This is a genomic window from Allokutzneria oryzae (genome assembly GCF_042429765.1).
Taxonomy (GTDB): Bacteria; Actinomycetota; Actinomycetes; order Mycobacteriales; family Pseudonocardiaceae; genus Allokutzneria; species Allokutzneria oryzae.
The window spans coordinates 237,477-295,147 of the sequence record NZ_JBHLZU010000027.1 but is presented as its reverse complement, the minus strand read 5'-3'; the positions used below and the strand labels follow the sequence as shown (position 1 = coordinate 295,147).

9 protein-coding genes (2 of these 9 cut by a window edge) are annotated in these 57,671 nt (G+C 71.9%); 7 read left to right on the top strand and 2 right to left on the bottom strand.

Annotated features, from left to right (window positions below; all coding sequences use genetic code 11):
• Window positions 1-2,799, bottom strand: the 5' portion of a protein-coding gene (gene eccCa / locus ACFFQA_RS31795) for a type VII secretion protein EccCa (protein ID WP_377860345.1). The gene continues 1,185 nt to the left of window position 1, outside the view; 2,799 of the gene's 3,984 nt are visible here — the first part of the coding sequence; it begins with the start codon at window positions 2,797-2,799; its stop codon lies off the left edge, out of view.
• Between the two features lie 205 nt (window positions 2,800-3,004).
• On the opposite strand from eccCa, the gene eccD reads away from it, so the two are divergent.
• The 4 genes from eccD (at window position 3,005) to ACFFQA_RS31775 (ending at window position 6,735) form a co-directional block, all read left to right on the top strand.
• Complete coding sequence (eccD, locus tag ACFFQA_RS31790) at window positions 3,005-4,405, top strand: type VII secretion integral membrane protein EccD (RefSeq protein ID WP_377860343.1); 1,401 nt, start codon at window positions 3,005-3,007, stop codon at window positions 4,403-4,405.
• Window positions 4,406-4,439: 34 nt separating this feature from the next.
• Window positions 4,440-5,852, top strand: coding sequence for a type VII secretion protein EccB (gene eccB / locus ACFFQA_RS31785; RefSeq protein ID WP_377860341.1), 1,413 nt, complete (start codon window positions 4,440-4,442; stop codon window positions 5,850-5,852).
• A gap of 169 nt (window positions 5,853-6,021) precedes the next feature.
• Window positions 6,022-6,375, top strand: a complete 354-nt coding sequence (locus ACFFQA_RS31780) for a WXG100 family type VII secretion target (RefSeq protein ID WP_377860339.1) — start codon at window positions 6,022-6,024, stop codon at window positions 6,373-6,375.
• Between the two features lie 69 nt (window positions 6,376-6,444).
• A complete protein-coding gene (locus tag ACFFQA_RS31775; RefSeq protein ID WP_377860337.1) occupies window positions 6,445-6,735 on the top strand; it encodes a WXG100 family type VII secretion target in 291 nt (96 codons plus the stop codon).
• A gap of 109 nt (window positions 6,736-6,844) precedes the next feature.
• Here the strand turns inward: ACFFQA_RS31775 and ACFFQA_RS31770 are convergent, their stop codons facing one another.
• Entirely contained in the window at window positions 6,845-8,119 is a 1,275-nt protein-coding gene (locus ACFFQA_RS31770) for a S8 family serine peptidase (protein WP_377860335.1), read from the bottom strand.
• A 118-nt stretch (window positions 8,120-8,237) separates the two neighbouring features.
• On the opposite strand from ACFFQA_RS31770, the gene ACFFQA_RS31765 reads away from it, so the two are divergent.
• The 3 genes from ACFFQA_RS31765 to ACFFQA_RS31755 form a co-directional block, all read left to right on the top strand.
• Window positions 8,238-8,618: a YbaB/EbfC family nucleoid-associated protein gene (locus ACFFQA_RS31765; protein ID WP_377860333.1), complete on the top strand. Its 381-nt coding sequence runs from the start codon at window positions 8,238-8,240 to the stop codon at window positions 8,616-8,618.
• Complete coding sequence (locus ACFFQA_RS31760) at window positions 8,615-8,950, top strand: hypothetical protein (RefSeq protein ID WP_377860331.1); 336 nt, start codon at window positions 8,615-8,617, stop codon at window positions 8,948-8,950. Before ACFFQA_RS31765 ends, ACFFQA_RS31760 begins: the two co-directional genes overlap by 4 nt.
• A gap of 72 nt (window positions 8,951-9,022) precedes the next feature.
• Window positions 9,023-57,671, top strand: the 5' portion of a protein-coding gene (locus tag ACFFQA_RS31755; protein WP_377860329.1) for a hypothetical protein. The gene runs 10,967 nt beyond the window's last position; only the first 48,649 of its 59,616 coding nucleotides appear in the window; the start codon lies at window positions 9,023-9,025; its stop codon lies off the right edge, out of view.

Below are 57,671 nucleotides of genomic sequence, written 5' to 3'. Positions count from 1 at the left end.
GAAGCGCCCGGCGCGCAGCATCTGCCGGTAGGTGGCCATGCCGTCGATGCCCAGCTCGGCGAAGCGCTGCTCCCGCTCGGCGAGCAGGTTCTGCGCCTCGGCGATGGACCGGCGGACCACGTTCCCGTCCCGCCGCGTCGCGACCGCGCTGACGTGCGCGAGGTTGCGCAGCGCGGTCATGCCGCCACCGCCGAAGTCCAGGCAGAGGAACTGGACCTCACGCGGGGTGTGGGTGAGCGCGAGGCTGGCGACGATCGAGCGCAGCACGGTGCTCTTGCCGCTGTGCGACGCGCCCGCGACGGCGATGTGGCCGCCCGCACCCGTGAGCTCCAGCCAGTACGGGTCGCGCCGCTGGTCGGCCGGGCGGTCGATGATGCCCGCGACGGCCCGCAGCGCCCCGCGCACGCCCTCGTCCTGGCTGGTCAGGCCGCGGTCCGGGTCGACGACCAGCGGGCCGACCAGCTGGTCCAGCGTCGGCGGCTCGTCCAGCGGGGGCAGCCAGACCTGGTGCGCGGGCCGTCCCTTGCCCGCCATCCGGTCCACCAGCACGTCCAGCAGGGTCTCGCCGAGCGCGTCCTCGGCGGGCTCCGGCTTCTTCACCTCGGCGGGCTTCTCGGCGAGGCGGGGCTGCAGGTAGCGGGTGGAGTAGTCCTGGACCGGGTCGATCTCGCGGCCCTCGTCGTCGACGAGCTTCTGGCCGCCCTTGTGGTGCACCCCGGAGACGTAGGCGGCGCGGAAGCGGGCCAGGTCCTCGGTGCCGGTGCGCAGCAGACCGTTGCCGGGCGCCCTTGGCAGCTGGTGCGCGTCGGGCACGCCCAGCACCGCGCGGCTCTCCATGGCGGAGAACGTCCGCAGACCGATGCGGTAGGACAGGTGCGAGTCCAGGCCGCGCAGCCTGCCCTCCTCCAGGCGCTGCGAGGCCAGCAGCAGGTGCACGCCCAGCGACCGGCCGACCCGGCCGATCTGGACGAACATGTCGATGAAGTCCGGCCGCGCGGTGAGCAGCTCGGAGAACTCGTCGACGATCACCAGCAGCGCGGGCAGCGGGTCAAGCGGGGCGCCCGCGGTGCGCGCCTTCTCGTAGTCGCGCTGGTTGGCGTAGTTGCCCGCCTTGCGCAGCAGCTCCTGCCTGCGCAGCAGCTCGCCCTGGATCGCGTCGAGCATGCGGTCGACCAGGTGCAGCTCGTCCTCAAGGTTGGTGATCACCGCGCTGGTGTGCGGCAGCCGGTCCAGCTTGGTGAAGGTCGCGCCACCCTTGAAGTCGGTGAGCACGAAGTTGAGGATCTCCGGGTCGTGGGTGACCGCGAGCGCGAGCACCAGGGTCCGCAGCAGCTCGGACTTGCCGGAACCGGTGGCGCCGACCAGCAGGCCGTGCGGGCCCATGCCGTCCTGGGCGGACTCCTTGAGGTCGAGCTCCATCGGCCTGCCGTCGGCGGTGAGGCCGATCGGCACCCGCAGCCGGTCCCGGTTCGAGCGGGTGGTCCAGGTCTGGGTGGGGTCGATGGCGAACGGGTCGCCGAGGCCGAGCAGCTCGGTCAGCTCCAGCGAGCTGGACAGCGGCTGGTCGCCGGTGGACAGCGCCGACAGCCGCAGCGGCGCCAGCCCGCGCGCCAGGCCGAGCATCTCCTCGGCCGACAGCGCGTCAGCCGTTCCGATGGCGGCCTCGCCGTCCATGGTCCGGCTGCCCATGGTGCCGTCCTCGGCGATGGTGAGCACCAGGGTGGTCGAGTCGAGCACCCTGGGCGGGGTGTCGGAGAGGTTGAACACCGTCACCCCCTCGACACCGCCCTCGATCATCAGGTGCTCGGAGCTCAGGGTGTTGCCGCCGTCGATGAAGACCACCAGCTGCGCCGAGCCCTCCATCGGCGCCGCGCCCGGGTTGAACCGGGGCCGGTTGGCCAGCACGTCGTCGAGCATCGCCTCCAGCGCGGTGACCGCGGAGGCGACCAGCCGGATCTGGCCGACCGCGTCGAGCTTGCTGGCGTGCAGGGAGTGCGGCAGCCACTTCGCCCACTCCCACAGCGGCCGGTCCTCGGGGCGGACGCAGAAGGCGATGAGGATGTCGCCGGGCGCGTGGAAGGCGCTCAGCTGGGCGACGACGGCCCTGGCGAAGGCGCGCTTGTCCTCGTCGGCGCCGGTGACGTAGATCCGGGAGAAGCCTCGCAGCGCCACCGCGATCGGCAGGTCGGGCACGGTGGAGTAGCGGCTGACGAACTTGCTCAGCGCCATCGCCGACAGCGGTTCGAGCTCGTCGACCGGCTTGGTCTCCGGCGGCACCAGGGGGGTGGCCAGCGCCTGGTGGCCGAGCCCGATCCGCACGACGGAGAAGTCCCAGTCGACCGGTCTGCGCTCCCAGAGCCGGGCGCTCTGCACGGTGGACCAGAGCCGGTCGGGGTTCGGGTGGCGGTAGAACATCGCCTGCCGCTGGCGCTCGATGGTGTCGCGCACCTGGGCGCGCTGCTTGCTGAGCTTGCGCATGTAGGAGCGGCGGTTCTGCGCCATCTCCTGCTTGCTCGCGCCCTGCCCCTGCTGGCTGAGGATCTGGTAGAGCACCATGCCGAGTGCCGCCGTGCCGTACAGGCCACCGGCGACGTACATCAGCGGACCGCGGTTGCCGCCGGCGCCGATCAGCAGGGCCATGCCCGCCGTGCCCGCGAGCATCGGCAGGATCATCATGGCGCGGCCCCAGTTCTTGCTACCGGGAGGCGGGTTCTCCGGTGGAGACTCCAGAACCACCTCGCCCGAGGGCAGCTCGGGCGCCGCGCGGCGCTCCGGACGCCTGACGATGATCGTTGCCAAAACCTGAACCTTCTCCCGAAAATCCTGGTGCTGATCCTGGTGCTGAAACGGCCGACCTATTGATGGGGCAAACTACCCCGGTGCTTAATCGTGCTGCCCGCCCCCGCGATTCGCGGTGTCCTTCGGGGTGCCATTGGGCTTCGCGGGGTCGTCCGCGGTGCCATTGTGCCGGGTATGCCGGGTCCATTTGTGGGAGGTGCGCGTCATGATGCCCGTTAGGGGTGCCACGCTGGCCAAGGTAACGGTCGTGACACCGAAGCGGACGATAGACGTCGCGCTGCCCGAAGACGTCACCGTCGCCGAGCTGCTCCCCTACCTCCTGCGGCACGCGGGCGAGGACGCGGCTGACGAGGGCGAGCGGCACGGGGGCTGGGTGCTCCGCAGGCCGACCGGGGACGCACTGGACGGTCAGCGCACGCTGGCGACGCAGGAGGTGCGCGACGGCGAGATCCTGCACCTCGGCCCCGGCCAGGCGGAATGGCCGGAGATCTCCTACGACGACCTCGTCGAGGCGATCGCCAGCGGCTCCCGCCGCTACGGCCGCAGCTGGGGCAACACCGCGACCCGCCGCTGCGGGCTGGCGCTGACCGTGGCGCTCCTGCTCGCGGGCGCGCTCGGCGGCCTGCTGTTCCAGCCGCCGTGGCTGGTGCCCGGCATCGTCATGCTCTCCGGCGCGGCCGTGCTGATGGCGATCGGCGTGACCATCGCCCGCGCCGTCCCGGACGCGTGGGCCGGGGTGGCCTTCGCCGGGAGCTCGCTGCCCTACGCCTTCGTCGGCGGGTACCAGCTCACCGCCCCCGCCCACCTGCCGCTGACCGGCTTCGGCTCGTCGCAGCTGCTGCTCGGCACGATCTCGCTGCTGGTCTTCGGCGTGGTCGGCTACGTGTCCATCGCCGTCGCCGGGCGGGTGTTCGTCGCGGCCATCCTGGGCGGGGTGCTCGGTTCGCTCGGCGCGCTGCTCGCGGGCTCGATGAGCCCGGCGGGGGCCGCCTCCGTGGTGCTCGCCGTGGGCATCGGCCTGCTGCCGGGCTACCCGATGCTGGCGCTGCGGCTGGGCAGGCTGCCGCTGCCGGAGCTGCCGCAGCGGGCCGCCGACCTGCTCAAGGACGACAAGCAGCCGGCGTCGCCGGTGGTGGTGGCCGCGGTGGGCCGCACCGACGAGGTGCTCTCCGGCCTGCTGCTCGGCGTCGGGGTGACCAGCGCGCTGGCCTCGGTGTTCCTCATCTCCGAGGGTGGGGCCTCCCGGATCACCATGGCCGTCCTGGTGGTGCTCGCGCTGACGCTGCGCGCCCGGCTGTTCCCGATCCCCCGCCAGCGGCTGCCGCTGCTGCTGTCCGGGGTGCTGGTGGGGCTGATGCTGGCCGGGGCCTGGGTCGCTGTCGTGGACACCACGCTGTCCCGGGCGCTGCTGCTGCTCGGCGTCGTCGCCGTCGCCGGGCTGGTCGCGCTCTGCGCGCTGGTCTACAGCCGCAAGGCGCCCTCGCCGTGGCTCGGCCGGTTCGCCGACATCCTCGACGTGGTCGCGCTGATCGCGCTGATCCCCTACACCGGTTACATCACCGGCTTCTTCTTCTACGTGCAAGGACTGATGGCCTCGGTCGGCTGACGGCCCGGCCGACCCCACCCAGCGAAGGACGAGCGTGGCTACCCGACGCGACCAGCTCCAGGCGTACCAGTTCATGATGCAGCGGGTGATCTCCGCGGTGATGCTGCGCGAGACCGACCCGGAGCAGACCCCGCTGCGCCGCGGCGTCGGATCGGTGTTCGCGGGCGTGATGATCGCCGTGCTGATCGCGGCGGGCTACGGGATCTACGGCATCTTCACCGGGATCGGCGGCACCTCGTGGAAGCAGCCGGGGGCGGTGATCATCGAGAGGGACACCGGCGCCACGTTCCTCTACCAGGGCAGCAGCCTGCAGCCGACGCTGAACTACACCTCGGCCCGGCTGCTCAGCGCGGGTCACGCGGGGCCGTTCCGCGTCTCCGGCGCCGACCTCGCCGGGATGCCGCGCGGCGGGGCCACCGTGGGCATCCCGGGGGCGCCGATGTCCCTGCCCGCGGCGAGCGAGGCGATCACCAAGCCGTGGACGATGTGCTCGGTGCTCGGCGACAACGGGGTCGGCGGCCTGGCCCCGACCACCACGCTGATGGTGGGCGCCGAGGTGCCCGGCAGCACCCCGCTCGGGGAGCGCGGCCTGCTGGTGCGCGACGAGTCGGACAAGAGCGTGCACCTGGTGTGGCGGGACCACCGCTACCGGATCACCGGCAGCTCCCCCGACCAGCTGCTGCGCTCGGTCTTCGGCGTGCAGACCGCGATCGAGCCGGTGGGAACGGCCTGGCTGAACGGGCTGCCCGCCGGCCAGGACATCGGACCGATCTCCGTGGACAACCAGGGCCAGAGCTCGACCGTGCTCTCCGGGCGCAAGATCGGCGACATCGTCTTCCACCCGGTCGGCAACGGCGTGCAGAACTACCTGGTGCGCGGCGACGGCCTGGCCCCGATCACCGACTTCCAGGTGCGGGTCCTGCGCGGCCAGTACTCGGTGCAGCCGGTGGAGATCTCCGCGGCCGCCGCGAACGCCGCCCCCACGAGCAACGCGCTGGCCCCTGCGGCGGGCGAGGCCGCCCAGCCCGCGCAGCCGCCGACGCTGGCGCAGGTCGGCGACGGTGGCAGGGCCCCGGTGTGCTCTAAGGCGACCGACGCCAAGACCGCGGCGGTGGTCTCGCTCGGCGGCTCCGCGACCGCGCTGGCCACCAGCCTGGTGACCCGGGCGCAGACCACGGGCGGCACCAAGCTCGCCGACCGGGTGCTGGTGCCGCCGGGCGGTGTGGTGGTCGTGCGGGCGATGGGCTCGGACAAGGCCGAGGCAGGCGCGCTGAACATCGTCACCGACCTGGGCATGCGGTACCCGGTGCCCTCGGTCGAGGTGCTGGTCAAGCTCGGCTACACCCCGGACAAGGCGGTGTCGATGCCCGCGGCGCTCGTGCAGCGCATCCCGGCGGGTCCGACGCTCGACCCGGCCGCGGCCAGCTCGGTCCACTCGGTGGGATGACCCGGCCGCGACCCGGCTCCGATCCGAATAATTTTTCTATTATCGACGAAGAGTCAAGCCTTCAACCTGCGGTTAAGCTTGTCTAGGTTCATGGGAACCGCGCGCCGCGCGGGCGCGTCACAGAACGTGAAGGCGTTGCTGAAACCAAGATCGAAAAGGTGACCAGCCCATGTCGGAATCCAAGCTCACGCCAGACCAGATGAACCAGCTCGAGAAGGCCATCGAGCAGTGCGGCAACGACTCCTTGGAGATCATGAACAAGATTCGGTCGAGCTACATCGACAACGTGGGTGGCGCCTGGACCGGCCCGGCGGCGATGGCCGCACTGAGCAAGCAGGACGACTTCAGCGACGAGTGGCAGAAGATCCAGGAGATCCTGACCAAGCTGCTCAACGGCGTCACCCAGAGCAAGAACCGGGTGCTGGACTTCTCCGACGAGCAGAAGCGCATCTTCGAGGGGCTCAACACCGGCGAAGACGGCCAACTGATGGGGAACACCTTCGCCCAGCGCATGGGCGGCTGACCCTCCCCGGGTTCACCCCGAACTCTCGTCCTTCTTTCAGCGCAGACCAGACTCGAAGGTGGAACAACCATGCAACCGATCGGCTACAGGTTCGGCGAGGTCGAGACCCTCGGCGCCAACACGAAGACCCACGCGGAGGCCTTGAAGGAGGCGTTCGCCGCCCTGATGCGCGAAGCCATGCGGATCTGCGGCGACGACTGGAAGGGTGCCGCCAGCCAGGCGTTCGGCGAAGCCCAGCAGGAGTGGAACAGGATGGCTGACGGCATGGGCAACGCCCAGCAGAAGTTCGGCCACCAGACCCAGCTGGGCAGCCAGGACATGCAGGCCCTGGACCAGTCCCTCACCGGCCTCTTTCACTGACGGGGCACGCCCCACCCGACACGGGTGGCTCGCTCCATCTCCACCACCGTTTCCCCTGGCCCCGCCGCCACCGGAACTCAAGGAACGAGCAACCGTGCGGACGAAGACCTCAGCTGTTCCCGGCGCGCCCGCCGAAGAGCTCGGCGGGCGGCTGGGGCAGCTCGTCCTCGGGGTGCTCGACGGGGTCGGGCGCGAGGCCGCTGCGCCAGCGGCGCCGTCGTCCCCTCGGCCCGAAGATCGCCAGCGCGATCACCAGTGCGGCGAGCCCGACGCCGATGCCCGCGGCACCGTAGGCCCACGCGTTGGCGTTGTCCTCAGCGGCCAGCCTGGCCTTCTCCTCGGGGCTGATCTCCTGCTGCCGGAACGGCGGCAGCTCGGCGGGACGACCAGCGACGACCTGGTCGATCACCGCTTGGTACGGGTTGACGACACCGTCCCCGTAGCTGCGGCTGTCGACCCCCTCGTTGGCCGGGGTGGCGGTCGCTCGCAATCGTTTGACGACCTCCGTGTTGGACAGGTTCGGCCAGTAGGAACGCACCAGGGCAGCGGCCCCCGCGACGTATCCCGCGGCGAAGGCGCTCCCGGAGGCCAGACCGAGCCCGCTGCCCGGGAAGGTGGTCATCACACCGACTCCCGGGGCGACGATGTCGACCGAGGTGGCCGGGGGCGTGACCTGGCCGGCCGGGTCGATGGCTCCGACGGTGAGCACACCGTCCAGTCCGCCCGGGAAGGTCGGTTTGCCCGCATAGGGATTGTTGCCGTTCACCGGCTCACCGGCGGCGGCGACCACGACGACGCCCTTGGCGATGGCGCGCTGCACCGCCTGCCGCAGCGCGGCGCTGTCCTCTCTCGCCACCTCGGCGACCGTGATCACCGTGGCGTTCTTGCCGACCGCCCAGTCGATGGCGCCTGCCAGCAGCTCGGGCTCGACGGCCTGCGGCGGTCCGCCGGAGACGTAGGAGTCGGCGACGACCTTCGCCGACAGCAGCGTGGCGCCGGGGGCGACCCCGTGGAAGCCCACCCCGTTCGTGGCGGCCGCGGCGATGATGCCCGCGACGCCGGTACCGATGCCGAGGCAGTCCGGCTGGCCGCTGCTGGTGCGGCCGTTCGACTGGGCGAGGGTCGTCGAGTCCGCGACGCGACCGGAGAGCAGCGGGTTGTCCCCAATTCCAGTGCCAACCACCGCGACCCGCTGGTTGGCACCCGTGCTCATCGGCCAGGCACGAGCCGGGTCCAGCGCGCGCTGGGGCCAGGGCACCGACCGCTGGTCGGAGCCACCGCTGACGCACTGCTGCTGGGCAAGCGCGTGCGGCGCGGGGAGCACCAGGCCGGCGGAAAAAACGGCGGCGGCAAGAAGCATCCGGCCGATACGCTTCGCGTTCACGGCGGGGATAATAGGATAATCGCCGGGGGGAGCCAACCCGGCGACCGACGACGACAGTGTGCTCTTTGGGGAGGGCGGCATGGATTATTCAGCCCCTGGTGAGAACTTCTTGCAAAGCATGCTGGAGCAGCTGGAAAAGACGACGGCGTCCATTCCCCAGACGCAGCAGCGCATGATGGAGATCACCGGCACCGCGTGGTCGGAGGACCGGATGGTCAAGGTGGTCGTCGGCCCGCGAGGCCAGCTGGTCGACCTGGAAATCGACCCCAGGGTGTTCCGGCGGCCGGACTCGGCAGAGCTGCAGGCAAAAATCCTGAAGGCCTCCGGCGAGGCGGTGCGGGACGCCACGCAGCAGGCCCAGGACATCATGAACGAGCAGTTTCCTCCGGAGCTGGACGAGCTGCGGGCCATCGCAGGCGGAGAGACATTCGAGAATCCGATGGCCGACATGTTCCGCAGTGACGCCGAGGTGTATGCCGAGCGCAAGGAGAAGAAATGAACAACTACCTTCGTTTCAACACCGGCCTGGGAGCGATCGAGGCGCTCGGCCAGAACACCATCGCGATGGGCCAGGACCACCAAGAAGAGTCCAAGAAGCGGGCAACGGACGGCGACGAGCTGGACAACGACCCCCGCACCTTCGGCGACGACAAGTACGGCAAACAGTTCCTCGCCAATTACAAGGTGGGCACGGCCAAAGAAATCGCTGAAGCTTCGGGCCAGCTCGGGGGGAGTGCGGCCCAGCTGGGCGAGTCCATCGTAGAATGGGTCGGCACAATGCGCGGCGGCGAGGACGACAACGAGCAGCGACACAAGTCCGTCGACGTCTAACCATGCCGTAACGGCCTCGACACGCCCTGTGTCCGGTCCTAACTTTTTCATGTCGAGTGTTGGGGTGGCCTGGTGGGGAACGCGTGGGACAATGCCTTCGACGCATTCGCCTATGCGATGCAGGACTTTGCCGGGAGCGTGGACGAGTTCATCCACGAGTTCCAGAACTGGGCATCGAGTGTCGGTATCTGGGTGCCGCCGATCGACATGACCATGGCGGTCAACGGTCTGCTGGGTGAGTACCCGAAGGCCGATGCCGAGAAGTCCGCGCAGCTCGTGCAGTTCTACTTCGACGAGTCCAACCGGACCATCGACTTCGGCAAGGAACTGGCCCGGCTCGCCGAGAACATCGACCTCCAGGTCGAGGGCGGCCAGACGCCGTTCGCCCTCAAGCAGAAGCTGGTGGAGTTCCAGCAGTCGCTGCTGCAGCTGTCCAACGCCCAGCTCCAGGTCGGGCTGGGCGTCAACCAGTTCAACCAGCAGGTCGTGCTCATGAAGAGCATGTACCAGGCCAACCTGATCCTGCTGGCGTTCGAGGTGCTGCGGCCGCTGATCATGGCCGCGTTCTCCTTCGGCGGCTCGCTGGCCACCATCCCCCCGATGATCGTGGCCCGCACGCTCGCCGCGAAGAAGCTGGCCACCGAGCTGATGGAGGCCATCAGCCGGATCGCCGCGAAGGCCGGCGCGATCCGGCCGGTGATGGTGAGGGGCGCGGCCAAGGCGGCGCTGGGTTCTGTGCCGCGCTTCGTCACGCACACCGTGCCCAGGGTCGTCACGAAGGGCGTCCCGCACGTCGTCACGAAGACGGTGCCCCGGATCGCCCGGGCGACCCCTGCCTGGATCGCGAGCAAGGTCGGGCCGTCCGCCATCGCCGGGCGGATGGCCGCCACGCAGGTCCAGCACCAGCTCAGGCACCAGTTGCTCAGGGAAGCCCTGGAGGCGGGTGCCTCACAGACCGCGCGCAGGCAGCTGGCGCGGCAGCTGGCATCGCGCGCGGTGAACCGCGAGCTGGCGCAGCAGCTGGGCGCCCGGTTCGCCGGGCGCACGGTGACCCGGGCCGCTGTGGTGAACCCGGAGATGCGCGCGCTGTTGTCCCGCGCCGCCGAGAAGGCGGTCGCCAACGGGATGACCAAGGGCGGCCTGGTCCTCCAGCGGATCAAGGGATACGGCCTGCGCTCGGCGCTGATGTACGGCGTGGGCACGGACGTGGCCGCGCAGGCCGTGACCGTCATGCGCACCGACGGCCGCTACCAGTACAACCCGGTTTCGACGCTGGCCTCCTTCGTGGGTGCGGCGCTGGGTGGCGCCCCGCTCGGCATGGCGACCCGCTCGATGGGCTTCCTGACCATGGGCGCGGTCGGTGGTGTGCTCGGTCTGTACGGCTCGCACTACCTGACCCAGGCCCTCACGCCGACGCCGCCGGAGGTGCTGGCGCAGCGCGCCGGCCACGGCGCCAACCCCAGCGAGGAGCTCAAGGCCGAGGACATCTGGCAGGCCGGAGTCGGCGGCGCCCTCGGCGGTACCTGGGAACAGCTGATCGGTGAACGGGACATGGGCCAGGTCCGGATGGCCCTGGACGACATGCGGCTGACGTGGCGGAACCTGGGATCGGTCTCCATGCCCGACCTGTTCACGCCGACCATCCACACCCCCACTCCGACTCAGGCCCCGACCCCGACCCAGGCCCCGCAGCAGACCGGCGCGGGCGGTGGTCCGGGCAGCGGCGGCCCCGGGAACACCGCGTCGCAGCGCGGCGGCACTCCGGCCGGTGGCGACGACGGCGGTGGGAACAACCAGCCCGCCACGCCGGACAACGGCGAGCGGCAGAACGTCCCCGCGGGCGGGGACCCCAGTCAGGCGCAGCCGCAGCGGGGCGGGGAACCCTCGCGGGGCAACGACTCCGGCGACCGTCCACAGAGGACGGAGACGCGGACCGAGACGCGGACGCCGAGCCCGAACCGGGGCGAGGGCCAGCCCCAGACCAGCCAGCCGCACACCGGCCAGCAGTCCGGAGAGGGCCGGACCGACCGGGACACCACCACCAGCGACACCAACACCGACACGAACGCCGACCGCGACACCTCCGACCGTGGCGACACGAACAGCCGGGGTGACTCCAACGGCCGGGGCGAGGACAACACCGACGGCGACAACTCCAGCCGTGGTGACTCCAACAACCGAGGCGACTCCAACACCGACGGCGACACGAACTCCGACGGCGACACGAACAGCCAAGGTGACTCGAACACCGACGGCGACACCAGGACCGACGACTCGGACGGCGACAAGACCGACGATTCCGGGGACACCTCCCGCACCGAGGGGGACACCGACTCCGACAGCGGGTCGCGGTCGGAGGGCGAGGACACCGACGGCAACCGGCAGGGTGACCGGGGCGAGAGCGGGGAGCGCCGTTCCGCTCAGGTCGGCGACACCCGGCAGTCGCCGCCGCACACGCTGGAGCCGTCCGACTCCCTCAAGGAGATGATGGAGGGCGAGGACCACTCGGCCGTCTCGGCCGACCACTCCACGATCGCCGCGTCCATCGTGCTGGAGGACCTGCAGAGCAACGGCCAGGTCACCGTCAACTTCGCCGAGAACGGCAACGGGGACCGGGTCCCCACCACCATCACCGCCGTCTCCCCGGACGGCACCATCGTGGAGACGGCCCTCAAGTACGACGACGCCCTTCCGCCCGGCGCCTACCACGTCGTTCCCGGCGAGTTCACCCTCACGCCGGAGGGCTGGGTGCAGACCAGCCCCGCGGAGCTCCACATCTCCACCACCGTCGCCTCCGGTGTGGACGAGATGGTCGCGCACGCCCGGGAGCAGATGAACGCGGCACTGGACCACCTGTGGGCCGACAGCCCGGTGGTGCAGGTCGGCAGCATCGGCCCGAGCAACGGCCGCGCCACCCCGGCGGACAGCAGCGTCGCCACGCCCGGCCAGACCTGGCACACCGTGCCGCGCAGCGTCACCGTCGAGGAGACCGGCTCCGACACGAGTGCCACCGACGGCGATGACGCCGACACCACCGCTGCCGACGGTGACACCGACACGAGCGGCGCGGACGCGGTCGACCGCTCCTTGCAGCTGCTTTCCGACGAGATCACCCACCTGCGGACCACGGCCGCGGACGGTGTTCTGGTGCTGGACGGGCGACCGGTGCCGGTCGCGATCACCGGCAACGCGGAGGCCTCGACGCCGACGTTGACCGCGATGGGGGCGCTGTTCCTCCAGCCGGAGCTGGACCCGCGGCTGGACACCCTGCTCGTCCACTACTCCACCGACACGCGCGTCGCCGTCAACATCGTGCTCGACCCCACGGCTGCGCCGGACCGGGTCGTCGTCGACGCGGGCGACTGGGTCGGGCGGGCCGACGGGACCGTCGCCCAGCAGACCACCGCGACCCTCACCCTGCCCGTGACCGAGTCGGCCGACCGGATGCGGGAGCTGGTCGAAGCCGGTCTCCGGGAGCTGCACGACTCGGTCCCCGGGAACACCCCAGAAGGCGCAGCGCCGCAGGCCCGCAGCGGCTACAACGCCGACGACCTCCTCGCGGCCCAGCAGCAGGAACCGGTCGAGAAGCGGGTCTACGTCGGCGAGGACGCCGCGTACCACCAGGAGTTCGAGGCCGAGCTCGAGAAGGCGCTGCCCAACGTGGCCCGCCGCCTGGGGATCGAGGTGGAGCTGGTCGGCGACCGGGTCATGCGGCTGCACTACCCGAACGGCGCCACCCTCGACGTCGTCATCGGGGCGGTCAACGACCTGCCCGCGGGCACCACCCGGATCAAGGCGCCGACGTGGAGCGTCGTCGGCGGGCGGATGGTGCAGGACTCCGTCGCGGCGATGACCGTCTCGGCACTGAGCCCCAGCGGCACGGCACAGCAGAAGATGATGGCCCGGGTGCTGATGCGCCAGCTCCTGCAGGGCGGGGCGGACATCGCCCAGGTCCACGGCACCGACGGGCACGCGGCGATGCGCCTGTCCGAGCGGGCGCAGCCGATCCTCTCCGCTGTCGAGTCCGCGGTTCCCGGAACGCGGGTCCTCTCCGACCCCGCCGCCCCCGGCGACCCCGCCCGGTACTCCGTGCTGTTGTCCGACACCGAGGCCCTGCTGGACGCCCAGCAGGTCGTCCTGGGGCTGGAGGGCCAGGGCTACGAGCTCACCGGGGTCGCCAACGGCTGGGCGGACGGCGAGCCGGGTCTGGTCACCACCTGGCGGACGCCCGGCGGTGACACCGTCGTGCTGCGGCTGGAGACGCCCGAGTCGCTCGTCGCCCGGCAGCACATGGCCCTGCTCGACCAGCAGCTCGCCCAGACCGCTGACGACGACACGGCGCTGCGGGACGCGCTCGCCAAGCAGCGGCGCGAGATCCTCGAAGCGGTCTCCGAACCCGACAACCTCGCCGACGAGATCGCCAACGGCGACTGGCGGGACAACCCTCCCCAGCGCGACGCCGCGAGGCCGGCCAACCCTCGGATGAACCCGCACATGCGGGCGAGGATGGCCGTCAACCTCGCCATGCGGCAGACCACCGAGGACGCGGTGCTCCTGCCCGACATGGGGCGAGAAGGCGACACCACGCCGACCGACATGGTGCAGCTGCCGGAGACCAACCACGCCGAGCACGGCCGCACCTTCCTGGAGAACCTGCACCGGTTGGGTTTCCGGGTGGACGGTCCGATCGTCAACGGCTGGGCCAACGGCGAGCCCGGTGTCGTGGTGCAGGTTCGCGACGTCGCCACCGGGCAGCGGCTCCAGCTGCGGCTCGTCACGCCGCAGGCCGCCGACGTCCGCACCTACACCAACGCCCTCACCAGGGTGGACGTCATCGCCCGGCGGATGGCCGACGAGAACACCGACGCCGCCACCCAGCAGCGGCTGGACCAGGCGCTCAACCAGATGTGGGAGGTGCTCCACCCGGAGAGCCGGTCGGAGCAGGACGGTCAGCCGGACCGGGAGACCCAGGAGGAGCAGCAGCTCAGCGACGAGGAGCGGAGCACGCGGCTGGACGAGGTCCGGGCGGCGCTGGAGCAGCGGCGGGACGGGGCGCGGGACGGGCTGATCACCCCGCGCGACGCCGAGACCATCCAGGCACCGGAGATCCCGGTCATCCGCTCGGCGTTCGTGCGGGCGAACGAGCACGACTGGGCCGCGGACGCGGTCAGCGGCGCGGACGCGGTCGGCCGGATGACCGACGCGGCAGCCTGGCGGACCGGCGAGCGCCCGCACGGGGTCAGCGACGCCGACATCCGCGCGCTGACGGCGCACACCGACGGCGGCAACCAGACCCGCACCGAGGCGTACCGCGCCATGCGGCATCAGCGCTACCGCATCGCCTCGTGGCAGAGCGCCAAGGAGAAGATCCAGCAGAAGATCCTCGGCCAGCCGGTCAGGGCGTTCGAGCTGCGGGACACCAGGGTCTACCACGAGCACCTGGACCCGGCGGTCAAGAGGCGGTGGTGGAACACCGCCTCGTTCGAGCTGGACCGGCAGATGCTGAAGCAGGCGCGCGCCGACGCCAAGATCCTCAACCGCGTCACGAAGACGCTGAACAAGGCCGACCCGACCACCGCGCCGGTGCGGCTGCACTGGGGCTTCGACAACCTCGCCTCCGTGGTCGGCAGGACCGAGGGGCTGGTGGGACACCGCTTCAGCCACCTGGCACCGATCACCGCCTCCACCCAGGAGCACCACTCCAGGGTGTGGGACCACGAGGTCGTCCTCTACCTGCCGACCGGCACGCGGGCGCTGCACCTCGGTGACGGCATGCGCGGCGCCGAGTTCGCCGGGGACACGCTGATCGGCGGGGACGCGACGTTCGAGATCGTCCGGGTGCAGGAGCGGCAGGGCAAGCTCCAGCTGCACATCGTGCTCGTCGACGGTCCCGTTGTCGTCCCCGACGCACCGGCCAACGACGACCCCAGCGTCTTCGACGAGGCCGGCAGCGCGGACGGCGGCGACGAGGACGAGACCACCGTGGATCCGGACGAGGTCCTGGATCCGGACGAGCTGCGCGACCTGATCACGGCGGAAGCGGTCGACGGCGACGACGCGGTCACCCGGATGCCCGACGCCTCGGACTGGCGGACCGGTGAACGCCCGAACGGGATCACCGAGGACGAGACCGCCGCGCTGCGGGACTCCACGGGGATCGGCTACCAGGTCCGCAACCGCGCCGTGCGGCAGGTCATGGAAGGCCGCGCCCCTGACGAGCGCTCGGCCCCGGTCACCGGTGAGGAGCTGCTCTCCACCGGTGAGTACCAGGACTACGTCGACCGGCTCGGCTTGGCCGAGGACCGTCTGCCGGGGTTGGCCGACGGCGACGCGGCGATCCTCAACGGAGTGGCCAGCGCACTCGGCAAGGTCGATCCCACGACCGCGCCGGTGATGCTGCACTGGGGCTTCGAGGACCTCAACCAGCTGGTCGGGGACTTCGGCAGCCCGGAGCACCTCGTCGGCAGGCGCTTCACCAACTTCGCGCCGACCTCGACCTCCGTCGAGTCCGGACGCGCGGGGCAGCGGAACTTCGAGGCCACCGTCTACGTGCCGGGCGGCGCGAAGGTGATCTACCTGGGCGACCTGTCCAGCTCGCCCGCCGAGCGGGAGGCGTTGCTGCCCACCAACTCGGAGTTCGAGGTCATCGGGACCCGCGAGGTCGACGGCGCGCTCCAGCTGGACCTGCTGCTCGTCGGCGGCCCCGCGCTGACCCCCGACGCCACCGTGCGGAACGCCGAGACTTCCGGACAGGACACCGAGACCACCGGGCAGGACACCGAGACGCAGCAGGCTCCGGCCCCGGAACTGCCCGACAGCTTCCGCGGCCCGCTGGGCGAGGTGATCACTCAGGTCACCACGCTGCGCACGCTCATCGCCGAGGAGAACGCTCGCTCTCCCCTGCCCGAGGCCGAGGCCCTGACCTGGGCGCTGGACCGGGTCGAGGAGCTGACCGGACGGCTGGAGCTGGCCGCCCGGGACGCCGAGCAGAGCCCGGACAGCGGCCGCCGCGACCGGGGTAGCAACCGTCTGCTCGCGCTGCTCGACGACGCGGTCAGCGCGGTGCACGAGATCGCCATGAACCGGACGATCCCGATGGACGGCGTGCCGCTCGGTGGTCGGCTGCACGAGGCCAGTCAGCAGCTCAGGTCACCGTTGCACCCCGAGGTCCTGCGGCAGCACATGCCCGCGGTGAACGAGTCCGACCTGGTCCAGGTCGATGCGATGGGCTACCTGCTGTACAGCTACTTCCACCGGGCCAGCTGGTACGGCGACTACCGCAACGCGGTCCTGGCGAGCGACCAGTCCAGCACCTCGCTCTGGGATCTGGTCGGCGAGGACGCTTTCGTCCGCCTCGGTCTGGCGGACGCGGTCGGCCACCGCAACTCCGTGGTCACCCTGGTCGGACGCGCGCGGGCACACAGCGCGGAAGTGGCGGGCTCGCCGCTGGCGATGGGTGAGCTGACGCCGAGCGAGTCCGAGTTCGACCGGCTCGCCGAGGAGTTCCGGGACCGACGGCGGACCGGCGAGGCTATCGACGGCGACGGCTCGCTGGAGTGGTGGAACTCCCTGCCCCAGGAAGCCCGCGACCTCGTCGCCGAGCTCAACAGGCGCAACACCGGCGACGCCCTGCACCTGCACCGGATCCTGGACCGGCTGAACAGCTACCGCGCGTACGTGGCGAACTGGGACGGCAGTCCCCCGGCCCGCGACCCCCGGATGGACTCCCTGCTGGAGCGCTTCGACGCGCTGGCCGAGCGACCGTACGTCTCCGACGAACCGGTGGTCTTCTACCGCGGGTTGTCCTTGGACCGGCTGCCGCGACTGCAAGACGGCGACGGCCCGTCGGACCACTTGCGGCAGGATTCGGGTGCGCTGGCCGCCGGGTACTTCCGGCGCGGGTCGACGGTCGTGATCCCTACGACGGTCTACGCCTCGGAAGATCGGGGCCTCGCACAGAACTACGCCGAACGCGGACACGCCAACGGTGTGCAGGTCGTGCAACGGATCATGACCAAGCGCTTCCTGCGGCTCGACGACGAGGGCACCCTGAACGAGGTCGCCCTGGTCCCGGAGACCTACGTCGTCCAGGACACGCGCATCGTCTTCGATGAGGACGGTCGCCCCACGGTCGTCGTCGACCTCGTCGGCGAGAGCGTCTGGAACGACGACGCCGCCGTTGGGGCCAGCGACTTCGCCGCCAACGCGGGCACCACGGTCACCGAGCTGGACGCCCCGGCCCGGGACGCGATCACCGAGGTGGCGCTGCACGCCGCGGCCGAGATGGCACGGGTCACGGGCAGGGACGTGGCGGAGGCGATCGAGGCCATCCGCACCGTCACGCAGACGATGACGGTGCTGGAGGACTCCGAGGCCGGGGTCCGGTCCCTGGTGGACTGGGCGGACGGCGAGGGCCGGGTCGCCGTGCGGGTCGAGGACGGGGTCACCGTCGCCGAGCTGGCCGGTCGCGTCCTGCACGAGGCCACGCACGTGCTCCAGGGTGCGCCGAACGGGCGGCCCATCTCCGAACTGCGGCAGTTCGAGGTGGCCGCACACCAGGTTGAGGGGCAGCTCTACCGGCTGCTTCCCGCCACGGTGCTGGCCCCGGAACTGGCGGCCGTGGCCACCTGGACCCCGGAGCAGACCGCCGACGTGGTGCGGGAGAACGTGCACCCGGCGGACAGCCCGTACCTCGCGGCGCTGGCCAGTGGCGAGAGCACCCAGCAGCACTCGCACCGCGGACAGGGCCCCGAAGAAGCGCAAACGTTCGTCCAACAGGACGAAAGCTCGCGGCAAAGTGGCACGGCTAACACCGGGTCCACGATGGACGCGGCCCTGGTGCCCCGGCGGTTGCGCGGTCAGGTCGCCGACCTGCGTGCCGAGATCGAGACCGCGAGCGCTCAGCCCTCGTTCCACCGGGGCGCGGAGCTGAACGCGATCCTCGACCGGCTGGAAAGCCTCGCGGGCCAGCTGGAGGAGACCGCGCGCGAGTTCGCCGCGCGGCCGGACGACCAGGCGCTCGCCGACCGCGGAGCCCGGCTGGTTCGGGTGGCCAGCGACCACGTCACGGCGTTCAACGAGATCACCCGCGAACGCGCTGTCGCACTGGACGGGCAGCCGCTCGCAGGGATGTTTGTCGTCGACGGCCGCGAGCCCCTGCCGTTGCTGCACCCGGACGTGCTGCGCTCGGTGGCGCAGCATGCCACGACGACCGAGACCGACGCGATCGGCTACTTCCTCTTCCGGCACTTCCACTCCGACGCGTCGTACGCGGACTACCGCAGCGCGGTGGCCGCCAACGGCGGCACGGACTCCACGCTGTGGCAGGCGGTCGGCGACGACGCGTACCTGCGGACCTCGACGCTGAACATCCGCCAGCACCGCAGCTCCGTTGCGAGCATCATCGGTCACGCGAGCGGCGAGTCCGGTGTGCGGATGGAGCTGCCGCAGCTGGCGAGCATCCACGACAGCGACTCCGGGCAGCTCCCCACGCTGCCGGGCAGGACCGAAGCCGAACGCGCGTGGATCGAGGGCCTCAGCGAGGCCGACCGCGCGTGGGTCGAGACGTTCCGCGAACGGAACTACGAGGTCAACTTCTACCGCGCCTACCTGGCCGCGCACGACAATCAGCCACCGGTGCGCGACGCCGCCCTCGACGAGCTGATCGGGCACGTCGAAAGGATCTTCCAGACGCCGTTCGTCTCCGACGAGCCCGTCGTCTTCTTCTCCGGCAGGAAGATGGACAAGGGCTTCCAGGTGCAGGAGATCGACCCCTCCGCCACGGAGGGCCTCGACGACGATCTCAGCGCCCTCGTGCGGTCCTACCTCTCGCCGGGCACGGTGCTCAGCGCCCCCGGGCTCACCCCCGGCTTCGCCTACGCCGCGTACGACCCGTCTTGGACCGTCGACTACGCGCTCGACGGTGACGACACCTCGGTCGCCGTCGTGCAGCGCATCACCACCAGGCGCTGGATGCCGCTGGAGAGCTGGACCGAGCTCGACGAGGTGGTGCTCGCGCCCGAAGCGATGGTCGTGCGCGACGTGCACGTCATGACCGGCCCCGACGGCAGGCGGGTGCTCGTCGTCGACCTCGTCGGCGAGAGCGCCTGGCAGGAGGGCCTCATCCCGACGGCGAGCGCCGCTCCTGACAACACCGCGAACACCGGGGCCGTGGACCCCAGGACCGCAGCCGCGGCCAGTACCGCGGTGACGGAGCTGGACGCCCCGGGGATCAGGAGAAGCATCGAGACGGTCGCGGAGCTGGCCGCGGAGACCGTCGCGCGTCGCACCGGGACCTCTCCGGCCGACGCCAGGGACGCGATCCAGTACATCGCGCGGACCATGACGGTCGCGGGCGACGGCGCGCGATCGGCGCTGGATTGGCAGACCGGCGGTGCGTCGGTGCGGCTGGACCCCGGCGCCACGGTCGCCGAGCTCGCCGGGCAGGTCGTGCATCAGGCCACGCACTGGTTGCAGGGACCGCCCGCCGGGCGGAGCACGACCGAGGCGCAGGAGCTCCAGGTCGCCGCGCACCTGGCAGAGGCTGATCTCTACCGCCTCCTGCCGGAAGAGGCGCGGACCGCGAGGATGACCGAGATCGTCACCTCGCCGGACTACGAGAGCGTGGTCCGCGGCGAGATCCGCACGGCCCCGCTCCGGGAGCTCGTCCGGGACGCCGCGCGGAACACCCCGGCCGGGAGGTCCGTCAGGTTCGAGCCGGCGGATCTGCGCGCGTTCCTCGCCGCGCTTCCGGTCGTCCAGGGCGACCCGAGCTCCCTGAACCCCGACCTGGACTTCATGGAGCGGCGCAGCACGTTCGTCGCGTTCGCCGACGAGCTCGTCGCCGATGGCCCGGAGCGCGACGCGCACGTCGAGAACCTGCGGCTGTTCGCGGCCGAGCAGCTGGGGCTCCCCGACGCGGAGCTGGTCCAGCTGAGCAGGGGCCAGTACTTCCGGGTGGTCGACGGCAACGGCGAACCGGTCGCGGTCATCGGTGTCCACCGCACCCTGGAGGAGCTCGCGGCCCGCCTCTGGGCCGACGAACGGCTCAACGCCGAGGACTTCACCGAGTTCCACACGCCGACGTTCCTCGGCGCGGGCGTCATCTTCTCCGATGGCGTCGCACTTCCGGTCTCGCTGTCCACTCCTGAGCCCGGCGAGACCATGACGGAGGTCGCGAGGCGGATCGCCGACGCGCCGCCCGGTGAACGACAGCAGCACGTCGAACGGATGGAACGCCTGCTGACGAAGGCAGCGAAGGCGTTCGCGGAGCTGCACCTGCGCACCAGGGACACCGCGCGCGATGACGGTCCTGCCGGGGCCTACTGGTTGGAGACGGCCACCGCGTTCCTCCGCAACGCCCACGCCATGGCTGTGGCCGACGGCCGGCCCGAGCTGGTCCCCGGTGACCTGGCTTCTCGGCTGGCGCCGACGGCTCAGAGCCAGGTGTCCCTGCCGGACGGCTGGGTCGCCGCGGTGCACGACCACGCCCACGGCGAGAACATCCTGTACTTCCGGGACGAGGTGACCGGCGAGGAACGCCTCACCATGCTCGACCTGGAGGGGCTGCCGAGGTCGCTGGACAGCGACTACAACCCGACCGGCGAGGCGCGGCGGACTCAAGAGGACGTCCAGTCCTTCGCCAACGACATCTACTACACGCTGGACGATGACCTCGGCCTGCCCGAACTCGTTCCGGGCATGACCGAGCACTTCCTGAGCGCGTACGAATCGGCCATCCGCGGGACGGCGCTGGACGGCGAACTGCACGGCTTCCAGGTCTTCAAGGCCGCGCAGGACGTGCTGACCGCCTACCGCGGCCTCGCCGACGGCGGTTCTCCCGAGGTGCTCGCCGAACGCGTGCACGCGGTGCGCGAGCTGATGGGGCTGGCCCGGCTGGACGCCGCGACGACCGCGGCCGCCGGTTCGGTGGTCACCGCGCTCGACGAGCCGTCCAGGGCGCTGATCGGCCAGGTCGCCGACTCGGTTGCCCAGGAGATCGCCGATCTCACCGGCCGCACCGTGGACGAGGTCCACCAGGCCGTCGCGGACGCCGTGCGGACCATGACCGTGCTCTCCGACGGAGACGACCAGGTCCGCGCCCACGTGGACTGGTCGACCGGTGATGGCCGGGTCAGCGTGCGGGTCGAGGACGGCGTCACCGTCGCCGAGCTGGCCGGACGCGTCGTGCACGAGGTCACCCATGTGCTGCAAGGGGATCCGACCGGACGCACGGTGGAGCTCCTGCAGCAGCGGGAGGTCGAGGCGCACCTGGCCGAGCTCGCGCTGTACCGGACGCTGCCCGCATCGGTGCTGACCGAGGAGCTGGCCAGGGTCGCGACGTGGACGCCGGGGCTGACCGAGGACGTCGTGCGGACGGCCGTCCACCCGGCGGACAGCCCGTACCTGGCGGGACTGTCCGAGGGCGACAGCTCGGTCCAGCACTCCCGGCGGGGCCCCGGCCGGTTGAGGGGCCTGTTCGGGCGGGCGGGCGAGGTGGTCCGGTCGCTGCGGGCAAGCGCGGACGGCGACTCGATGACACCCGCGATGGCGCAGCTGCGTGGACTCGTCGACAGCGTCCTCGTGGGCCCGACCGGGCAGCGGGTGCGTGTCTCCACCGAGGCGCTGAACGCGTTCATCGACGCGCTGCCCGTGGTCCAGGGGACCCGCGAGGGCACCACGGTCCCGCACATCGACACCCGGATGGCGGCGTTCAGCGAGTACCAGGCCGCTCTCGTGGGGGCCGACGAGCCGGGCAGCCCCGGAGCAGAGCACCGGGAGCGCCTGCGGCTGTTCGCGGCCGAGCAGCTGGGACGCGACGAGGCCGACGTCACGCTGGAGCTCCTCGCCGGGGAACGGTTCTTCAAGGTCGTCGTCGACGGCGAAGCGGAACACGTGCTCAGCGTGCACCAGTCCATCGAGGACCTGGCGTACCGCTTCTGGTCGGACCAGCGGGTGGCCGAGCACGCCGTCGAGAAACACGGTTACGACCACTTCGAGATGCCGGAGTACCTCGCGCTCGGCGTGGTGCACGGGCCCAACCTGGTGCTCGGCGTCTCGCTGACCACATTGATGCCCGGCGAGACCATGGGCCAGCTCGCGCAGCGGGTCGCGGAGGCGCCAGAAGACCAGCTGCCGCGGGAGACCGCGCGGGCCGAGCGGATGCTGACGCTGGTCGCCAAGGCGTTCGCGGAGCTGCACCTGCGGACCCGGCACCGAGCGGGCGAGGACGGTCCGGCAGGGGCGCACTGGCTGACGCCCGCCACCGAGATCATCCGCGTCGCGAACGCCATGGCCGAGGCCGACGGCCGTTCCGACCTGGTGGACAGGGACCTGGTCACGGCGCTGGAGGAGCGCGGGCTGCTGACCGAGTTCCTGCCCGCCGCGTGGGTCTCCGCCGTGCACGCCGCCGCGCCCGGCGAGGCGCACACCACCGTCGACAACTTCCTCTTCTTCAGCGACGAGGAGGGCAACGAGCGGTTCTCGCTCCTCGACTTCGAGGCGCTGGCCCTGTCCCTGGACGGCTCGGGGGTTCCCCTGGGCATGTCCAGCGAGAACGACGTCCGGGCGATCGTCACCGGTATCCGGATCGCCTTCACTCGGGCGGGCCTTGAGCACCTCGTCCCGGGGCTGACCCAGCATTTCGAGGCCGCCTACGACTCGGCCGTGCGCGGGGCGACGCTGGACGGCGAGCTGAAGAACTTCCAGACGTTCACCGCCGCGCAGCGAGTGCTGATCGAGTACCGGCAGTTCAGCAGGAGCGGCGAGGACTCCACCGGCGTCGAGGACGCGGTGCGGGCACTGCGCGACCTGCTCGACCCGGTCCTGACCACCCAGGCCAAGACCGTGGTGACGGACCTGGACGCCGTGAGCGCGGAGATCGAACGGGTCGCGCTGCTGGCTGTTGACGCGATCGCCGACGCGGCGGGTACCGCCAACGGCTACGCCAGGGAGGACATCGCCGACGAGATCCGCGAGATCGTCGAGACGATGACAGTGCTCACCGATGGTGACGCGCGGGCCGTTCTGAACTGGGAGGACGGGAAGGTGTCGGTCCGGGTGACGCCCGGCGTCACCACCGTCGCCGAGCTGGCCGGTGCCGTGGTGCACGAGGTGACGCACTGGTTGCAGGGGCAGCCGACCGGGTTGAGCACGACCGAGCTCCAGGACCGTGAGGTCGCCGCGCACACGGCCGAGCGCGCGGTCTACGAGGCGATCCCCGCCGAGGCGCGGACCGCCCGGATGAACGAGATCGTGGACTCGCTCAACTACGAGGCGGTGGTTCGCCAGGAGATCCACCCGGCCAACAGCGAGTACCTGGCGGCGCTGAGCAGCGGCGAGACGCTGCTCCAGCAGTCCGCCTCCGACGACCCGGTCACCGCCGCCGCTGCCGAGCAGGCGTTCTGGGAGACGCTGACGGCGCTCGACGTCTTCATCGACGAGAACCGGCTCGTCGAGCCCGGGGTCGACGTGGACCTGCGCGAGCTGTTCCGGCTCTTCGGGCCGGAGGACATGCCCGCCGCGATCGTGACCGCGCTGGCGCGGGGCATGGACACCGCGCGCGTGATCGGCGACGTCCAGGACCCGCTCATGCGCCAATCCATGCTTCATTTCGCATGGAACGGAGCGGACGACGCGGGCCGGGCCCGGGTCCCGGCCAAGCTGCTGCGGATCGCGGTGGAGCGCCGCTACGGCGACGCGGTTCCGGACCGGGTGGCCGCCTTCCAGGCCGACGTGGCGCGGCTGAACGCGGGCTACTCCCCCGTTCCCGCGAACGTCGCCGCCGCCGCCTCGTTGTTCGGCTACGACCCGACCAACGCCGCCGACATGGCCGACTTCGGCGAGGTGCTGCGGCAGGCGGGCATCGACCCGGCCACGCGGTCCTTCACCGAGCTGAAGGCGCTGCGCTCGGCGGCGGCCGACCTGTCCGTGCGACGGGGCATGGCCACCGGCGAGCAGCGGCGGAACGTGATCGAGGGCGACCCGCAGGTGCTGGGCGCCGCCGTCCGGTTGCGGCCGTCCTTCCTGCGCCCGGGCGAGGTGCTGCCCGAGGCTCCGCTGCCGGAGGACTCGGCGGCGCGGGCGCAGCTGGACCGCACCGCCCGCGAGGTGCTGCTGCGGTACATGCACGGGCTGCCCGCCGGGATGTCCGCCCCAGGCAACCTGGCCACCGAGCAGGTGTGGAACCAGGTGCGGTCGGCGGTCTACTTCCACGGCGTGCCGTACGCGGCGCTGATGGTGAACCAGATGGCCGGTTCCACGGGGGTGGAGGGCCTGGCCGCGCACGACTTCGTTGCCGAGGTCGGCGACCCGAACGCGCCGACGGCCGCGCAGCAGGAGTTCCTCAACGACAACTTCCTGCGGATCGAGTGGACCATGCCCGGCGAGGGCACGCTCGGCCGCGCGCTGGACCAGGCGGGTCCGCGCACCGGCACCGACGAGCTCGCCGCGACCACCGAGGACGATCTGGCGGAGCTGGCCGACCGGCTCGGCGTGCGGATCGTGCTGGTCGACGAGAACGGTGTGGCCCAGGAGCACGGCGAGTCCGGCAGGCGCCGCCTGATCGTGCTGCGGCAGGGCGGGCACTACGTCTCCGCGCGCGCATCCGCGCTGCCCGTTGACGCGGCGCTGGGCGAGGCCGCCCAGCCGGGGTCCGCGGCCACCGCGCCGCAGCAGCAGCCCCAGTCCCAGCCCGTCCAGCAGCCCCCGGCCGCGCCCGCGACGACCGCACCGGCTGCCCAGGCGGGGAGCACCGGCATCCCGGTCACGGTGTCCTGGACCGGTGGCACCGCCGCCGATGTCTCCCCGCAGGTCCTGGAGGACCTGCGGCAGTCGAGCGCCGCGTCGGCGGAGGGCCTGTACCCGAACGAGGTACCGGTGCTGATCGACGGCACGACCGTGCCGGTGATGATCAAGGCGGACTCCTCCGTCACCGCTCCCGAGCTCGTCGTGTCCAGCCAGGCCGGCGACTCCGGCATCGCCGAACTGACGCTGATGCTGCCGCTCCTGCCCGCCGACCCCGACGCGCAGCGGGCCGCGCTCGAAGCACTGCTCGACGAGGTCCCTGCCCTGCTCGCCCAGGCAGGCCACAGCGCAGGACAGACCCAGCCCGCCGCCACCGCGGAGTCCGGCGCTGGGAACACCGGCTCGACCCCGCAGGGGCAGATCCGCGGCGAGGGCCGGGAGGTGGACGCCGACGGGAACCCGATTCCCGCGGGCGTGCCCACGCTGGCCGGGTTCATCGCGGGTGGCGCCATGGGTCGCATCCCGCACGCCGCGGCGGTCGGCGAGCTGCTCGGCGTCTCCGCGACCGAGGTGGACCTGCGGATCCAGGCGAACTGGCAGGACGCGCTGAGCTCACAGGGCGCGCTGATCACTTTCACCACCGAGGACGGGCGCAGGACCACCCGGCTGATCCACCTGGAGCTCAGCGACGCGGCCCAGGTGCGCTCCGAGGTCAAGCCGCACGAGCAGGGCCACGGCACGTTCGCCCAGGGCCAGGGCGGCTTCGAGACCTCGGCGAACCGCAGCAGCGGTGTCGGCGTCGGCGCCACCGCCTCGGCGGAGGACCTGCTGGGCCTCGCCATCGGCTTGGCCCCGCTCGGCGGCAACCCGATCGCCTCGGCCGGGGTGGGCAAGAAGCTGCAGTTCTCCACCGGTCAGTCGGTGTCCTCGAACCGCTACACCGAGACCAACCACGCCGTCGGGACCAACCGCGGCCCCGCGACGCCGTTCGAGGTCCAGGTGACCGTGAAGGTCACCGAGGTGCACGAGACCGACGGCGCGACCCAGGAGACCGTGGTCTTCGAGCCGGGCGAGTGGACGCCGGAGAGCCGGGACACCCTGGTCATCGGTGTCCCGGACGCCTACCTCACCCGGGTCGAGGACCCGGTGCGGCGCGACGTCTCCGGCGACACCAGCCGCGACTCCAACATGCCGCACATGGCGATCTCGGCCTGGGACTCCAGGGACGTGGTCATCCAGGAGGTCCTCGACCTGCTCGGCCCGGACGTCGCCCAGGCCGTCCCGGACCTGCGCCAGCAGGTGACCACGCACGTCGACATGTTCAGCGCGAGCATGTACAAGGCGGCGAACAACCCCAACGGGTTCACCTTCCCGATCGTCAACAAGGCCGGGCACGTCATCGCGCGGCCGCAGCTGAGCCCCGAGATGTTCCCGGACCGGGCCACGATCATCGGTGGCCACGACTCCGGTGAGTTCGCCGAGGGCGGCATGCTCCTGGAGGAGGTCGGCGTCGGCTTCTACAAGACGGGCGGGGTCACCGCTGTCGGCCGAGGGCTGGACACCGAGGCCAAGGTGGGCTCGGCGATCCTCGGCGCGCTCGACGCCACCATGGACGCGCCGCTCCCGCACGGCGTGGGCAGGACCTGGAGCCGTTCCGGCTCCACCGTTACCTACGCCGACTCCACCGCCATCCACGTCCGGGTGGAGCGGCGCGCCGCGGTCATGCACGAGGTGCCCGCCGTGGTCAACGTGCAGATCCTTTCCGCCACAGGGACGCCCGTCGGCAACCCGAAGGCCATCGAGACGAAGCTGCTCACCCAGATGTGGCGGGCCGACGCCGTGAAGGCCGGTTTCCCGACCTCCGCGCAGGCCGTCGACGCCAACGGCGACCCGGTGGACGTGCCCACCAAGGACGCGGGCCAGCCCGACGCGGTGTTCCCGAATCACCTGCACGAGGCCGGCTCCGGCATGGCCAACGTCCGGGACTTCACCCTGGGCAACCCCGATGGCACGCCGCGGGAGAAGGGCGACGGCGACGGCATCGCGCCGCTGCAGCAGGCCCTGATGAAGATGCTCGCCGACCGAGGGGTGGTCGCGACGCCCGGCGAGGCCGCACTCCGGCAGTCCACGCAGGACAAGCGCGTGCTCAACGGCGAGCGGGTCGGCAAGCAGGTCTCCCAGGCGACCTTCGACGTGGAGTTCGACCAGCTCGTCCAGGACGGGATCAACTTCGACCTGACCTACTCCGACCACCGGTTCCCCGACGAGCTGCGGCACGTCGACGTCGCGTTGCAGGGCACGCCCGACTTCGCCAACGCCGAGTTCCTCGGCTTCATCGACTCCCGGCTCGCCGAGCTGGACATCGAGACCGCCGCCGGCTCGTTCAACACCAGTGACGGCAAGTCCAAGAACTGGGGCACCAACCGGGCAGGCGACGACGAGGTGTTCGGCGGGGCCACCGGCCAGGGCGGTGGCAAGGGCAAGGGTGTCAACGCGGGTGTCTCCATCGCCCGCCGCGGCAACGAGGTGCACCTGTTCGAGACCGGCGCCCGGATGGCCGCGTTCAAGGTCCCGGTCACCGTGACCGCCACGGTGACCGGTCCGGACGGCAAGCCGGAGCAGGTGACCCTCACCGGCACCGTCGAGATCCACCTGCCGGAGGACTTCGCCGACCGGATGGAACCGGTCACGGTCGCCGAGGAGACCGACCACGAGCTGTTCGAGAACAACGACGTGGTCTTCACGTCGCTGGCGGTGCGCGGCCTGCGGAAGGCGTTCCAGGGGATCGCCCCCGACCTGCTGAAGGCGGGCGCGGCCTCCCGCGGCGTCGTGGAGAACATGCTCAGCCCCTCCTACCTGCGGACCAAGCTCAAGGAGGCGCTGGCGGGCGAGATCGGCAACGACCAGCTCTTCGAGGCCGGGGCGGGCACGCACACGCGGCACGGCATCACGATGCGGGCCAAGGCAGGCAAGACCGAGATGATCGGTGTCGTCGACAACTCCGTCACCGGTCACTTCATGTTCCGCATCGACGCGGTGACCGGCAGCGTGAGCATCAGCCGCCCGGTCGGGGTGGACGGCTCGTTCACCGAGGGCTGGGACGCGCTGGCCGGCGAAGGCGGGATGAGCCTGGGCGGAGGCCGCACCGACGGCACCGGTCGGTCCGAGACCCAGATCGCCGGTCTGGAGCAGCTGCCGCTGAGCTTCGAGGACCGCCGGGTGCACCTGCGCACCGAGATGGAACTTGAGGTCGAGGTCAGCTCCGACAAGGCGCTCACCTTGCCAGGGACCGGGTCGACGCAGCGCACGACCACGGTGCCGATCGTGGCGACCTGGGTGATCTCCGAGTCGGAGGCCATGCGCGCCTACGCCGAGGACAAGCTCGCCCTGCCCGCCGACTACGTCGCCGAGTCGCTCAAGCGCTGGCGCGAGGGTGACGCCGAGTTCGGCCGCAACGTGGTGACCCAGGCCGCGATCCGGCTCTCCCGGGAGCAGGAGGCCGCGGGCCAGGAGGTCGACCACACGCTGCTGGCCGAGGCGCTGGAGCAGTACTCCGCCGACGAGCGCGGCGACATCGACGCCGCGAGCTTCACCGCGGCCAGCGACGCGTTCACCCTGCTGGAGCAGATCGCGAAGAGCTCGCCGGCGGCCTCCGAGGCGCTGCGGTCGCTGCACGTGCCGCCCTACCTGGCCAAGGGGCAGTCGCTCGGCGGCAGCCGGGCCATCCGGTTCCTCAAGTTCTTCAAGGGCGAGGGCGTCGAGACCGCCCGGGTCCGCGAGAACCAGGCGCTGGCGGCGCTGATCGAGCGGAACATGCCGAAGCTGCTGAAGTCGATCCGCGGCCTGCAGCGCGGACTGGACGCGCAGACCGCGGGCACCCGGTCGTGGGGTCCGCTGACCGCCATGCTCAACCGGGAGCACACCCTGTGGGCGGGCAACATCCCGGCGGCCGGGACGAAGCTGCCCTTCCTCTCCGAGCACGTCGAGATCACCGCGACCGCGCGGATCACCGGCGACCCCACGGTCACCGGCAAGCAGCGGAAGACCGGCACCGAGAACCAGGGCTACTTCTACAACGAGGTCACCATCTCGCGCAGCCGCAACCACCGGCTCGGCGGCGGCCTCAGCACCGGGGGCCTGTTCGGCGAGGACGCGACGGCACCGGACTCGATGTCGGTGAACACCGGGCGCAGCCGCAGCGCCACGGAGGCGCACACCATCCAGATGACCACGATCGGCAGCCAGGTCAACTGGAGCGGCACGCACCACGTCGAGACGCCGATCGAGGTCACCTTCACGATCACGCGGACCCCGGGCAAGGGTCTGCTCAACAGCGTCCTGATGGCCGGGCGCAACCTGTTGCCCGGCCGGATCGGCAGGCCCAGCAGCGACTCCGAGGTGCTCAGCGGTGTGCTCGGGCTGCAGCTGCCGGACGGCCTGCTCACCACGGAGCGGCTCAGCCCGCCGTCCTGGATCGGCTACCAGGAGCTGACCGAGCTGCCCGCGCGGGTCGGCACGGACATGGTCGAGGGCAAGCCGATCGAGGACGCCCTGCTCAAGGTGGCCAAGGACCTGGGTGCCTCCCCCGATGAGCTCAAGCACCTGATCGAGACCGTCACGAACGCGGACTTCCTGGACAGCAACCTGCGCAGGCTGGTCGACGGCTACCGGGCGCTCGACGCGTTCCGGGTGCCGGGCACGCTGCGCCCGGGGCACAAGGTCAACGAGTTCACCGCCGACGTGAAGATGAAGCTGCGCGGCGTGCACGTGATCGCCGAGCGGGGGGCCGAGTTCGGCATCGGCCGGGCCAACCGCTACCAGCTGATCGAGAAGGTCGAACAGGGCAACCAGCGGCCGGTGCCGTTCTCCTTCGGCCTCGGTGAGGGCCTTGAGGGCACCCCGGACGGCATCGACGGGGCGCTCTCGTTCTCCACCGGCGCCCAGACCAGCCGGGGCTTCTCCACCTGGGGCGGCCGCCGTGGCGAGCACTTCCACAAGGAGGTCGGCGAGGTCGTCGACGTGGTCGCGTTCTACCACGTCGACATCGACGGGCAGCGGTTCGTCCACAGCCCCAACGGCGAGCAGGAGCTCGCGACGAAGATCGTCCGGCCCAACGCCGCCCGCGGCCAGGTGTACTTCCGGGTCTACAAGCGCGATCTGCCCGCGCTGATGGCGCAGCTGGAGCAGGCCGACCCGTGGGACCGGGCGGCGGCGCTCGGGCTGACCGACGTCAACCCGAAGAAGGTCGCCGCGAAGCTGCGGGAGCGGGAGGAGAACGCCCCGCGCTTCGACCTCGACGAACTGGTGGACTCCGCCGCCGCTGCGGACTCGCTGGACACCGACTACCCGCACGTGGGCGCGGCGCAGCAGGCCGAGGACCGGCTGCCGGGCTCCGTCAAGCGGTTCCTGAAGCGGAACAAGGACACCGACGTCACCGGGCAGGTCCTGCTGCGGCTGGACAGCGACCCGACCGTCGCCCGCCTCGACGAGCAGGCCGACCTCGCCCGGCAGGTCCTCTCGGTGATGGCCGAGCAGCGCACGCGGCTGGACGAGCTGGTCGCCGCCGCGCAGGGCGACCAGAACACCCGCGAGGTCGCCGAGCGGGCCGTCGAGCACGCTCGCGTCGCGGCCGACCTGGCCGCGCGGATCATCGTCACCGGTGAGCAGCTGCCCGCGGCGCGCTCCGCGCTGCGGACCGCCGAGGCCGCGCACCTGGAAGCGGTCGCCCTGGTGGAGACCGAGCAGCGGCGGATCGACGACCCGGGAGCCATGCGCCGGACGCTGCGCGCGCTGGGGATGGGGCGGTCCGGCGACGGGCGGCTCACCGCCGCGCGGGAGCAGATGCAGGAGACCGGGCAGCGGCTGGACACGGCCCGGCGGGAGTTCGACCAGACGCTGGGCGCCTGGCAGGACGCGGTCAGCGACGGCGGCAGGATCCACGACGAGATCACCGCCCTGCGCCGCGATCTCGGCAGGGTGCTCGACGAGCCGGCCACGGCGCTCGACGAGCTGCTGGGCACGAAGCTGCGGCACGAGGGTGACCCGTTGCAGACCGCTCGGGGCGTCGCCTCCGAGCTGCGGTCCGAGGTGCTGCTGACGCTGACGGAGCCGGACGGCACCGAGGTCCGGTTCTGGGTCGCGCCGGACGGCGGCGTCCGCCGGGACGACGCGAACGGCGGTCCGGCGGCGGCGCTGGAGAGCGACACCGCGCTGCGGGAGGAGGCGCTGCGCAAGCGCCTGGACCTCGACGAGCTGGTGGAGCGGTCCGTCGCCACCGGCAAGCCGATCGAGATGCTGGTCCACGAGGCCAGCGACCCGGCGATCGTCACCGCCGCGCGCTACGGCGTGAACGTGGACCACGCGCTGGCGACGGCCGCGGTCAACGCGGAAGCCCGCGAGCGCCTGGGCTACAGCCTCCGCGACCCGCGCGGCACCGTGCTCGCCGAGCGCACCGAGGTCGCCAGGCAGCGGTGGGAAGGCATGCGCGACGACTTCGCGCTGGCCGTGACCCAGGCCGGGCTCACCGAGACCGATGTGGTTCGGGCACTGGTGCACGGGGTGAACCTGCGCGCCGGCTACGAGCACGCGGTCGCGCAGGGGGACTCCCCCGTCGACGCGCTGCGCCTGCAGAACTTCACCGTCCCGCCCATGCTCGTACCGGAGTCGTTGGCCGAGCTGGGCGCGCTGTTCGGGTTCCAGGACACCCCTGGCGACATGGCGAAGTTCCGGCACCTGCTGAACCTGGCCGGTCTGCCGCAGACCCTCGGCGGCTACGAGGCGGCGCTGCTGCGCGGCATCGCCGCCGACATGGCGGTGTCCGACGGCCTGTTCCAGGCGTGGCAGCGCAGGCTGCTGCTCGAAGTGGACACGCGATCCGTCGTCGGCGCCGCGATCATGCGCCCGGCCGACCCCAGCGTGGCCGCCCCGCCCGCCGACGACCCCGAGTCGGTCGCGGCCCGCGCGGGCACGGTCGAGCAGATCGTGCGCCGCTACTACCACGGTCTGCCGATGGACCGCGTCTACCGCGGCGACGCGCCGCTGGACGCCGACGGCAGGGCGCGGATCGACGCGGCTCTGGCGCAGTGGGGCGTGCCCTACGCGGCGTGGGTGGCGACGCAGCTGCCCGGCTCGCAGTTCACCGGCGACTTCGCCGCCGAGAACCCGGCGCGGCAGACCGGCGACAACAACGTGCCCACCCCGGCGCAGCTGCGCTACCTGTTCACCAACGACGCGGTCACCGAGTGGGTGCCGAACGGGGCGAACAGCCTGTTCGAGGCGATCTTCCGCCAGCTCCCGCCGGACGCGCTCGCCGAGCGGGGCATCCACACGGCCGAGGAGCTGGGCAAGGACCTGCGTGCGGCCCTGGCCGCCGACCTCAAGGAGAACGCGGGCGACCGCGACCTCCTGCCGCTGGCCACCGACCTGCGCAGCGAGGCGCAGCGCGCCGGGGCGATCGGCGCCTGGCAGAACAACAACCGGATCGACGGCGGGCTGCTGGAGGCGCTGCCGGAGATCATCGCCGCGCGCTACGGCATCGACACCGTCGTCGTCGACGAGCTCGGCGCCGTGGAGCGCCACGGCGGTGAGGGAACTCCGGTCGTGGTGCTGCGCACCGGCGACCACTTCATGCCGGTGCGGTTCACCTCGACGCCACCGGCCCTGCCGGACGCCACCGCGCCGGTCACCCCGGAGGCCCCGGCCCCCGGGACGCCGGACACCGAGGCCCCGGAGCAGCAGCAGCAGCAGCCGACACAGACCGCTCCGGAGCCCGACCAGTTCGCGGGGTGGAAGCAGGCCACCGTCCCCGTCCCCTTGTCCATCCCGTGGACCAACGGCACCGCGACCGCGGTCGACCCCGTGGTCCTCACCGCGCTCGGGAAGTCGAGCACCGCCCCGGTCACGGTGGACCAGGACAACCCGGACCGGCTGCTGGTCGAGATCGGCAACGGCACCGTCCCACTGGTGATCGAGGTGAGCCCGAAGGTCTCCCGGCCCACGCTCGTCGTGACCACCGAGCCCGGGGCTCCCGCGCGGCTGCTCGTGCCCGCCCTGCCCGCCGACGCGCCCGTGCAGGGCGTCGCGCTGGGCATGCTCCTGCGCCAGGTGCCGGACGTGCTCGCCGACACGCGCCGGAGCCTCGGGCTGCCGGAGACCGTCCCCACGACCCCCGACCCCGTCCAGGTCGCCCAGCACGACCCGCTCGCCGAGGCGATCCAGGCGCAGCTCGGGTTGCAGGGCCTCGACGGCCAGGGCCAGCCGGCCGCCGACCCGCTCGCCGGGCTGCGGACCGGCACGAACCAGGAGGTCGGCGCCGACGGCAGGCCGGTGCCGATGGGCATGCCCTCCCCCGGCGCGCTGCTGACCGCCGGGGTGATGAGCGGCGTCCCGCTGGCGGCCGAGGCCGCGGCCGAGATCGGCGTGGCGACGCGCACGCTGCAGGACGCGATCCTGGACAGCTGGGCCGACGTGCTCTCCGCCGACGGCGCGATCCTGGAGCTCGACACGCTCGACGGCGGGCGCAAGCGGTTCCGGATCAAGTTGGAGCTCGACGACCTGGTCAAGGTCCGGTCCGAGGTGACCATGGCCGACCAGGCGCGCGGCCGGTACCCGCTCGGCCAGTGGGGCCAGGCGGCGACCAGCGGTCGCAGCAGCCAGTTCGGCCTCACCCTCTCGGCAGGGGTCGCGGGGCTGCTCTCGGCGGTGACCGGCGTCCCGGGCCTCGGCAAGATCGCCAACGCCACCCTGGGCAAGGCGTTCTCGCTGTCCCAGGGCCAGCAGGTCTCCGCGCGCAAGACCCGCGAGGCGCACCGGGCGGTCGACGGCAGCCAGGGTCCGTTCACGGTGTTCGAGGCCGCTCCCAAGCTGACGATCTCCGAGCAGCTCGCCGACGGCACCGAGAACACGCTGCCGCAGTTCACCTCCAGCGAGTGGTCGGAGGACAATCCGGGCACGATGCTGCTGTCCGTCGCCGACTCCTACCTGGACCGGGTCACCGAGGTGGTGCGGCGCGAGCTCGACCCGAGCGACGCCGACGCCAAGATGCCGCGCACGAAGGCCACGGGGATGACCGGCAGGGACAAGCTGGTCGACACCGTCATGGCGCAGCTGGGGACCGCGCTCCCGCTGGAGTTCGACGGCATGAGCCCGCAGCAGCGGGCGACCGTGCGCAACCAGGTCTTCGACCGGGTCAGCGGGATCCTGACGGAGTGGACGAAGGCGGTGAACTCCGGCTTCCAGTTCCCCGTCTTCATCGGCAACGCGGCACCGCTCCAGGTCCGCGTCACCCCCGGCATGCTGCGGGAGAGCGCCACCATCATCGGTGACGGCCGGGGCGGCTACCTGGAGTTCTGGGGCTACACCTCCTACTCGGCGGGCGGGACCACCGCGATCGGCCGGGGTGGCGGGATCGACGCCAAGGTCAAGTCCGACGCCGCCGCGGCGGCGGACAAGGTGGTCGACGGCCCACTGCCGCACAAGCTGAGCCGGAGCTGGTCGCAGGGCGGCAGCAGCAGCACCTCGGCCGACTCCACCGGCATGCGGTTGCAGATCGACCGCGACCGGGGCGACTCCATCACGCACCTCACCGACGCCACGTACAAGATCGAGGTGCTCGGCGCGGACGGCCGGCCCGTGCAGACGTTCGAGAGCACGGCCGACGAGACCATCACGGTGCAGACGACGACGTCCGCCGCCGCCGCGTTCAAGGCCGGTTACCCGGTGCCCGCCTCGCTGGTCGGGGCGGACGGCAAGCCGGTGCGCGGGGTGCCGAAGAAGGACGAGGGCGCCGAGGACCTGGCCTACCCGGAGCACCTGCGGTCCGGGCCCGGCATGTCGGCCATCGACCAGCTGGTGGTGGAGAACCCGGACGGCACGCCGCGGACCGCCGACGACGGCGACGGTCTCTCCCCGGTGCACAAGCTGCTGATGGAGCAGCTGGCCAGCATGGACTTCGTCCTGCCGACGGCGCACCGCTCGGCCCAGCTGACCGCGGTGGCGCAGAGCCTGCTCGTCGAGAACGAGCTGATGATCAAGGACCAGCTGGCCAGCGGCGCGGTGGCACTGGACTTCGCGCAGCTGGTCCACGACGGCGTCCGGGTCACGGTCAAGCGGCTGAACCCGGTGCGGGGCACCGTGGAGAGCGTCGAGGTGGTGCTCAAGGGCATCCCGGACTACGCCGCCGCCGAGTTCCTGGGCCACAGCGCCGAGCGCGACGTCTACGAGATGGACTGGGACGACTCCGGCATGGCCTTCGGCCAGGGCCACAGCAAGAACAAGAAGTGGGGCACCGGCCGCTCCGGGGGCGAGGAGGTCTTCGGCAACCCGGCGGGCGAGGGCGCCGGCAGGGGCAAGGGCGTCAGCACCAGCCTCACCGTCGAGCGGCGCGGCGTCGAGGTGCACCTGCTGCACAACGACAGCCGGGTGGCCGCCTGGAAGGTGCCGCTGAAGCTGGAGGCGAGCGCCACCGGCGCCGACGGGAAGACCGTCGCGCTCAGCGACACCGGCAAGAACGGCGTGGCGACCTTCGACGGCAGCACCGAGATCTACGTGCCCGAGGGCTTCGTCCACACCGAGGCTCCGACCAGCGTCGCCGACGAGACCGACGCGGAGCTGTTCCGGGACAACGACGCCATGTTCGTCTCGGTCGCCGCCCAGGGGCTGCGGGACGCGGTGGCCGGCGCGGCCCCCGAGCTGTTCGGGCTGGACGCGGTGAGCAAGGACGCCCTGGAGGCGATGCTCAACCCGTCGGCGCTGCGCACCAAGATGAAGGAGTACATCCTCGGCACGATCACCAACGACCAGCTGTTCGAGCTGGGCGCGGTCGGCGGGCTCGGCCCGCACACCCGCTACACGGTGACGATGTCGGCCACCCCGGCCGACACCGAGGTGCTCGGCCTGGTGGTCGGCAACACGGTGACCGCGAACGCCCTGTTCTACTCGTCCGCGGTGACCTCCGGCATCAGCCGGAGCGGCTCGCTGGGCGTCGACGGTTCGCTCGCCGAGGGCACCGACGCGATCGGTGGCGACGTGGGCCTGGGCCTGTCCGGCGGCCGCAGCACCGGCACCGGCCGCAGCGAGGGCGAGATCGCGGCCTTCGAGCAGGACACCCTCAGCATCGAGTCCGACCAGCGCCTGCACCTGCGCACCCGGATGACGATGCGGGTCGAGATCACCCCGGAGAGCGCGACCGACCGGGTCCGCCCCGGCACGCCCAAGGCCGACCCGATCGTGGTCGAGGTGCCGATCGAGGGGACCTGGGTCAGCCCGGAGTCCGACCTCATGAACGCCTACGCGGGCGGGAAGCTGAACCTGCCCGCCGACTACGTCGCCGAGTCGATCAAGCGCTGGCGCGAGGGCGACGCGGACGTCGACCGCAACGTGATCACCCGGACGGTGGCCCGGTTCTCCCGGGAGCAGGTCGCCGACGGCGGCACGGTCGACCACGCGCTGCTGCGCGAGGTGCTGGAGCAGTACACCCTGGAGGAGCGGCACGACGCGGCCGAGATCGCCGCGGCGAGCGAGATCCTGGACATGCTCGAAGCCGTCGCCGAGCACTCGCCGGCCGCTGCCGAGGCCGTGCGCTCGCTGCACGTGCCGCAGTACCTGGCCAAGGGCGAGGGGCTGGGCGGCAGCCGGATGGTCCAGTTCCTCCGGTTGTTCCAGCAGGACCCCAACGGCCTCGCGGGCACCCAGGTCCGGGAGGACGCTGCGCTCGCGGGGCTGGTGGAGCGGGCGGCGCCGAACGCGCTGAAGTCGATCAAGGGCCTGCGGAAGGCGCTGGACAGCCTGACGGCGGGCACCCGCATGTTCGGGCCCGTCGCGTCGGCGATGAACAGCGAGAACGTGCTGTGGGAGGGCGTGGTCCCCTCGGACGGGCCGTTCCCGTGGATGACCGAGCGGGTGCGGGTCACCGCGAGCGTGCGGGTGACCGGCGACCCGGAGATCACCGGCTACCAGCGCAGGCGCGGTACCGAGAACGGCGCGTGGAGCTTCCGCAGCCGCAGCGACTCCCGCAGCCTCAGCCACCGGGTCGGCGGCAGCCTCTCCGGCGACGGCGTCCTGGACTCCGGGCCGGACAGCCTGTCCGCGAGCAGCGAGCGGGGCAACAACACCTCGATCGCCCGCTCCGAGACCGCGCTGTGGGTCAACACCCAGCTCGACTGGCGCGGCGCGCACAACGTGAGCCTGCCGATCGAGGTGACCTTCAAGGTCACCCGCTCCGGCGTCACCCGCGGCCTGCTGAACAACGTGCTGCTGTGGGGCCGCAACCACCTGCCCGGCCTGAGCAGGCCGAAGTCCGCCGTCGAGGTGCTGCAGGGCGCGCTCGGCCTGCACGTCTCGGACGGGCAGCTCATGCGCGAGCGCCCGGCGCCGCCGGACTGGATCGACTTCCGGGCGATCAGGGAGCTCCCCGGCAGCCGGGTCGGCAGCGACTCGGTGGAGCGGGAGCCGATCAAGCAGGGCGTGCTGAAGGTCCTGCACGAGATGTACGGCGACAGCGCCGACTCGCTCTACGCGGCGGTCGACACGGCGACCTCGACCGAGGCGCTGGACGCCGCGCTGACGCGGATGGTCGGTGAGGAGCGGGGCGACCGCAGGCTCACCGTGACCAGGCCGCCCGTGCGCGGGCGGGCGGGCTTCGACGTCACCAAGATCGACGTCAACGTCAAGCTCACCACCTCCGGCGTGCACGTGGTCGCCGACCAGCCGGACAACGGCGGCCTCGGCACGGTCTCCCGGCGCATGCGCAAGACGAGCGTGAGCCAGGGCAGGCAGCACTCCACGCCGGTGGGACTCGGCGGCGGCGAGGGCCTCGGCGAGCTGCTCGACGGTGTCGAGGGCACCGGGTCGATCTCGGCGGGGGCTGGCAGCCAGCACACGATCTCGACCGCCTCCGGTGACCGCAACGACCAGAAGACCGAGGAGTTCGGCGCGCTGGTCCACGTGCGGGCGACCTACCACGCCGAGGTCACCGTCCGGGAGTTCACCGACAAGGCCAACGGCACGAACATCCTCTCCAAGGAGGTGAGCAGGCCCAACTCCGCACGGGGCACGCTCAGCTTCAAGGTCTACGAGCGCGACCTGCCCGCGCTGATGGCGCAGCTGGAGGACGCCAAGCCGTGGGACCCGCTGGTGGCGCTGGGCCTGCGGGGCGCGAGCCCGGACACCATCCGGCAGGCGCTGGCCGAGCGCGACGCCGTCGCGCCGGAGTTCGACCTGGCGACGCTGCTCGACGACGCCGCGGCGGCGGGCAGGCTGGACTCCGACTACCCGCACGCCGGGGCCGCGCGGGCCGCCGAGAGCCGGCTGCCCAAGGGCGTCCGGGGGTACCTGGAGCGCCAGGCGACCGACATCAGCGGGCGGCTGCTGCTGCGGCTGAACAGCGACCCGATGCTGGACCGCGCGACGGAGCAGGACGCGATCGCCGCGCAGGTCCGCGAGGCGATGGTGGACGCGCGGGCGCGGCTGGCCCGCCTCGGCGCCGACGCCGCCGATCCGGGTCTGGTCCTGCGGGCGCAGGAGGCCGCGCTGGAGGCGGTCGCCATCGCCGAGCAGATCCAGGCCACCGGCGAGCCGCTCGCCGATGCCCGCGCCGCGCTGCGGACGGCGGAGGAGGAGTGGAAGGCCGCCGTCGACCGGGCCTACGCCGAGCACGGCGCGAACGCTCCCGAGCGGTCGCTGCTGCGGCGCCTGGTCGACAAGCTCGGCCGCACCCAGCTGCCGAGCACCGGCGTGGCGGGCCTGGACGAGGCCCTGGCGCGGGTGCGGCGGGACGAGGGGCTGCGGCTGGAGCGCGCCCGCCAGGAGTTCGACAACGCCGTCGGCGCCTGGGAGGTCGCGGTCGGCCGCGGCGGTGAGATGCACGACGCGCTGAGCGTGGTGGACAACAGCCTCCAGCGGCTCACCAGGACCCGGGACGCCGGGCTGGCCCAGCTGCTGCAGACCCCGCCTCGGCAGTCGGGCGACCCGGTCCAGCTGGCGCGCGGCATCGCCAACCAGCTGCGGGCCGAGATCCTGTTGTCCCGCACCGAGAACGACGGCACCGTGACCCGCTTCCGCGTCGCCCCCGACGGCGCCGTGCGGCGGGAGGGCGAGGACGCGGCGGTCACCGAGCTCAACAAGCTGATCGTGCCCCAGGACGTGCAGGGCGAGCGCGACGCGGAAGGCGCGCTCATCCGGGAGTTCGACCTGCTCAGCGAGGCGCTGCGGCTGCGGGTCGACCTGCCGGGGCTGGTGGAGCGCTCCGCCGCGATCGGCAAGCCGATCGAGATGGTGCTCGCCGAGTCCAGGGACCCGCTCGTGGTCGCGGCCGCCCGCGCCGGGGTCGACGTGGACGCCGTGCTGTCGGAGGCCGCCCGCGACGCGGACGTCTCCCGCGAGGAGCTGCTGGCCGCCCGCACCGAGGAGGCGAGCCGGGTCTGGGAGGCCCAGCGGGCCGACTTCCACCAGGCCCTCGCCGACTCGGGTCTCCCGGCGGCCGCGGTCGGGTGGGCGCTCGCGGAGGGGCTCGACCTGCGCGCCGTCCACGCTCAGGCGGTGCGGGACGGCAACTCCCCGGCCGACGCGCTGCGTGCCGAGGTGACCGCGCTGCCCGTGCCCACGAACGCCAACACGCTGGCGGAGCTCGCTCCGCTGTTCGGGTTCAAGGTCGACGCGCGCGGTGGCGATCTGGCCAGGTTCCGGCACCTGCTCAACCAGGCCGGCCTGACCGGCCCGATCACCTCCTACGAGGCGGCGCTGCTGCGCGGTGTCGCGGCGGACCTCGCGCTGCGCCACGGGCTGTTCGACGCGTCCGCCCGCAGGCTGGTGCTCGAAGTGGACCCGCTGTGGCTGCGGGGCGCGGCGCAGACCCGCCCCGCGAACGTGGACCAGGCGCCACCGCCCAACGCCGACACGGACCGGGCCGCGAGGGCCGAGACGGTCGAGCAGATCGTGCGCAGCTACTACCACGGCCTGCGGATGGACCGCGCCTACCGGGGCTCGAACCCGCTGGACGCCGCGGGCCGCGCCGCCATCGACGAGGCGCTGGCCCGCTGGGGTGTGCCGCACGCGGCGTGGGTGGCCACCCAGCTGCCCGGCTCGCGGTTCTCCGGTGACCTGGCGGCGGAGAACCTGGGCAGGCGGATCGGGGACAAGAACATCCCCACCCAGGCCCAGCTGCGCTTCCTGCACTTCAACGACGCGGTGACCGAGTGGGCGCCGAACGGGGCCGCCAACGTGTTCGAGGCGGTCTTCCGGCAGCTGCCGCCGGACGCCTTCGCCGCCGAGGGGATCGCCACCGCGGCGGACCTGGCCGCGGACATGCACGCCGCGCTCCGGGCCGAGCTCGACATGCCCGTCCACGAGCGGCGGCTGTTCCCGATGGTCACCGGGCTGCGCAGCGACACCCAGCGCGGTGGGGCGCTCGCCACCTGGCAGGTCAAGGGCCAGCTGACCGGCCCGCTGCTGGCGGCGATGCCGCAGATGATCGCCGCGCGGCACGGCATCGCCATCGCGGTGATCGACGACGAGGGCGTCGTCCAGCACGACGCGGGCGTCGGCGGCCCCGAGGCCGTCCTGCTGCACAACGACGGCCACTTCATGCCGGTGTACTTCAGCGACCCGGCGGACCGCGACGCACTGGGTTCCGGCGCCGACGGCCCGGACCCCGACGCGGCCGAGCCGGACACCGGCGCCCCGGCCAACGGCGTCGCGTCCACGGTGCTCGACGTCCCGGTGCCGGTCGTCGGCGCTCGGGCATGGGCGGGTGGCACGACCGACCAGCTGCTGCCGGGAACCATGCAGGCGGTGGCGGCGCGGGTGCCCGGAACCGCGGTGGCCGAGAACGCCCCTGGCACGGTCATGGCGACCCTGGACGGGGGCGCGGTTGTCCCGGTCATGGTGCTCGTCGACGGCACCGCGAGGCCCGGGCTGACCCTCGCCCAGGACGGGGCCGCGGTGCAGCTGCACGTGCCGCTGCTGCCGGGCAACGACGTGGGTCAGCGGCTGATGCTGACCCAGTCGCTGGAGAACGCGATCAAGCAGCTCCCCGACTTCGTCCCCTCCGAGTGGCTGGGCACCAACGGCACCAACGGCACCAACGGCACCAACGGCAACCAGAACACCAACGGCCACGAGGGCGCCAACGGGCGGGACAACAGCCAGAAGGCCAACGAGCAGCTGCGGGCCATCCAGGTCCAGCAGGAGGAGCAGCGGGCGGCCGACGAGGCAGACGTGCTGGCCGAGGAACAGGCCGAGCAGGAAGCCGAAGAGGCGGCGGAGCAGGCCGAGCTGGAGGAGGCGCAGGCGGAGGCGGAGGCCGCCGCGGCCGCGTCGAACGCGCCCGCCGTGCTGACGCCCGCCGCCCTGGCCGCCAGGCCGGGTCCCGCTGACTTCACCGCCGACGCCACCGCGCTCGGCACCCTGCGGCAGATGCAGGACAACGTCGCCGGCCTGCGCGAGGCGTGGGCGCCGTTCCTCGCCCCCGGTGCGAACCGGGCGGGTGAGTCCGCGACGTCGAACGAGCCGATCGGGGCGTCCACCCAGCTGCACCAGGACGCGGTCGCGCTCGCCGAGCAGTTCCGCGCGCTCGCCGAGCAGCACGCGGCACCGACGGAGCCCGGCCTTGCCGCCGCGCAGATCCGGCTCTCCGACCGCTACCGGCGGCTCGCCGACGCGATGGACGCCGTCGTCGCCGTCACGGAGCAGCGCCAGCCGCTCATCGCGGCCGCCGACGCGGCGACCAGGGAGGCGGAGACCTGGGCTCTGCAGGCCGCCCAGGCCGCGTTCGCGGAGAGCCAGGGCGAGACGTCCGAACTGTTCGGCAAGCCGATCAGCTCCGAGGTGCTGGAGCAGTTCAGCGCCGCCGCGGCGGAGCAGGCCGATGCGGCGCTGCTGGAGGCCGACCAGCAGCTCGCCGAGCTGGACCGGGCGCTGGCGAAGGTGCAGCGCGAGGCCGAGCTGCTCGAGGACCTGTACGCAGCGCACCCGGTGCTGCTGGACACCGGCGACGTCGCGCTGGGCATCGCGCCCGACGCAGGCAAGCCGGTGTTCATCGCCGACCCGAAACCGGGCCGCTGGCCCGGGATGGGCAAGATCGCCGAGAGCGACCTGGAGTCCGTCGCCCGCGTGCTCGCGCTGGTCGACCAGCACCAGGACCTCGTCGCCCAGCTCCGGGCGAACGGCTTCGACGGACGCAGGGCCGCCGACTTCGCCGCCCTGCGCTCCGACGACGCCCAGCCGGAGAGCGTGCGCCGCCTGGCGGCCGAGCTGCACCAGGTCGAGGAGCGGCTGCGCCAGCTCATCAACGGCGACGGGCGGCAGCACGGGCTCGGGCTGAACGAGGCGATCCAGGGCAGCGAGACCCGCCTGCGCTGGCTGGAGCGGATCGCGCTCGGGCACCCGCGCTTCCGCGGCGATGTCGCCACCATGCGGGGGCTGCGGCTGGTCAGCGAGATGTCCCGGATCGACGAACACCCGATGCCCGCGCTGGCCCGCACGCTGTCGCTGCTGCAGACCGAGAACTACGGCAACTCCTCGGTGCGGGGCAGGCTCAACGACGCGCTGCACCGGATCAACGTCCGGCAGACCACCGAGCTGTCGGTCGACGCGGTCAGCTTCGAGTTCGGTGAGCACTCGCTGCCGAGCAAGCACGAGGCGGCCAACCCCACCTTCACCACGGTGCTCAACACGTCGTGGAACTCCGGCCCCCTCCGGCTGTTCCGCCCCGGCTTCACCCTGCAGCTGCGGGTCGTCGACGACCCGGCGGCGCCCGCGGTGCGCCGCTCGGACCTCGCCAAGGACGGCTGGGTGGAGCGCGGCCAGCTGGTGCTGGACGTCCGCGCCGACGCGACGAAGGACGAGATCGACGCGGCGCTGCGCGAGATCCTGCTCGCCGAGGCGGCCAACTACGTGCCACAGGTCCCGCCGACCGCCGTCGACGTCCGTTCCACGCTGCTGTACCAGGCGGGCAACCTCGGCGGTCTCGCCGTCGGCGCCGGGATCGTCGCGCTGCTGGGCATGCCGCTCATGGGGCCGTACTTCGCCGGTCTGCTGGCCGTGAGCCTGTGGTCGACGCTGTTCGGGACCGCGGCCTGGTACACCTACGCCGGCAAGAGCACGGAGGCGGGCAACGCGGCCCGAAGGCTGCGCTCGACCTGGCGCGGTGGCATCGGACCGACCAACAGGCAGATCACCGACCAGACCTTCACCACGCGCAACCGCATGGCGCCCGCCGCGGAGGTGTTCGGCGTCGACCTGCCGAACGTGCGCCCCTACGAGCGGACGCGCGAGCTCACTGACGCGGAGCGGGTCCAGTTCACCCAGTGGGTGCGCGAGGCCGGCGAGTCGATCGCCGCGCAACTACGCGACGGCACCTTCCTCAGGAACCACTCGCAGAGCCCGGACATCGCCAAGCTGTTCCAGCAGATGACCACGGTGACGTGGTCGGAAGACACGATCGCCGCTGCCGACGCTTCAGCGGGCCAGACGCCCAACGACCTCGGCACGCTGGTCGGCACCCTGCCGACGGGTGAGACGGTGAAGGTCTCCCTGGTCGAGGGCGACATGTCGCACACCGACCAGTTCATCAAGGGCGCCGACGTCGGCAAGTCGGAGCTGCGGTACTGGATCAAGATCGCGCCGAACCTGTTCGACGAGGGGCAGGCGGCGGTCGAGGCCGCGATCGCCGCGAAGTACGGCACGCTCACCGGTGACGCGTCCCGGGTGATGTTCCAGCCGGAACTGAAGACCTACGCCCATGAGAAGTTCCTGATGGCCAGGCTGGACATCCCTCTCATGGTCATGTTCTCCGTCCTCTCCAGCACCCTGCCGCTGCTGCCCCCGATGATCGCCAGCAGCCTCGGCATCCGCGCCGGGTCCACCCTGCAGGCCTACATCAACTTCAGGCACCGCAAGGCCGCGGCGGCGCTGTACGCCGCGGCGAGCCGCGAACGCCAGGCCGGGCAGGAGCTCGCCAGCGTCGACGACCAGACCAGGCACGCGGGCAACGCGCTGGACCTGGTCGGCGCCGCGACGCAGATGCTGGACGGACTGCGCGCGGAGGTCGAGTCGCAGCTGCCGCCCAAGCCGACCGGCCGGCTGGTCGCCGAGGACGACCTCGGGGAGCTGCTCGTGGCCGCCAAGCAGATGGCGGCCGCGCAGATGGAGCACCCCGATGAGCACCTCAAGTCGGCGCACATCGAGCTGGACGAGAACGACGGCTTCCGGCCGGTCGTCGTCCTCACCTACGAGAACCAGGACTCCCCCGTCCGGGTCCCGATCGACGACGCGTTGGTGGGCCCCATCCATCCGGGCACGGCGCCCGAACCAGAATCGGTCGTCCGCCACACCGCGATGCTGCTGGTGGCGGCCAAGCACCTGAAGGCCGAGGCGGAGACCCTGAGCCGGGTCGAGAGCGTCCGCATCGAGCTGGACGCGGAGGACGGCTTCCGCCCGGTGGTGGTCATCAACAGCAAGCCGGAGCTGCGCAACCCGAAGATGCCCGCGGTGATCCGGATCGCGCTGTCGGAGTCGGCGAACCTGCCCGGCGCGTTCAGCCCGTTCACCACGCACGCGGACATCAGGACCGAGAACCGCAAGGACGTCCGCGAGTTCGCGATGCTGCTGCCGACGCAGTGGACCGAGGACGGGACGGAGCTCACGGTCGCCGAGGCCGAGCAGTGGCTGACCGAGCACCTGAACGAGATCGCGGCCACCGAGCGGCTGGTGCACCCCAGGGAGAAGCGCCAGCTCGCCTGGAACGCCGGCATCCGGTCCATGGGCCGCGGCGTGCTCAACGCCATGGTCAGCACCGCGCAGGGCGACACGGTCGCGATGGGGCAGTCCTTCTCGGACGCGGTGACGGCGATCGGTGAGAGCATGACCACGGTCATCACCGCGCGCCGCATCATGGAGCAGAACGCGGCGACCCTGCGCACCGGGCTGAAGCCGCAGGCGGTGACACCGCGCGCGATGGACGACTGGGTGCGGCACACCTCCAACCGGCTGCGCCAGACCAGTCAGGCGGTGACCGAACTGCTCGGGACCGTCACCGATCCCGACCTGGCCGCGCGGCTCCAGCCACTGGTCGACCGCGCGCAGGCGCACGACGTCGATCCCGAACAGATCATCGACGACTTCGACGCGCTGATCGACGCCGGGGAGCTCGCCGGCATCCCGTACCTGGGCGACATCAGGCGCATCGGCCGCGGCCAGTACCAGCTGCGGGTCGACATCTCCGAGAACCCCGGTCCGAAGGACCTCAAGGCCAAGGTGGAGGGCAAGCACCCGCGCTTCATGAACCTCCGGCTGCTGCCGCCCGTCCCGGGGGAGCCCAACAGCCTGCTGGTGCCCAACGGCGGCGACACGCACGCCCTGGCCATGGGCAGCGACGCGCGGGGCCTGCTCCCGCTGATCGAGTCGTGGGTGGCGATCTACCACCACGGGGCGACGGGCGTGCCGAGCCAGGGCGCCTTCCTGCTCCAGGACGCCGGTACCGGCAACCTCCCCGGCCTGATCGGCCGGGTCACCAGCCAGGCGGCCGGTGCGGGCCTCGACCCCGTGAAGACGGGTATCCAGGTCAGCAGCGCGGTCATCTCGACCGGCCTGAACGTGACCGCGGCCGGATGGCACTCCAAGGGGACGTTCCAGCGCGGCGAGCTGAACATGTACGTCCTGTCCCGCGACTCCAAGGTGATGTCGCCCGACAGGATCCTGTACGCCGTCGGCTACGCGAACGGCTTCGCCGACGCGCACGCGGAGCTCACCGACGTCTACCTGGAGCACGCCCTGCACACCGGGCGGCTCTCGCCGATGACGGTGGAGATCCTGCGCAGGCAGCTGGGTGCGCAGGAGTCCTCGTTCGCCGAGCTGCTGGCCACCTACGAGATCGACGCGAGCCGGCTGCCCGCGGGCTGGAGCTTCGACGACCTCGACCAGGTGGTCCGGGAGGTCCACCCGGACCAGGAGGCCCCGGAGCCGCCCCCGCTCCCGGAGGCCGAACCGGTCCACACGCGCCCGGAGCTGCCGCCGTCACAGGCGGCCGCCGAGTGGGCGGCCGGGCTGGTGCGGCTGGACACGACCCAGATCGACGAGATCGTCGTGGTCGACGACCCGGCGACGCTGGCGATGATGGAGCGGGAGCGGGCGCTGGGCGCCACGCCGGTCGACAAGGGCGGCCGGGTGATCTGGCTGGCGCCGTCGGCCTTCGCCAACCTGGAAACCCTGGTGGAGACCGTCGCGCACGAGCTGCGGCACGCCGAGCAGCTGCGGGAGGGCCTGACGCCGGGCAACACGCCGCTGGTGGTGTTGGAGTCCAACGCGCACGCCCACGGCCGCGCCGCGGTGGCCCGTCTGAACGGGCTGCTCAACGAGAGCAACACCCCGATCATGCCGCCGCCGGAGGTGTTCGCGCACCTGCCGCTGGCGCAGGACCCGGTCCCGCTGCTGTTCCACAGCCACAGCGAGTCCCACAGCCACGGCGATCCGCTGATGAGCGACGCCGAGCGGGCGTTGCAGGACCGCCTCGCGACCGGGGCTCTCGGCCACGAACCACGGGGCGCTCGCCCGGCCGACACCACGGCGGAGCCCGCGGCGGAGCCGGACAGCGATGCCGAGGTCGACGTCGACGCACTGCTGGCGAGCTTCCCCGACCTGGAGGACAGCGGGGACGCGGATGCCGACGTGGACGCGATCCTCGCCGGGTTCGCCGACCTGGAGGACAGCGCGTCCGCCGTGGCGGACACGACCCCGGCCGGGCGTTCGCTGAACAACAGCCAGCGCGTCACGCTGAACGACGGCACTGACGTCTTCAACAAGGTCTCGCTCACGGCGGACGCCAAGACCGGGGCGAAGGACCCGCAGGGTGTCCGCGAGTCGGCGTTCTCCCGGGCCGCCGAGGACCTGGGCGCTCCCCCCAGGCTGGTGCCCACGACGACGCCGTGGCCTGATGGGCCGAACGGGCCCGGTATCGCCCAGGACTGGGTCCACAACGCCGAACCGGTGTCCAACCAGGATCTCTCGATCTTCGACGAGGCCGAGGTCGAGTGGGCCGGGGTGCTCGACTGGCTGACCGACAACATCGACCGCAAGCCCGGTGACGACACGGACCCGCCGAACCAGCTCTTCGACGGCGTCCACCTGTACCTGAACGACAACGGCCTGACGTTCCCCGGTGACGACTGGTCGGACTACATGATCAAGCGGGGGGAGCTGCGCTCGCCCTTCGCCCACAAGGTGGTCTCCGCCGAGCTCGCCGACCCGCAGCGCCAGGTGCGGCCCGAGATCCTGGAGAAGGTCCGGGCGCTGGACCTGGAGTGGCACGAGGCCCGGCTCAGGGCAACGGGTCTGGCCGACGTCGTCGGGGGTGAGGCCGGGCTCCAGCAGTACCTGGCCAAGCTGAAGGTGCTGCGGGAGACCGGCAGGCTCACCGGGAACCCGGACACGGCGCGCCCCGACGGCGACAACCCCGACCGGGGAGACGACGGCGACAGCGGCGGCGTTGCGGACGACTCCAGCGGAGACGACTCCGGCGGGCGGGCCGCCGAGCCGGAGGCGACCGCACCGGCCGAGGCTCCGGACACGACGGCAGCCGCGGAGCAGCAGGCTCAGCGGGAGGAGTTCCGCGCTGACGAGGTGGCCCTCCAAGGTCTGCGGCTGGCGATGGACAACGTGTTCGGGCTGCGCTCGACGTGGGAGTCCTTCATCGAGAGCGGCGCGGCGGCGCAGGAGGGCGTCACCGCCACCGGGAGCGAGCCGATCGGCGCCTCCCACCAGCTCCTCGCGGACGCCGTCGCGCTCGCCACCGAGATGCGCGGTCTCGCCGAGCGGCACGCCGCCGCCACCGAGCCCGGACTGGCCGCGACCCAGTCCGAGCTGGCCGAGCACTACCGGCGGATCGCCGACGCGCTCGACGTGGTCATCGACATCGCGCGGCGGCGGCAGCCGCACATCGACGCCGTCGACATCGCGCTCGACAAGCTGGCGGAGTGGTCCGAGGCCGCGGAGGAGGCGGAGCGCAACGGCGGCACGACCGAGCTGTTCGGCAAGCCGATCACCACCGCCGAACTGGACGGGTTCGCCGCCATCGAGCGGCAGTGGGCCGACAAGGCGCTGGCGGAGGCCGACAAGCTGGTCGTCGAGCTCGACCAGGCGTTGGAGGCCGTCGAGAACGCGTCGGACGCGCTGGAGGACCTGTACCGCGACAACCCGGTCCTCCTCGCCCACGCAGAGACCGGTGTTGGCATCACCGACCGGGCGAAGCCGGTCTTCGCCGCCGACCCGAAGCCGGGCCGCTGGCCGGGGATGAACGCCGTCACCGGCAGGGACCTCGACTCGATCGAGCGGCTGCTCACCCTGCTCGGCAACCACCAGGACCTGGTGACGGCGCTGCGGGCGGCCGGGCACGAGGGTGGCCGGGCGGCCGACTTCGCCGCGCTGGTCGCCGACACGGCCCAGCCGGAGGACGTCCGGCGCCTCGCGGCCGGTCTGGACCAGGTGGAGACGCAGCTGCGGCTGCTGGTCAGCGGTGACGGCCGGGACCACGGTCTCGCGCTGAACGAGGTCTTCGACGGTGCCAAGAAGCGCTTGCGGTGGCTGGAGAAGGTCGTGACGGGGCACCCGCGCTTCCGCGACGGTGCGACGCCGACGGACGGCCTGCGGCTGGTCGAGGAGCTGACCAAGCGCGGCGAACACCCGGAGCCCGCACTCGCCGCCGCCTGGCACCTGCTCCGGACCAGGAACTACGGCGACCCCTCGGTGCGGGGCCGGTTCAACGACCGGCTCTTCAGGATCTTCGGCAAGCAGGTCGTCGAGGCACCGATCAACGCCGTCAGCTTCTCCTTCTCCTCCTACGCGCTGCCCACGGTCGAGCAGGCGCGGACCCCCGGATTCACCTCGGTGACCAGCATCGCGTGGTTGTCCGGGCACGCGCGGGGGCTCAAGCAGTTCCGGCCCGGGTTCACCGTGCAGACCAGGCTCACCGACGACCCGGGCGCACCGGCGGTGCGCCGCGCCCAGGAGTTCCCGGACGGCTGGGTCCAGGGCACCCAGCTGGTGCTGGACGTCCGGCGGGACGCCTCCGTCGAGGAGATCGACGCGGCGCTCGGCGAGATCATCCTCGCCGAGGCGGCCGACTACGTCCCCCAGGTGCCCTACCCCATCACGCTCGCCCGCACCGCGCTGCTGAGCGAGGGCGGCGGCGCGGTCGGCGCGGTGCTCGGCAGCTCGGTCTCCGTGCTGACGGGACTGGGCTTGAGCGGCGCGTACCTCGCGGGCAGGCTGGCGCAGAGCCTGTGGGCCTCCGCGCTGCACCCGGTCACGTTCTTCACCTCGTGGGGCAAGGAGACCGAGGCGGGCAACCAGCTGGGCAGGCTGCGTGCCGCGTGGCGCGGCGGCATCGGGCCGACCAAGCAGCAGCTGGCCGAGGGGTCGTCCACGCTCAGGGAGCGGCTGGCGGCGCGGGCGGGCACCGAAGCCGGCCTTCCCGACGCCTCCGCTCCGGAGGAGGTGCGGCGGCTCACCGACGCCGAACGCGCGGAGTTCGCCGCGCGGGTGGGTGCGGCCGCCGAGCGACTCGTCGCTGACGTGCGCGGCGGCAGCTTCCTGACGAAGTACGTGGTCAGCGACGAGGTCGCCGCTCTGATCGAGTCGATGCGGGACAGCGCGCGGTGGAGCGCGGAGCCGAACGCGGCGCAGGACGCCCGCGCGGGCAGTGAGCCGCACGACTTCGGCACGCTCCGCGTCGACCGGCCGGGCGCGGAGAGCGTGCAGATCTCGCTTGTGGAGTCCGCGCAGTCGCACTCCGACCAGTACCTCAAGGGGGCCGAGGTCTCCGACTCCCTGCTGCGTTACTGGATCACCCTCGCTCCGAACCTCCACGACGCCCCGGACCCGGTGCTCGAAGACGCGCTCGCGGCGAAGTTCGCCAGTGCCGTGACGGCCGCCGCCGCGGTGATGTACCAACCGGAACTGAGCAAGCTCGCCAAGGAACAGCTCACCCTGTTCCCCGTGGACGCTGCCGTCATCGGCGGCTTCACCGCGCTCTCCGAACACCTGTCGGACAACGCGGGGAGCCTGGAGATGCTCATGGCCGCCACCGCGGCCAGCCTGGGCTCCAGGGTGGGCACGACGTTCGCGAACTACTTCAACTCCAGGCACGGCCAGGTGGCCGCGGCGATCTACTCCGACGCGATCCGCTACCGCCAGCGCGGGGAGAAGATCTTCAGCGCGGACGACCGCATCCAGGTCGCCGACACCTCGCTCAGGCTGATGGCGGCCTCGGTGGGGCTTCTCGACGAGGTGCACGCCGACATCCAGCGGCACCTGCCGGCTTCGGCGTCGGCTCCGGTGGACCTGGTGCCGGACACCCCGGCGGCGATGGTGCGGCAGGCGGCAGAGGACCTGAAGGCGCACGCGGAAGGGATGGACGGGGTCCAGAAGGCCGACATCCGCTTCGACGGCGACGACGGCGAGCGCCCGGTCGTGGTCATCACCGCGAAGCGCGCCCGGCTCAACCCCAAGCTGCCCGCGGTCATCGAGATCGCGCTGTCGGCCTCCGACGCGCTGCTGGGCGGGTACATCCCCAACACCACCAACTCGGGCATGTCGACCGAGGGCGGCAAGGACGTCCGCCGGTTCCAGATGCTGCTGCCCACCCAGTGGACGCAGGAGGGCACCCGGCAGAGCGCCGAGGAGGCCCAGCGCTGGGTGACCGAGCACCTCGACGACGTCATGGCCACGTCCTTCCACCTGCACCCGTACGAGAAGCGCCAGCTCGCGATGAACGCCGGTATCCGGGCGTTCGGCAGCGGCGGTCTGAACGCGGCCACCAGCACGGCGCAGGGCGACATCGTGGCGGCGGGCCAGGCGTTCGTCGAGATGGGCCAGGCCGTCGGCCAGGGCGTCGCCAGCGTCATCACCAGCAGGCGCGAGCTGGAGCAGTCGAACGAGAACATGCGCAAGCCGCTGCGCCCGGAGTCCCTGACCTCGCGGTCGATGGACGACCTGGCGCGGCACGGCACGGAGCGGTTGCGGCAGACCACCGAAGCGCTGCGCGAGGTGATCGCGAAGGCGGCGAGCGACGACCCCGACGTCGCCGCGCGGCTCCAGCCGCTGCTGGACGAGCTGACCGCGCACGAGTACGCCACCGCGAGGGACAAGCTCGTCGACGACTTCGAGGCGCTGTTCACCGACGGCGAGCTGACCGCGATCCCGCACGTCGCCCGCGTGCGACGGATCAGCAGGGGGATGTACCTGCTCATGGTCGACACCGTGGACAACCCCGGTGTCTGGGAGCTCAACGCCAAGGCCCAGAGCAAGCACCGGCGCTTCATGCTGCTGAGCCTCATGGAGCCGGTTCCTGGCGGGACGACGGCGCTCAAGCCCAACGCGGGCGACACCGACGCGCTGGCCCTGGGCACCGACGCGCGCGGCCTGCTCCGCGAGATCGAGTCGATGGTCACCGTCGAGCACCACGGCCCGAGCGGGGCGGCCAGCTTGGGCAGCTTCGCGCGGCTGGAGATCGGCTCCGGCAACGTCGGCAGCCTGGTCGGCCGCAGCGCCAGCCAGATCGCCGCGGGCGGGATCAACCCGGTCAAGCTGGGCGTCCAGGCGACCAGCGCGGCGATCTCGACGGCGGTCAACAGCATCACGGCGGGCTGGAACATGCGTGGCGCCATCCAGCGCCGGGAGCTCAACTCCCAGCTGCTCTTCCGCGACTCCTCGGTGATCGCGTCGGAGCGGGCGCAGTACGCGCTGGAGTACGGCAACGGCTACGTCGACGCGGCGCGCAACCTCACCGACATCCGCCTGCGGTTCGAGGCGGTCACCGGCGTGCTGGACCCGAGGACCTCGGCGATCCTGCGTGAGCTCAACGCCGACGAGGGCGCGCGGCTGCACGAGGTCCTGGACCGGTACGGGGTCGACGGGAGCGGGCTGCCGGAGAGCTGGACCGAGGGCGACCTCGACCAGCTGGTCCGCGCGGCGGACCCGGACGTCGCGGTCCCGGAGCAGGCGCAGACGCAGGCCGCCGGTGTCCGGGCCTCCGACATCGACCAGCGCCAGCTGCCGGTGGGCATGGCCTCGGTCGAGTGGGCTGCCGACCTGGCGGGGCTCGACCACCGCACGGGCGTGGAGATCACCCTCCTCGACCCGAGCGACCCCGGTCACCGGGCGACGCTGGAGATGATGGAGCGGGAACGGGCGCTCGGCATGATCCAGGCGGAGGCGCTGCCGGAGGGCGAGCCCAGGAGGATATGGCTGTCCCCAGGGGCCTTCTCCAGCCTCGACACCCTCGTGGACACCCTCGCGGAGGAGCTGGCGCACGCGGGCCAGCTGCGCGACGGCCACAACCCGGGCAACACCCCGGTGGAGGTGCTGGAGGCCAACGCCCGTGCGCACGCCGAGGCCGCCAAGGCCCGGCTGCACGGCCGGCTCGACGAGGGCACCGCCCCGCCGATGCCGGACGCGGCGGACTACGCGCACCTGCCGCTGGCGCAGGGCCCGGTCCCGGTGCTGTTCCACTCCCCGCACGTGTCACCGCAGGGCTCCGGCGACGCGATGCTGAGCGATGCCGAGCAGCGGCTGGTGGACAGCCTCGCGACCGGTGTTCGGGGCCAGTCCCGCATCGGCGCGGAGGACACGGCGAGTGCCACCTCGGACGACGCTGCCGCCCTCGACGACGCCGACCTGGGCGAGTTCGCGGCGTTCAAGGTCGACGGCGACCTCGACGACTTCCTCGCCAACGCACCCGACTTGGAAGACACCGCGCCCACGCCTGCGGACGCCAAGGCCGAAGAGCCCGATCTTGGCGAGTTCGCCGACTTCAAGGTCGGCGACAACCTCGACGACTTCCTCGCCGGGGTCCCCGATCTGGAAGACACCGCGCCAGCCCCGAAGGACGACAGCAGCACCGCGGAAGACGCTGATCTCGGCGAGTTCGCCGACTTCACGTTCGACGGCGACGACATCGACGCCTTCCTCGCCGGAACCCCCGACCTGGAAGACACCGCACCCGCCCCCACGGACGGCAGGTCCGAGCAGGAGCGCGTCCAGGACGCGGTCGTCGGCCGCTACGGCGACGACGACTCGGCGGCAGACAACGCCAACGCCGCGTCGCTCAACAACACCAACCGCGTGACGACGAACGACGGCACCAGCGTCATCAACAAGGTCTCGCTCACCACGCTGGGCAGCGCCGACGGGCTGGACGGCCAGTCGGTCCGCGAGTGGGTGTTCTCCAGGATCGCCGAGGACCTCGGCGCGCCGGAGGGGCTGGTCCCCCTGACAGTGCCGTGGCTGAACGGCCCGAACGGACCGGGCATCGCCCAGCTGTTCATCCCCGACGCCAAGCCCGTCTCCGCGCACGACCTCTCGGTCTTCGACGAGGCCGAGGTCGAGTGGGCGGCAGCCCTCGACTGGCTGACCGACAACATCGATCGCAAGCCCGGCGACGCGCTGAACCCGCCGAACCAGCTGTCCGACGGCCATCTGCACCTGATCGACAACGCCATGGTGCTGACGGGCACGGACTGGTCGGACCTGTTCATCCGCAACCCGCGGCGCTCGCCGTTCGCCCACCACATCGCCAACGCCGAACTGTCCGACGCCACCCGCCGACTGCGCCCGGAGATCCTGGACAAGATCCGCGCGCTGGACCTGGAGCAGCACGAGGCACGGCTGCGGGCCACCGGACTCGACCGGGTCGCCGAAGGCGAGGAGGGGCTCCAGCTCTACCTGGCCAAGTTGAGGGTGGTCCAGGAAACCGGCAGGCTCACCGGCGCGCCGGACACGACGGCGAACACGGACCAGAACCCCGATGGAGGAGACAACGGTGACAGCGGTGGAGTTCCGGGTGACGATCGTGGACGACCTGCCGACCAGGGCGGGGCTGCTGGTGTCGGGGTATCTGACGGCGGGGACGCTGACGGACGACCTGGTGCTGCGGGATCCGGAGACGGACAACCGGTGGCGGGTGCTCGGGGTGGAGTTCCCGACGCCGAGGGCACGGGCCGAGGGCAGGACGACGGTGCTCGTGGAGCGGACGGACACGCCACCGCGACCGGAGATGACGCTGACGGCGTAGTCCGGCGGCCCACCGTCGCCGATGTCCCGCCGAATGTCGGGCAGGGCGTCCCGGCCGAGGCGATCGACTTCATCTCCTTCCACACCAAGGAGTTCCGCGCACAGGGCGGAAAGATCGAGATCCTCCGCGAAGGCGACGAGAACCTGATCGGCTTCCGGTACCAGGCCGAGGGGCTCGCGCCGCGGCAGGACGGCGAGAGCCGCGTGGAGGTCGGCCGCCGCTACCTGGGCGACGCGCTCCAGTTCGGCGACACGTTCATCGTCGCCCACGTGGACGGCAGGCTCCATGCCGCCATGGGGGTCACCCACGTGGACGGCTACCTGAGGGCCAACACGCTCGGCAGCGCGCATTCCGGGGTGCGGGGCGCCGGGGTCGCCGTGGAGCACGGGCTGGCCGAGTACGCCGCGTCGGAGGGTCTGCCCGTCTTCGGTGTCACCGACTCCGGGTCCGATGTCGAGGTGTTCCACAACGCGGTCGGGCGCAAGCTGGACGAGACGATCGAACGCCCCGACGAAGAGGAGCCCTTCAACTCGATCTGGTCCACCGACGACGTGCGGCAGATCGCCGACTCGGTGAACGCGCGGCTCGCTGACACCTCCACCAACTCCGACGCCTCCGGCTCCACCCGTGCCGAGGCAGACAGCCGTCCGCCCGCCGTCGCCGATGTCCCGCCGAACGTCGGCCAGGGCGTCCCGGCCGAGGCGATCGACTTCATCTCCTTCCACACCAACGAGTTCCGCTCGCTCGGCGGCCAGGTCGAGATCATCGACGGGATCGCGGACGACCGCTGGATCGGCTTCTTCGAGCAGGCGCGGAACATGGCGGACGCCCCGACGGGCGACCGCAGGGCCGACACCGGCCGCTCCTACCTCAAGGACGCGTTGCAGTACGGCGAGAAGTTCGTCGTGGCGCACGTGAACGGCGAACTGCACGCCGCCGCCAGGATCACCGAGGAAGACGGGCACGTCGAGATCGACACCCTCGGCAGCTCGCACGCGCCCGGCGTGCGCGGGGCCGCGGTCGCCGTCGAGCTCGCCCTCGCCGAGTACGTGGCCGAGCGGAACCTGTCCGTCCGCAGCGTCACCGACGAGGACGCGAGGCCGTTCCACAACGCGATCGGCCGCCGGATGAACGAGACGGTGTCGCGGTTCGGCGCCGAGGACTTCAACTCGATCTGGTCCACCGAGGACGCCCGGCAGATCGCCGACCAGGTCGGGGAACGGCTGGGCACAGCCCCGCCGGAGTCCTCCGACCTTCCCCGGAGCCCGGCGGAGCGGGTCCGGCAGACGATGGACCTCGCACTGAACCTGCGGCTGCTGCCGCCCGACCACCTGGCCGAACCGGCGGGCAACAACGCGGCGCTCCACGAGTTCGCCGAGAACACGCCCAGGCTGGTGCCGGAGCTGAGCGGCAGCGAGGCGCGAGCCGCGCTGAGCAGGCCCAACAACCCGCACCGGCCGACCATGACCGCCCTGGCCGCCGAGGCACTCGGCCTGTCCGATCCCGCGAGCGTGGCTTTCCAGTTCGTCCAGGACGGCGTCTACCTCGTGTTCGACCGCACGGCCGGTGAACCGGTCGGCGTGGTCAAGCTGTACGACGGCTGGGCCGCGGGTGACTACTCGGCGCTGGGTCGCTACGCCCGTGACATGCAGTCCTTCGCCGCGCTGGAACAGCACTTCCAGCGGGCCGGTCGATCCGTTCCGATCATGCCCCCGGTCGAGGCCGGTGTGGTCGGCACGCCGGGAGCTCCGGACGCGACGGGACTCACCATCTCGCGGTTCGTTCCGGGAGCGCGGTCGCTGCACGAGCTGATCCAGACGACTCGCGTTCCCAGTGCGGGCTCGGAGCAGCGGGACGCCCTGGAGGCCCTGGTCGCCGCCGCCCCGCAGGCGGGCGAGCACGCGGCGACGCTGGGCCTGATGTCCGTGGACGACAGCCAGCGGCCGGAACCGTTCCACCTTCCCGAGGAGCGGCTCGCCTCCGCCCGGCTGCGTTCGGTGCTGGAGAACCGCGGCTTCACCGACGCCATCGGTCTCACCCCCACCTCCGCCGTCATCGAGGAGGCGATCCTGACGGCGGAGCGGGAGCTGGGGAACACCGGCAGCGGCCGGGTCTCGGTGACGCACAACGACTACCACCCCGGCAACCTGCTCCTCAGCTCCGACGGCCAGGTGTACGTCATCGACATGGAGAAGATGGCGAACTCGCTGCGGGAGGGTGGTGTCCCGACGATCGCCGCCCGGCCCCAGACAGTGATGGACACGAAGAACGAGTCGCCCGTCCTTTCTGACTTCGGCGACCCGCTCGTGGACTTCGACGTCTTCGTGACCGAGGCCCACTACCACCTGAAGGACAACCTGCCCGCGCTGCTCCGCGTGGTGAACGCGTTCGCGGAGGGCTACAACCGGGTGTGGCCCGGCGTGGTGACCGAGAGCCGGGTCAACTACCTGCTGCTGCAGCTCAACGTCGTCGACCTGGCGGTGGCATCGGCCCGGTACTCCCCCGGCGGCCTGCCAGGCACCAGCGACTCGGCGAACACCGCCCTGCACAACATCCGCAAGCTCCTGGGTGTCGGCGACGCCGCGGTGGCGGACACGCGGCAGGACGCGGACGCCGTCGATGAACTGCTGTCGGGGCTGAGTGAGGTCGAGACGGTCGCGCCGCTGCCCGCGGAGCAGGAGCTGCGGGAGCAGCTGGCGGGCGCGGTGTCCGTGTCGGACGCGCCGATCGCCACCGGCCCCGACCGGTTCCAGGTCAGCGAGGGCGGCGAACCGGTCGGCGAGTACATGCCGCTGCGGCCGCACGCCGACTTCGCCGACGGGCTGGACGGCAGGCCGCGCCGGGTGGTCGGCGCCGCGCACGTCGCCGAGGAGTTCGACCTCGCCGAGCTGATCACCACGGCCACGACCTGGCCCGGCCCGCACGGTTCCGGTGCCGTGCACCGGACGGTCCCCGACACCGAACCGGGTCACCTGGACGTCCGGGACTACGACGAGCTGGACCAGGAATGGGCGGCGGTGCTCGACTACGCGATCGGGCACACCGGCCGCGAGTACGGCACGTACGCGACCGGGCCGGACGGCGAACTGGTGCTGACCGTCAACCACACCTCCTTCCCGCCGCGGACCCCGCAGGGGGTCACCGCGAACTGGACCGCCGTCCGGTCGGACTTCGTCGCGAACCAGGTGGGCGTCCGGTTCGACGAGCGGACGATGATCAAGCTGGACATGGTGTTCACCGACCGGCTCGCGGAGCGGCTGCGCGGGGACGGCTTCGACGAGCACGAGATCGCCGGGGTGATCGCGCGGGTCGAGGAGATGCAGAACCACGGCATGATCACCGGGCAGGCGGCGCGGGTCGAGCGCTCCGACGGCACTCCCGTCGACCTCCCGGCCTCCGCCGCTCCCGAGGAGACGACCGTCCCGGCGGAGTTCGCCGGGATCGACGTGGCGAGCCTGCCTCAGTTCGGCCCCATCGCCGAGGTCTCCACGGAGGGCCTGAACGACGGTGAGGCCGACCTCGCCGTCCGCTTGGCCTCCCCGGAGGCGAGCCAGGTGAAGCGGGTGTACGGCGAGTACCGCATCGGCCCCGCCGACGACCCGATCGGCACCTTCACGCCGGAACGGGACGACCCCCTCTTCCCCAACAAGCCCGATGCCGCGACGAACCGCCTTGTCGCGCACTGGCGGACCCTGGACGCGTTGGGGTGGCAGCACCTCGGCACGCCGACCACTCCGTGGAACGGCGCGCTGGGTCGCGGTGTGGTGCAGCAGCACATCCCCGGCCTCGACCCCACGAGCCCGGAGAACGCGTACGACGCGCTCGACCGGCAACGCGCGGCGGCCATGGACTACCTGCTCGCCAGGACCACCGCCAGCAGGTACGGCACCGGGGCGGACGGCCGTCTCGTCATGTTGG

Bases quoted from the DNA above. Each gene is read 5' to 3' on its own strand.
- ACFFQA_RS31775 (WP_377860337.1), top strand. From the start codon at position 6,445: ATGCAACCGATCGGCTACAGGTTCGGCGAGGTCGAGACCCTCGGCGCC.
- ACFFQA_RS31780 (WP_377860339.1), top strand. From the start codon at position 6,022: ATGTCGGAATCCAAGCTCACGCCAGACCAGATGAACCAGCTCGAGAAG.
- ACFFQA_RS31765 (WP_377860333.1), top strand. From the start codon at position 8,238: ATGCTGGAGCAGCTGGAAAAGACGACGGCGTCCATTCCCCAGACGCAG.
- eccD (WP_377860343.1), top strand. From the start codon at position 3,005: ATGATGCCCGTTAGGGGTGCCACGCTGGCCAAGGTAACGGTCGTGACA.
- ACFFQA_RS31760 (WP_377860331.1), top strand. From the start codon at position 8,615: ATGAACAACTACCTTCGTTTCAACACCGGCCTGGGAGCGATCGAGGCG.